Source organism: Streptomyces sp. NPDC049970 (assembly GCF_040660235.1).
Lineage (GTDB): Bacteria > Actinomycetota > Actinomycetes > Streptomycetales > Streptomycetaceae > Streptomyces.
This window is the reverse complement of record NZ_JBFALP010000013.1, coordinates 57,672-115,342: the sequence shown is the minus strand read 5'-3', so window position 1 is coordinate 115,342 and position 57,671 is coordinate 57,672. Positions and strand designations below refer to the sequence as shown.

General features: G+C 71.4%; 49 protein-coding genes and 2 pseudogenes (2 of these 51 cut by a window edge). 19 read left to right on the top strand and 32 right to left on the bottom strand.

All coding sequences use genetic code 11. The features are described from left to right. On the top strand, positions 1-888 hold the 3' portion of the coding sequence (locus AB0I83_RS22325; protein WP_356536940.1) for a COX15/CtaA family protein. It extends 96 nt beyond the left edge of the window; 888 of the gene's 984 nt are visible here — the last part of the coding sequence; its start codon lies beyond the left edge, outside the window; the stop codon is at positions 886-888. Between the two features lie 135 nt (positions 889-1,023). On the opposite strand, the gene AB0I83_RS22320 is transcribed toward AB0I83_RS22325, so the two are convergent. Together AB0I83_RS22320 and AB0I83_RS22315 are read right to left on the bottom strand one after the other, a co-directional pair. After that, positions 1,024-1,389, bottom strand: a complete 366-nt coding sequence (locus tag AB0I83_RS22320) for a hypothetical protein (protein WP_356533775.1) — start codon at positions 1,387-1,389, stop codon at positions 1,024-1,026. A 97-nt stretch (positions 1,390-1,486) separates the two neighbouring features. Continuing rightward, the gene (locus tag AB0I83_RS22315) at positions 1,487-2,434 is read right to left on the bottom strand and encodes a heme o synthase (RefSeq protein ID WP_356533774.1); all 948 of its coding nucleotides are present in this window, start codon (positions 2,432-2,434) and stop codon (positions 1,487-1,489) included. A gap of 294 nt (positions 2,435-2,728) precedes the next feature. On the opposite strand from AB0I83_RS22315, the gene tkt reads away from it, so the two are divergent. Genes tkt through pgl form a run of 5 tightly spaced genes read left to right on the top strand, consistent with a single transcriptional unit; the run spans position 2,729 to position 9,329 of the window. Further along, positions 2,729-4,831 carry a transketolase gene (gene tkt / locus AB0I83_RS22310; protein ID WP_356533772.1) on the top strand — a complete coding sequence of 701 codons (2,103 nt, stop codon included), beginning with the start codon at positions 2,729-2,731 and terminating at the stop codon, positions 4,829-4,831. A gap of 34 nt (positions 4,832-4,865) precedes the next feature. Beyond that, positions 4,866-5,984, top strand: a complete 1,119-nt coding sequence (gene tal, locus AB0I83_RS22305; protein WP_356533771.1) for a transaldolase — start codon at positions 4,866-4,868, stop codon at positions 5,982-5,984. 5 nt (positions 5,985-5,989) lie between these two features. Next, a complete protein-coding gene (gene zwf, locus AB0I83_RS22300) occupies positions 5,990-7,522 on the top strand; it encodes a glucose-6-phosphate dehydrogenase (protein WP_356533769.1) in 1,533 nt (510 codons plus the stop codon). After that, entirely contained in the window at positions 7,519-8,550 is a 1,032-nt protein-coding gene (opcA, locus tag AB0I83_RS22295) for a glucose-6-phosphate dehydrogenase assembly protein OpcA (protein ID WP_356533767.1), read from the top strand. The genes zwf and opcA overlap by 4 nt, the downstream gene beginning before the upstream one ends. Continuing rightward, complete coding sequence (gene pgl / locus AB0I83_RS22290) at positions 8,547-9,329, top strand: 6-phosphogluconolactonase (protein WP_356841296.1); 783 nt, start codon at positions 8,547-8,549, stop codon at positions 9,327-9,329. Before opcA ends, pgl begins: the two co-directional genes overlap by 4 nt. 70 nt (positions 9,330-9,399) lie before the next feature. Here pgl and AB0I83_RS22285 read toward each other — a convergent pair whose 3' ends face one another. The 14 genes from AB0I83_RS22285 to uvrA all read right to left on the bottom strand — a co-directional run bounded on the left by AB0I83_RS22285 (position 9,400) and on the right by uvrA (position 26,835). Next, positions 9,400-10,944: a PH domain-containing protein gene (locus tag AB0I83_RS22285; protein WP_363305859.1), complete on the bottom strand. Its 1,545-nt coding sequence runs from the start codon at positions 10,942-10,944 to the stop codon at positions 9,400-9,402. Then, entirely contained in the window at positions 10,941-11,444 is a 504-nt protein-coding gene (locus AB0I83_RS22280) for a PH domain-containing protein (protein WP_363305858.1), read from the bottom strand. The genes AB0I83_RS22285 and AB0I83_RS22280 overlap by 4 nt, the downstream gene beginning before the upstream one ends. Positions 11,445-11,449: 5 nt before the next feature. Further along, positions 11,450-13,102 carry a glucose-6-phosphate isomerase gene (gene pgi, locus AB0I83_RS22275; protein ID WP_363305857.1) on the bottom strand — a complete coding sequence of 551 codons (1,653 nt, stop codon included), beginning with the start codon at positions 13,100-13,102 and terminating at the stop codon, positions 11,450-11,452. Positions 13,103-13,257: 155 nt separating this feature from the next. Beyond that, positions 13,258-13,593, bottom strand: a complete 336-nt coding sequence (locus AB0I83_RS22270) for an RNA polymerase-binding protein RbpA (protein WP_099176117.1) — start codon at positions 13,591-13,593, stop codon at positions 13,258-13,260. Between the two features lie 109 nt (positions 13,594-13,702). Beyond that, complete coding sequence (secG, locus tag AB0I83_RS22265) at positions 13,703-13,939, bottom strand: preprotein translocase subunit SecG (RefSeq protein ID WP_356533758.1); 237 nt, start codon at positions 13,937-13,939, stop codon at positions 13,703-13,705. Between the two features lie 138 nt (positions 13,940-14,077). Continuing rightward, positions 14,078-14,866, bottom strand: a complete 789-nt coding sequence (gene tpiA / locus AB0I83_RS22260; RefSeq protein WP_363305856.1) for a triose-phosphate isomerase — start codon at positions 14,864-14,866, stop codon at positions 14,078-14,080. Positions 14,867-14,872: 6 nt separating this feature from the next. Next, positions 14,873-16,084: a phosphoglycerate kinase gene (locus tag AB0I83_RS22255; RefSeq protein ID WP_356533755.1), complete on the bottom strand. Its 1,212-nt coding sequence runs from the start codon at positions 16,082-16,084 to the stop codon at positions 14,873-14,875. 111 nt (positions 16,085-16,195) lie between these two features. Beyond that, positions 16,196-17,206 carry a type I glyceraldehyde-3-phosphate dehydrogenase gene (gap, locus tag AB0I83_RS22250; RefSeq protein ID WP_356533753.1) on the bottom strand — a complete coding sequence of 337 codons (1,011 nt, stop codon included), beginning with the start codon at positions 17,204-17,206 and terminating at the stop codon, positions 16,196-16,198. Positions 17,207-17,845: 639 nt separating this feature from the next. Continuing rightward, complete coding sequence (whiA, locus tag AB0I83_RS22245; RefSeq protein WP_356533751.1) at positions 17,846-18,835, bottom strand: DNA-binding protein WhiA; 990 nt, start codon at positions 18,833-18,835, stop codon at positions 17,846-17,848. Next, the gene (gene yvcK, locus AB0I83_RS22240) at positions 18,826-19,860 is read right to left on the bottom strand and encodes a uridine diphosphate-N-acetylglucosamine-binding protein YvcK (protein WP_356533749.1); all 1,035 of its coding nucleotides are present in this window, start codon (positions 19,858-19,860) and stop codon (positions 18,826-18,828) included. Before yvcK ends, whiA begins: the two co-directional genes overlap by 10 nt. Then, a complete protein-coding gene (gene rapZ / locus AB0I83_RS22235; protein ID WP_363305855.1) occupies positions 19,857-20,822 on the bottom strand; it encodes an RNase adapter RapZ in 966 nt (321 codons plus the stop codon). The genes yvcK and rapZ overlap by 4 nt, the downstream gene beginning before the upstream one ends. Then, a complete protein-coding gene (uvrC, locus tag AB0I83_RS22230) occupies positions 20,819-22,978 on the bottom strand; it encodes an excinuclease ABC subunit UvrC (RefSeq protein WP_363305854.1) in 2,160 nt (719 codons plus the stop codon). The genes rapZ and uvrC overlap by 4 nt, the downstream gene beginning before the upstream one ends. A 188-nt stretch (positions 22,979-23,166) precedes the next feature. Next, complete coding sequence (locus AB0I83_RS22225) at positions 23,167-23,595, bottom strand: Rieske (2Fe-2S) protein (RefSeq protein WP_356841288.1); 429 nt, start codon at positions 23,593-23,595, stop codon at positions 23,167-23,169. A gap of 219 nt (positions 23,596-23,814) precedes the next feature. Further along, complete coding sequence (uvrA, locus tag AB0I83_RS22220) at positions 23,815-26,835, bottom strand: excinuclease ABC subunit UvrA (RefSeq protein WP_363305853.1); 3,021 nt, start codon at positions 26,833-26,835, stop codon at positions 23,815-23,817. 174 nt (positions 26,836-27,009) lie between these two features. Between uvrA and AB0I83_RS22215 the strand changes: the two genes are divergently transcribed. Both AB0I83_RS22215 and AB0I83_RS22210 read left to right on the top strand, forming a co-directional pair. Further along, complete coding sequence (locus AB0I83_RS22215) at positions 27,010-27,699, top strand: maleylpyruvate isomerase family mycothiol-dependent enzyme (RefSeq protein WP_363305852.1); 690 nt, start codon at positions 27,010-27,012, stop codon at positions 27,697-27,699. 10 nt (positions 27,700-27,709) lie between these two features. After that, complete coding sequence (locus AB0I83_RS22210; protein WP_356533741.1) at positions 27,710-28,366, top strand: MBL fold metallo-hydrolase; 657 nt, start codon at positions 27,710-27,712, stop codon at positions 28,364-28,366. A 66-nt stretch (positions 28,367-28,432) separates the two neighbouring features. On the opposite strand, the gene AB0I83_RS22205 is transcribed toward AB0I83_RS22210, so the two are convergent. The 5 genes from AB0I83_RS22205 to AB0I83_RS22185 all read right to left on the bottom strand — a co-directional run bounded on the left by AB0I83_RS22205 (position 28,433) and on the right by AB0I83_RS22185 (position 35,588). After that, entirely contained in the window at positions 28,433-29,431 is a 999-nt protein-coding gene (locus tag AB0I83_RS22205) for a TerC family protein (RefSeq protein ID WP_356533739.1), read from the bottom strand. A 288-nt stretch (positions 29,432-29,719) separates the two neighbouring features. After that, the gene (locus tag AB0I83_RS22200) at positions 29,720-31,723 is read right to left on the bottom strand and encodes a TerD family protein (RefSeq protein WP_363305851.1); all 2,004 of its coding nucleotides are present in this window, start codon (positions 31,721-31,723) and stop codon (positions 29,720-29,722) included. A 121-nt stretch (positions 31,724-31,844) separates the two neighbouring features. Next, the gene (locus AB0I83_RS22195; protein WP_356533735.1) at positions 31,845-32,423 is read right to left on the bottom strand and encodes a TerD family protein; all 579 of its coding nucleotides are present in this window, start codon (positions 32,421-32,423) and stop codon (positions 31,845-31,847) included. Positions 32,424-32,555: 132 nt separating this feature from the next. Then, complete coding sequence (gene uvrB, locus AB0I83_RS22190; RefSeq protein WP_356533734.1) at positions 32,556-34,676, bottom strand: excinuclease ABC subunit UvrB; 2,121 nt, start codon at positions 34,674-34,676, stop codon at positions 32,556-32,558. A 39-nt stretch (positions 34,677-34,715) separates the two neighbouring features. After that, positions 34,716-35,588 carry an MHYT domain-containing protein gene (locus AB0I83_RS22185; RefSeq protein WP_363305850.1) on the bottom strand — a complete coding sequence of 291 codons (873 nt, stop codon included), beginning with the start codon at positions 35,586-35,588 and terminating at the stop codon, positions 34,716-34,718. A gap of 204 nt (positions 35,589-35,792) precedes the next feature. Here AB0I83_RS22185 and AB0I83_RS22180 point away from each other — a divergent pair, with 204 nt between their 5' ends. The 5 genes from AB0I83_RS22180 (at position 35,793) to AB0I83_RS22160 (ending at position 40,649) form a co-directional block, all read left to right on the top strand. After that, a complete protein-coding gene (locus tag AB0I83_RS22180; RefSeq protein WP_363305849.1) occupies positions 35,793-36,668 on the top strand; it encodes a glycerophosphodiester phosphodiesterase family protein in 876 nt (291 codons plus the stop codon). A 45-nt stretch (positions 36,669-36,713) separates the two neighbouring features. After that, complete coding sequence (locus AB0I83_RS22175; protein ID WP_363305848.1) at positions 36,714-37,259, top strand: methylated-DNA--[protein]-cysteine S-methyltransferase; 546 nt, start codon at positions 36,714-36,716, stop codon at positions 37,257-37,259. A gap of 220 nt (positions 37,260-37,479) precedes the next feature. Further along, a complete protein-coding gene (locus tag AB0I83_RS22170; protein WP_363305885.1) occupies positions 37,480-38,688 on the top strand; it encodes an MFS transporter in 1,209 nt (402 codons plus the stop codon). A 78-nt stretch (positions 38,689-38,766) separates the two neighbouring features. After that, on the top strand, positions 38,767-39,717 hold the full coding sequence (locus AB0I83_RS22165; protein ID WP_356533726.1) for a pseudouridine-5'-phosphate glycosidase: 951 nt from the start codon (positions 38,767-38,769) through the stop codon (positions 39,715-39,717). A gap of 26 nt (positions 39,718-39,743) precedes the next feature. After that, positions 39,744-40,649 (top strand): PfkB family carbohydrate kinase, encoded by a 906-nt coding sequence (locus tag AB0I83_RS22160; RefSeq protein ID WP_363305884.1) that lies wholly within the window; start codon positions 39,744-39,746, stop codon positions 40,647-40,649. Here the strand turns inward: AB0I83_RS22160 and AB0I83_RS22155 are convergent, their stop codons facing one another. The 3 genes from AB0I83_RS22155 to AB0I83_RS22145 form a co-directional block, all read right to left on the bottom strand. Next, positions 40,650-41,300, bottom strand: a complete 651-nt coding sequence (locus AB0I83_RS22155) for a uridine kinase (protein WP_363305847.1) — start codon at positions 41,298-41,300, stop codon at positions 40,650-40,652. Positions 41,301-41,349: 49 nt separating this feature from the next. Beyond that, on the bottom strand, positions 41,350-41,925 hold the full coding sequence (locus tag AB0I83_RS22150; protein WP_363305846.1) for a cupin domain-containing protein: 576 nt from the start codon (positions 41,923-41,925) through the stop codon (positions 41,350-41,352). Between the two features lie 66 nt (positions 41,926-41,991). Next, positions 41,992-42,690 (bottom strand): helix-turn-helix domain-containing protein, encoded by a 699-nt coding sequence (locus AB0I83_RS22145; RefSeq protein WP_363305845.1) that lies wholly within the window; start codon positions 42,688-42,690, stop codon positions 41,992-41,994. Between the two features lie 71 nt (positions 42,691-42,761). Between AB0I83_RS22145 and AB0I83_RS22140 the strand changes: the two genes are divergently transcribed. Together AB0I83_RS22140 and AB0I83_RS22135 are read left to right on the top strand one after the other, a co-directional pair. After that, the gene (locus tag AB0I83_RS22140) at positions 42,762-43,973 is read left to right on the top strand and encodes a pyridoxal phosphate-dependent aminotransferase (RefSeq protein ID WP_356533720.1); all 1,212 of its coding nucleotides are present in this window, start codon (positions 42,762-42,764) and stop codon (positions 43,971-43,973) included. A 65-nt stretch (positions 43,974-44,038) separates the two neighbouring features. Continuing rightward, a pseudogene (locus AB0I83_RS22135) lies at positions 44,039-44,307 on the top strand (DUF3574 domain-containing protein); the annotation flags it as partial. 82 nt (positions 44,308-44,389) lie between these two features. Here AB0I83_RS22135 and AB0I83_RS22130 read toward each other — a convergent pair. The 3 genes from AB0I83_RS22130 to AB0I83_RS22120 all read right to left on the bottom strand — a co-directional run bounded on the left by AB0I83_RS22130 (position 44,390) and on the right by AB0I83_RS22120 (position 49,641). Then, positions 44,390-45,667: an SWIM zinc finger family protein gene (locus AB0I83_RS22130; RefSeq protein WP_363305844.1), complete on the bottom strand. Its 1,278-nt coding sequence runs from the start codon at positions 45,665-45,667 to the stop codon at positions 44,390-44,392. Further along, the gene (locus AB0I83_RS22125; RefSeq protein ID WP_363305843.1) at positions 45,664-48,570 is read right to left on the bottom strand and encodes an SNF2-related protein; all 2,907 of its coding nucleotides are present in this window, start codon (positions 48,568-48,570) and stop codon (positions 45,664-45,666) included. Before AB0I83_RS22125 ends, AB0I83_RS22130 begins: the two co-directional genes overlap by 4 nt. A gap of 117 nt (positions 48,571-48,687) precedes the next feature. Then, positions 48,688-49,641: a slipin family protein gene (locus AB0I83_RS22120; protein WP_363305842.1), complete on the bottom strand. Its 954-nt coding sequence runs from the start codon at positions 49,639-49,641 to the stop codon at positions 48,688-48,690. Positions 49,642-49,877: 236 nt separating this feature from the next. Between AB0I83_RS22120 and AB0I83_RS22115 the strand changes: the two genes are divergently transcribed. Further along, positions 49,878-50,231 carry a hypothetical protein gene (locus tag AB0I83_RS22115; protein WP_356533714.1) on the top strand — a complete coding sequence of 118 codons (354 nt, stop codon included), beginning with the start codon at positions 49,878-49,880 and terminating at the stop codon, positions 50,229-50,231. 278 nt (positions 50,232-50,509) lie between these two features. Further along, complete coding sequence (locus AB0I83_RS22110) at positions 50,510-50,779, top strand: DUF6343 family protein (protein WP_363305841.1); 270 nt, start codon at positions 50,510-50,512, stop codon at positions 50,777-50,779. 34 nt (positions 50,780-50,813) lie between these two features. Here AB0I83_RS22110 and AB0I83_RS22105 read toward each other — a convergent pair whose 3' ends face one another. The 5 genes and pseudogenes from AB0I83_RS22105 to rpsA form a co-directional block, all read right to left on the bottom strand. Further along, complete coding sequence (locus AB0I83_RS22105; protein ID WP_356533712.1) at positions 50,814-51,182, bottom strand: tetratricopeptide repeat protein; 369 nt, start codon at positions 51,180-51,182, stop codon at positions 50,814-50,816. A gap of 71 nt (positions 51,183-51,253) precedes the next feature. Next, complete coding sequence (gene coaE / locus AB0I83_RS22100) at positions 51,254-51,856, bottom strand: dephospho-CoA kinase (RefSeq protein WP_363305840.1); 603 nt, start codon at positions 51,854-51,856, stop codon at positions 51,254-51,256. 79 nt (positions 51,857-51,935) lie between these two features. Continuing rightward, a complete protein-coding gene (locus tag AB0I83_RS22095) occupies positions 51,936-52,874 on the bottom strand; it encodes a PAC2 family protein (RefSeq protein WP_363305839.1) in 939 nt (312 codons plus the stop codon). Positions 52,875-53,055: 181 nt separating this feature from the next. Beyond that, positions 53,056-53,534 (bottom strand): annotated as a pseudogene (locus AB0I83_RS22090) (FAD-dependent oxidoreductase); the annotation flags it as partial. A 179-nt stretch (positions 53,535-53,713) separates the two neighbouring features. Further along, entirely contained in the window at positions 53,714-55,237 is a 1,524-nt protein-coding gene (gene rpsA / locus AB0I83_RS22085) for a 30S ribosomal protein S1 (RefSeq protein ID WP_356533707.1), read from the bottom strand. A gap of 398 nt (positions 55,238-55,635) precedes the next feature. Between rpsA and AB0I83_RS22080 the strand changes: the two genes are divergently transcribed. Both AB0I83_RS22080 and hrpB read left to right on the top strand, forming a co-directional pair. Then, complete coding sequence (locus AB0I83_RS22080) at positions 55,636-56,460, top strand: class I SAM-dependent methyltransferase (protein WP_356533705.1); 825 nt, start codon at positions 55,636-55,638, stop codon at positions 56,458-56,460. 46 nt (positions 56,461-56,506) lie between these two features. Next, positions 56,507-57,671, top strand: the 5' portion of a protein-coding gene (hrpB, locus tag AB0I83_RS22075; protein WP_363305838.1) for an ATP-dependent helicase HrpB. 1,337 nt of this gene lie beyond the right edge of the window; 1,165 of the gene's 2,502 nt are visible here — the first part of the coding sequence; it begins with the start codon at positions 56,507-56,509; its stop codon lies off the right edge, out of view.

Genomic DNA, 57,671 nt, shown 5'->3' with positions numbered 1-57,671 from the left:
AGCGTCTTCATCATCATCACCGGCGGCGCGGTCCGGCTGACCGGTTCCGGCCTGGGCTGCGACACCTGGCCCAAGTGCACCGACGACAGCCTCTTCGCCACCCCCGAACAGGGCCTGCACGGTGCCATCGAGTTCGGCAACCGGATGCTCACGTACGTCCTGTCGGCCGCGGTCGGCTGGGCGATCATCGCGGCGCGCTCCCTGAAGCCCCGGCGGCGCGGCCTCACCCGTCTGGCGTGGTCGCAGTTCTGGCTGGTGATGGGCAACGCCGTCATCGGCGGGATCACCGTCTGGGCGGGCCTCAACCCGTGGTCGGTGGCCGGACACTTCCTGCTCGCCAACTGCCTGCTCACGGTGACCGTCGTCACCTGGGTGCGGATCGGCGAGGGTGACGGCGCGCAGCGCCCCCGCGCCCCCCGTCCGGTACGCCGGCTGGCCTGGGCCGTGGTGGCCACCACCGTCGTCCTGATCGCCCTGGGCACCACCGTGACCGGTTCCGGCAAGCACGCCGGGGACAGCAGCGACGTACCGCGGATGCCGTGGGACTGGAGCTCCGCCGCCCATGTGCACGCCGTCGCCGCCTGGGTGGTCTGCGCCCTTGCCGTCGCGATGTGGCTGGCCCTGCGCGCCGTGGACGCCCCGGCCGACACCCGGGCGCGCGCCCGGGACCTGCTGATCGTCCTGCTGGCGCAGGGCGGGATCGGGTACGTGCAGTACTTCAACGACGTACCGGAGATCCTGGTCGGCCTCCACATGCTGGGCTCGTCCCTGATGTGGATCGCGGTGCTGCGCCTGCTGCTGTCGTTGCGCGAGCGCCCCGCCGCCGGCCCCGCTCTTCCCGCGCCGTCGGCCGCCGGAGACCTGCCGGAGCACGCGGCCGCGCGCTGAACGGGTACCGGTGGCGGTACGACGAGGGCCCCCGGCCACGGAACTGCGGTTCCCGTGGCCGGGGGCCCTCGTCGTACCGCTGCGGCCGGCCCGCCCGAGGGGACCGGCCGTGCGGCCGTCAGGCCCGTCAGCGGCTCAGCCCTTGCTGTTGGAGGGTCCGCCGACCTGGATGCCCGCCATCCGGGACCACTCGTACGGGCCGGTGCGGACCTTGGCCGCGAATTCACCGTCGAAGTCCTCGTGCACCGTGATGCCGGCCTTGCGCGTGGCGCTCTCCGCAACGGCGTAGGAGGGCGCGACAAGGTCGCCCCAGCCGCCGTCCTCGCCCACCAGCACGATGCGGGTCCCCATCTGGCCGAGGTGGGCGAGCTGCCCTTCGGCGCCGCCGTGCGCCCGGGCGAAGGCGCCGATCTGCTTCGCGAGCTTCGCGGCCCTGCGCTCCGCGCGGGCCGCCTGCCTGCTGTCGTCCGACTGGGTCCGGGTCTCTGCCGTCTCTGCCATGGACAGGATGCTACCGACGGGTAGATCAACTGGCGACGGGCGGGGGGCGTGGCATCGGCCACGTCCCCCGCCCGTCGGCGGAGTGCTGGGTGCGCGGTCAGCGCAGGAAGGGGTCCACGGCGACGGCCACGAAGAGCAGCGACACGTAGGTGATGGACCAGTGGAAGAGCCGCATCTCCTTGAGCTTGCCGCCCGTCACGCCGGACTTGGCCCGGTTCTGCAGGCCGTGCGCCTCCCACAGCCAGAAGGCCCCGGTCACCACTGCCACCAGCGTGTAGAACCAGCCCGTGTAGCCCAGCGGGGTGAGCAGCAGGGAGACCGCGACCATCACCCAGCTGTAGATGACGATCTGGCGGGCCACCACCTGGTTGGAGGCGATGACGGGAAGCATCGGGACACCGACCCGGGCGTAGTCGTCCTTGACCTTCATCGACAGCGGCCAGTAATGCGGCGGCGTCCAGAAGAAGATGACCGCGAAAAGAATGACCGCGGCCCACGACAGGGAATTGGTCACCGCCGACCAGCCGATGAGCACCGGCATGCAGCCGGCGATTCCGCCCCAGACGATGTTCTGCGCTGTGCGGCGCTTCAGCAGCATCGTGTAGACGACGACATAGAACAGGAGTGCGCCGAGTGCGAGGCCTGCGGAGAGCCAGTTGACGAGCAGTCCGAACCAGACCGTGGAAATGACTCCGAGAGCGATTCCGAAGGCCAGGCACTCCCGGGGACTCACCATGCCGGTGACCAGGGGGCGCTGGGACGTACGGTCCATCAACGCGTCGATGTCGCGGTCGATGTACATGTTGAGAGCGTTGGCACCGCCCGCGGAGAGATATCCGCCGATGGTGGTGGTGACCACGAGCCAAAGATCGGGCACGCCCTGAGCGGCGAGGAACATCACCGGAACGGTGGTGATCAGCAGCAGCTCGATGATGCGCGGCTTGGTAAGAGCCACGAATGCCTTGATGCGGGCCCCGAACGGGCGATGGCCCATCGGGCTCGGAGTCAAGGCGACCCCTGCGGGTCGGGACTCGACGGCCGTCACGCACACCCCTGACAGAGAAATCCCAGCAAGCTCCGGACCTGAGGAGTCCGGTAGAAGCTTGCGCGAACCAGACCACTGTAGACGTTGGGCATACGCCTCTCTTCGCGGGGGTGGGGTCGTGTTGGGGTGGCGCAGAAGTGAACGACGGCGCTCATACGGGAGGCGAACTCCGCAGGTCGCCCGCACCGTGGAAAGGGCAGAAGCAGGCCCTTGGGTCGGGGGTAGGCTCGACAATGCCCGGTGCGGTAACCAGCCACCGGCTTTACGAACAGTGGAGAGGAGCCCTGACTCAGGGTGAGCACCAAGCCGACCACCACAGACCTCCAGTGGACCGAATTGGACCAGCGGGCCGTGGACACCGCCCGTGTCCTCGCCGCGGACGCCGTACAGAAAGTCGGAAACGGCCACCCGGGTACGGCGATGAGCCTGGCTCCTGCCGCGTACACCCTCTTCCAGAAGGTGATGCGCCACGACCCGGCGGACGCCGACTGGACCGGTCGCGACCGGTTCGTGCTGTCCGCAGGTCACTCCAGCCTGACGCTCTACACCCAGCTCTACCTCGCCGGGTACGGCCTGGAGCTGGACGACCTGAAGGCGTTCCGCACCTGGGGCTCGAAGACCCCCGGCCACCCGGAGTACGGCCACACCACCGGTGTCGAGACGACGACCGGCCCGCTGGGCCAGGGTGTCGCCAACGCCGTGGGCATGGCGATGGCCTCCCGCTACGAGCGCGGTCTCTTCGACCCGCAGGCGGCCCCCGGCACCTCCCCGTTCGACCACACCATCTGGGTCGTCGCCGGTGACGGCTGCCTCCAGGAGGGCATCTCGGCCGAGGCGTCCTCGCTCGCCGGCCACCAGAAGCTCGGCAACCTGGTGCTGCTGTGGGACGACAACCACATCTCGATCGAGGGCGACACGGAGACCGCGGTCTCCGAGGACACCCTGAAGCGCTACGAGTCCTACGGCTGGCACGTCCAGCGGGTGGACCAGCTGCCCAGCGGCGACCTGGACCCCGAGGGTCTGTACCGCGCGCTGCAGGCCGCCAAGGCCGAGACGGAGCGCCCGTCGTTCATCGCGGCCCGCTCGATCATCGCCTGGCCCGCCCCGAACGCCCAGAACACCGAGGCCGCGCACGGCTCGGCGCTCGGCGACGACGAGATCGCGGCCACCAAGCGGGTGCTCGGCTTCGACCCGGAGAAGACCTTCGAGGTCTCCGACGAGGTCATCGCGCACACCCGCGAGGCGCTGGACCGCGGCCGCGAGGCCCACGCCGAGTGGGACAAGTCCTTCGCCGCCTGGCGCACCGCCAACCCGGAGCGCGCGGCCGACTTCGACCGGATCGACGCGGGCGAGCTGCCCGCCGGCTGGGAGGACGAACTCCCCGTCTTCGAGGCCGGACACGGGGTCGCCACCCGGGCCGCCTCCGGAAAGGTGCTGCAGGCGCTCGGCGGCGTCGTCCCCGAACTGTGGGGCGGCTCGGCCGACCTGGCCGGCTCGAACAACACCACGATCGACAAGACCTCGTCGTTCCTCCCGGCCGGCAACCCGCTGCCCGAGGCCGACCCGTACGGCCGCACGATCCACTTCGGCATCCGCGAGCACTCCATGGCCGCGGCCATGAACGGCATCGCGCTGCACGGCAACACCCGCATCTACGGCGGCACCTTCCTGGTGTTCTCCGACTACATGCGCAACGCGGTGCGGCTGTCCGCCCTGATGCACCTGCCGGTGACGTACGTGTGGACGCACGACTCGGTCGGCCTCGGCGAGGACGGTCCGACGCACCAGCCGGTCGAGCACCTGGCCTCGCTGCGGGCCATCCCGGGCCTCAACGTCGTCCGCCCGGCCGACGCCAACGAGACCACCATCGCCTGGCGCGAGATCCTGCGCCGCTGGACCAAGGTGTTCGGCAAGGGCGCCCCGCACGGTCTGGCGCTGACCCGCCAGGGCGTGCCCACCTACCCGGCGAACGACGACGCGGCCAAGGGCGGCTACGTGCTCTTCGACGCCGAGGGAGCCGACGGGCAGAACGCAGAGCCCCAGGCCGTCCTGATCGCCACGGGCTCCGAGGTCCAGCTGGCGGTCGAGGCCCGGGACGAGCTCCAGACGGCCGGTGTGCCGACCCGTGTGGTCTCGATGCCGTGTGTCGAGTGGTTCGAGGAGCAGGACCAGGCGTACAAGGACAGCGTGCTTCCGCCGTCCGTGAAGGCCCGGGTCGCCGTCGAGGCGGGCATCGGCCTCACCTGGCACCGTTACGTCGGTGACGCCGGCCGGATCGTCTCGCTGGAGCACTTCGGTGCGTCGGCGGACGCCAAGGTCCTCTTCCGCGAGTTCGGCTTCACCGCCGCGCACGTGGCGGAAGCCGCCCGGGAATCTCTCGCCGCCGCTGCGCGCTGACGCGGTTACACGACAAGTAGGAGATGCAATTCTCATGACAGACGCACTCAAGCGCCTCTCCGACGAGGGCGTGGCGATCTGGCTGGACGACCTGTCCCGTAAGCGGATCACGTCCGGCAACCTGGCCGAGCTCATCGACCAGAGTCACGTCGTGGGTGTCACGACCAACCCGTCGATCTTCCAGAAGGCGATCTCCTCCGGCGACGGTTACGAGCAGCAGCTCACCGACCTCGCCGCCCGTGAGGTGACGGTCGAGGAAGCGATCCGCATGATCACCACCGCGGACGTGCGCGACGCGGCCGACATCCTCCGTCCCGTCTTCGACGCGACGGACGGCCAGGACGGCCGGGTCTCCATCGAGGTCGACCCGCGCCTGGCGCACAACACCCTGGCCACGGTGGCCGAGGCGAAGCAGCTGGCGTGGCTGGTGGACCGGCCGAACACGCTCATCAAGATCCCGGCGACGAAGGCCGGCCTGCCGGCGATCACCGAGACAATCGGGCGGGGCATCAGCGTCAACGTGACCCTGATCTTCTCGCTGGAGCGCTACCGCGAGGTCATGGACGCCTACCTGGCGGGCCTGGAGAAGGCGAAGGCCGCCGGCCTCGACCTCTCCAGGATCCACTCGGTGGCGTCGTTCTTCGTGTCCCGCGTGGACACCGAGATCGACAAGCGGCTGGACGCCGTCGGCAGCGACGAGGCGAAGGCCGCCAAGGGCAAGTCCGCCCTGGCCAACGCCCGTCTGGCCTACGAGGCGTACGAGGAGGTCTTCGGCAGCGACCGCTGGGCCCCCCTCGACAAGGCGCACGCCAACAAGCAGCGCCCGCTGTGGGCCTCCACCGGCGTGAAGGACCCGTCCCTCAAGGACACCCTGTACGTCGACGACCTCGTCGCCCCGAACACGGTCAACACCATGCCGGAGGCCACGCTGGACGCGGTCGCCGACCACGGCGAGATCAGCGGCAACACCGTCGCCGGCCGCTACGACCAGGCACGCGCCGATCTCGACGCCATCAGGAATCTCGGAGTCAGCTACGACGAGGTCGTACAGCTGCTCGAGGACGAGGGCGTCGACAAGTTCGAGTCTGCCTGGAACGACCTGCTCAAGTCGACCGAGGCCGAGCTTCGGCGCCTCGCTCCTTCGAAGGGCTGACCACCTTGTCTGGTGTTCCCGGAGCCAACCCGCTCCGTGACGCCCAGGACCGACGGCTCCCGCGCATCGCGGGGCCGTCGGGTCTGGTGATTTTCGGCGTCACGGGCGATTTGTCCCGTAAAAAGCTGATGCCCGCCGTCTACGACCTGGCTAATCGCGGCCTGTTGCCGCCGGGCTTCTCGCTCATCGGCTTCGCGCGCCGCGACTGGGAGGACGAGGACTTCGCGCAGGTCGTGCACGACGCGGTCAAGGAGCATTCCCGCACCCCGTTCCGCGAGGAGGTCTGGCAGCAGCTCAGCCAGGGCATGCGTTTCGTCCAGGGCAACTTCGACGACGACGTGGCCTTCGAGACCCTGCGGGCCACGATCGAGGACCTCGACAAGGCCCAGGGCACGGGAGGCAACTTCGCCTTCTACCTGTCCGTACCGCCGAAGTTCTTCCCCAAGGTCGTCCAGCAGCTCAAGAAGCACGGGCTGGCCGACCAGAAGGAGGGCTCCTGGCGGCGGGCCGTCATCGAGAAGCCGTTCGGGCACGACCTGGAGAGCGCGCAGGAGCTCAACCACCTCGTGCACGACGTCTTCCCGCCGAACGAGGTCTTCCGTATCGACCACTACCTCGGCAAGGAGACGGTCCAGAACATCCTGGCGCTGCGCTTCGCCAACACCATGTGGGAGCCGATCTGGAACAGGTCCTACGTCGACCACGTCCAGATCACGATGGCCGAGGACATCGGGATCGGCGGTCGCGCGGGCTACTACGACGGCATCGGCGCGGCCCGTGACGTCATCCAGAACCACCTGCTCCAGCTGCTGGCCCTGACCGCGATGGAGGAGCCCGGCTCCTTCCACCCGAAGGCGCTGGTCGCCGAGAAGCTCAAGGTGCTGACGGCGGTGGAGCTGCCGGAGGACCTGGGCAGGCACACGGTGCGCGGGCAGTACGCGCACGCGTGGCAGGGCGGCGAGGAGGCGCTCGGCTATCTGGAGGAGGACGGCATCGACCCCAAGTCGAAGACCGACACCTTCGCCGCGATCAAGCTGACGATCAACAACCGCCGCTGGGCGGGCGTGCCGTTCTACCTCCGTACCGGAAAGCGGCTCGGCCGCCGGGTCACCGAGATCGCGGTCGTCTTCAAGCGCGCGCCCTATCTGCCCTTCGAGTCCGGCGCGACGGAGGAACTGGGCGGAAACGCCCTGGTCATCCGGGTGCAGCCGGACGAGGGTGTGACGGTGCGCTTCGGCTCGAAGGTGCCGGGGACCTCCATGGAGGTCCGGGACGTCACCATGGACTTCGCCTACGGCGAGTCGTTCACGGAGTCCAGCCCGGAGGCGTACGAGCGGCTCATCCTGGATGTGCTGCTCGGCGACGCCAACCTCTTCCCGCGCCACCAGGAGGTCGAGCTCTCCTGGAACATCCTCGACCCGATCGAGAAGTACTGGGACAGCCACGGAAAGCCGGCCCAGTACGCGGCCGGTACCTGGGGACCGGCCGAGGCCGACGAGATGCTCGCACGCGACGGACGGAGCTGGCGCCGGCCATGAAGATCGATCTCACGGAAACCACATCCAGCAAGATCAACCAGGCACTCGTGTCGGCCCGCCGTTCCATCGGCACGCCGGCCATCGGCATGGTTCTCACCCTCGTCGTCGTCACCGACGAGGAGAACGCCTACGACGCGCTCAAGTCGGCGAGCGACTCCTCGCGCGAGCACCCCTCGCGGATCATCGCGGTGATCAAGCGGGTCAGCCGTACGCCGCGCGCCCGGCGCGACGCCCGCCTCGACGCGGAGATCCGGGTCGGTTCCGACGCGGGCTCCGGCGAGACCGTCGTGCTGCGCCTGCACGGTGAGCTGGCCAACCACGCCCAGTCGGTCGTCCTGCCGCTGCTGCTTCCGGACGCCCCGGTCGTCGTGTGGTGGCCCGAGGACGCTCCCGCGGACCCGGCGAAGGACCCGCTGGGTGCCCTCGCCCAGCGGCGGATCACCGACACGTACTCGGCCGAGCACCCGCTCGACGAGCTGTCGGTGCGCGCCGCGACGTACCGGCCGGGCGACACCGACCTGGCCTGGACCCGCATCACGCCGTGGCGTTCCATGCTGGCGGCGGCGCTCGACCAGCTGCCGGCCAAGGTCGTCTCGGCCACGGTCGAAGGCGAGTCGGACAACCCGAGCTGCGAACTGCTGGCCATGTGGCTCGCGGACCGGCTCGGCGTCCCGGTGGAGCGCCTCCTGTCCAGCGGGCCCGGTCTGACGGCGGTCCGGATGGAGACCGAGGCCGGTGTCATCGTGCTGGACCGGGCGGACGGTTCACTCGCCACGCTCTGCATGGTGGGCCAGCCGGACCGTGCCGTCGCGCTGAAGCGGCGGGAGACCGCGGAGCTCCTCGCGGAGGAGCTGCGGCGTCTGGACCCGGACAACATCTACGAGTCCACGGTGAAGTTCGGCGTGGAGCGCCTCGGCGGACCCACGGAGGCGTCGTCGGTCGGGTCCGGCGGCAAGCGGGCGGAGCCGGCGGGTTCGGCGGCTCCCGCCGCGAAGAAGGCGGCGGCCAAGAAGGCGGCGTCGAAGTGAGTGCGCCGCAGCTCGTCGTGCACCGCGACAAGGAGCTGATGGCGCAGGCCGCGGCTGCCAGGCTGATCACGAAGGTGGTGGACGCCCAGACCGCCCGCGGTCACGCCTCGGTGGTCCTCACCGGCGGGCGCAACGGCAACGGCCTGCTGTCGGCGCTCGCCGGTTCGCCCGCGCGGGACGCGATCGACTGGTCGCGGCTCGACCTGTGGTGGGGCGACGAGCGCTTCCTGCCCGAGGGTGATCCGGAGCGCAATGTCACGCAGGCCCGCGAGGCCCTGCTGGACAAGGTAGGACTGGACCCCGCGCGGGTCCACGCGATGCCCGCGTCCGACGGACCGTACGGCGGCGACGTCGACGCGGCCGCCGCGGGGTACGCCGAGGAGCTGGCCGCAGCGGCGGGCCCGGAGGACCACGGGCCGGTGCCGGTGTTCGACGTGCTGATGCTGGGCGTCGGTCCTGACACGCACGTCGCTTCGCTCTTCCCGGAGTTGCCGGCGGTGCGGGAGACCGAGCGCACCGTCGTCGGTGTGCACGGCGCTCCCAAGCCGCCGCCCACCCGGGTCACGCTCACGCTGCCCGCGATCCGGGCGGCGCGCGAGGTGTGGCTGCTGGCCGCGGGTGAGGACAAGGCGGAGGCGGCGGAGATCGCGCTGTCCGGTGCCGGGGAGATCCAGGCCCCGGCGGCCGGGGCGTACGGCCGTGGCCGCACGCTGTGGCTGCTGGACGCGGCGGCGGCCTCCCTGCTGCCGCGGGCGCTGTACCCGCCCGCCTCGGCTTAGGCGCGATGCACGAAGGCCCGGTCCCGCTCCCAGGAGCGGGACCGGGCCTTCGTCGTCCGTCCGTCCCGCCTCAGGGAAGCGGAGGGCCACCGGTCCGGGGTGCTTCCTCGCGTACCAGGAACGGCTCCAGCAGACCCGGGACGGCCTCGGCGGCGAGCACGAGGCCTGCGCCCGCGTCGACGTCCCGCACGGTGTACGCGCCCGCCCCGGCGGCCGTGGTGGCGGTGACCCCGATCAGCCCCGCCCTGCGCTGGAACCAGGACTCCTTCACCGTCCAGCCGATCACCCCGCTGCGCTGCAGGGCCGCCGTGGATCGCCGGAGCGTGCCCGAGCGCGTGACGAGGTACGCCCCGCTCAGCGCGTGGCCGAGCGACCGGTAGGCGTCCAGGGCCAGCGCCACGGCGAGCGGCAGGGACACGGTCGCGCAGCCGAGCGCCACCCACAGCAGCACGGGCGTCAGCAGCGTGCCCAGGAGCACCAGGACCAGCACGGGCACCAGGGCCGCAGCCACGGCCAGGCGCATCCTCCGGCGGAGGGCCGCCCTCGGGTGCGCGGTGAGCGGGACGCCGGTCGGGGAGACGGACTCGCGCAGCACCTCGGCGGCGATCCTGTCGGCCAGTGCCCGGGGCACCGCCGGCAGCAGGGTGTCGTGGTCGGCGCCCCTCGACTCCTCGTCCTGGGCAAGGCCCGTGGTGATGGCGTCCACCCGGGCGGCGGCCAGCATCCGTACGCCGAGCGGCTCCACGAGGTCCACTCCGCGCAGTCGCCGCTCCTCGACGGAGAGGGAGCGTGAGGTCAGCAGTCCGCGCCGGACGCGCAGGGTGCCTCCCGGCTCACGCTCCAGGCGGTAGTTCCACCACATCTCGACCCACAGCCCGAGTGCCCCGACGACCCCGGCGGCCAGGGCGGTCAGAACGGTGACCACGATCGCCCAGAGCAGTGGCGTGTCCCGGAAGCGGTCAGCCGCCCAGTCGATCACCTCGCCCTGCGCACCGACCCAGTCGCTGATCTGCAGGACGCCTCCGATCGCGGCACCGCCGAGCATGGGAGCGACGAAGGAGACCGGCGCGTAACGGATCCAGCGGAGGTCGAGCGTGGCCAGTTCGCCCTCGCGGTGCGCACCGCGGGCGGCGGACGACGGGGCTCGGCCGAGCAGTTCCCGGCGCAGCCGCTCGCCCTCCGCGCGGGCGACGGGGTCGAGTTCCAGGGTCGAGTCGCCGCCGGTGTGTTCCCCCGTGCCGATCCGCACCGTGACCAGGCCGAGGACCCTGAGCAGCGGGTGGGCGGTGAGGTCGACGCTGCGGATACGCTCGCGGGCCAGCGAGCGGCGCTTCACCAGGAGCAGCCCGGTGTGGAGATCGACGCGCCCGGCGCCGACCCGGTAGCGGGTGCGCCGCCATCGCACGTGGTCGGTGGCGGTGGCGCAGCCGATCAGCAGCACCGCGCCCGCCAGCACCCACCCGATGGCTCTCGGGTAGCCGATCCGGCCGGAGAGCCCCGCGGCGACCGGAACCGCGGTGCCCGCGGCGACGCCCGCCGTGACCAGCGCGGTCACCAGGGCCGTGCGGGGGTGGAGGCGCAGCCAGCCGGGGCCACTGTCGGCGGCGGTGCTCACGTGGCGTCGCCGGGGGTGTCCCGGGTCATCCGGGTCAGGCGCTCGGCGAGATCGGCGGCCTCCTCGTGGGCGAGGCCCCCGATCCTCACCGCGCCCTTGGCGGACGCGGTGGTGACGGTGACGGTGGCCAGCCCGAAGAGCTGTTCCAGGGGGCCGCGCACGGTGTCCACGGTCTGGATCCGGGACATCGGCGCGATCCGCCACTCCCTGAGGAAGACCCCGGTACCTACGTAGACCGCCTGCTCCGTGACCTCCCAGCGGTGGGTGCGGTACCACCAGAGCGGCAGGACCACGGCGCACAGCAGGCCGAAGCCCGCGACCGCGGCCGCCGCGGTCAGGAGCCAGAACGCGGCGGGAGGGAGGAACACCCCCAGCAGTCCCAGCACGGCGACCGGTGCCGCGGTCAGCAGCAGCCACCGGGCGCGCCACCAGCCGACGGCCCGGCGCGCCGGTGCGTTGCGCGGCGGCCGGAGCCGGACCGTCCCCTCCCGCGTCGTCATACGGCTCAGCGGCCCCGCAGCGAGCGGTACGTCGCCACGAGCGCGGCGGTGGAGCTGTCGAGCTGCTCCCCGCCGGTGCCCTCGGTCAGCACCGGTTCGATCTTCTTGGCGAGGACCTTGCCGAGCTCGACGCCCCACTGGTCGAAGGAGTCGATGTTCCAGACCGCGCCCTGGACGAAGACCTTGTGCTCGTACAGCGCGATCAGCTGGCCGAGCACCGAGGGGGTGAGCCGGTCGGCGAGGACGGTGGTCGTCGGGTGGTTGCCGCGGAAGGTCTTGTGCGGCACGAGCTCCTCGGGCACGCCCTCGGCACGGACCTCGTCGGGCGTCTTGCCGAAGGCGAGCGCCTGGGTCTGGGCGAAGAAGTTGGCCATGAGCAGGTCGTGCTGGGCGATAAGCCCGGGCAGCAGGTCCTGGACCGGCGTGGCGAAACCGATGAAGTCGGCCGGGATGATCTTCGTACCCTGGTGGATCAACTGGTAGTAGGCGTGCTGCCCGTTGGTGCCCGGGGTGCCCCAGACGACGGGCCCGGTCTGCCATTCGACCGGATCGCCGTCCCGGTCCACGGACTTGCCGTTGGACTCCATGTCCAACTGCTGCAGGTACGCGGTGAACTTGGACAGGTAGTGGCTGTAGGGCAGGACCGCGTGCGACTGGGCGTCGAAGAACTGGCCGTACCAGACGCCGAGGAGACCCAGCAGCAGCGGGGCGTTCTCCTCGGCCGGGGCGGTGCGGAAGTGCTCGTCGACGAGGTGGAAGCCGTCGAGCATCTCGCGGAACCGCCCGGGCCCGATGGCGATCATCAGCGAGAGGCCGATCGCCGAGTCGTAGGAGTAGCGGCCGCCGACCCAGTCCCAGAACTCGAACATGTTGGCCGTGTCGATGCCGAAGTCCGTGACCTTGTCCGCGTTCGTCGACAGCGCCACGAAGTGCTTGGCGACGGCTTCCTGACCTGCTTTCAGCCCGGTGAGGAGCCAGTCGCGCGCCGAGGTGGCGTTGGTGATGGTCTCGATCGTGGTGAAGGTCTTGGACGCCACGATGAAGAGCGTCTCGGCCGGGTCGAGGTCGTGGAGCGCCTCGTGGAGGTCGGCGCCGTCGACGTTCGACACGAAGCGGACGGTGAGCGAACGGTCCGTGAAGGAGCGCAGCACCTCGTAGGCCATGGCCGGCCCGAGGTCGGAACCGCCGATGCCGATGTTCACGATGTTCTTGACCGGCCTGCCGGTGTGACCGGTCCACTCACCGGCCCGGACGCGGTCGGCGAACTCCGCCATCCGGTCGAGGACCGCGTGCACGGCCGGCACGACGTTCTCGCCGTCGACCTCGATCACGGCGCCGCGCGGAGCCCGGAGCGCGGTGTGCAGGACCGCACGGTCCTCGGTCGTGTTGATCTTCTCGCCGCGGAACATCGCGTCCCGCAGTCCGGCGACTCCCGTGGCGGCGGCGAGGTCGCGCAGGAGGCGCAGCGTCTCGTCCGTGACCAGGTGCTTGGAGTAGTCGATGTGGAGGTCGCCGACCCTGAGGGTGTACGCCGTCCCGCGGTCCGGCGCCTGTTCGAACAGCCGGCGCAGTTGCGTGTCGCCGAACTCCTCACGGTGCTTGCCGAGGGCCGTCCACTCGGGCAGCTGACTGAGCTTGGTTCGGCCTTGTGCGTTCATCCCGGAAATCGCCCATCTCTTCTCGTGCCTGCAACCTTCCCCGCCGCCCCTCCAACCTAATTGATCTGGAGGGCGCGGCGGAGCAACGGCGGGCTCCGGAGCGACATACCGATTCCGGCCGGCCACCCAGAGGGTGACCGGCCGGTGAACAACTTCTAGATCTCGCCGCGGAGTTTGGCGAGGGCTTCGGCGAGGATCGCTTCGCCGTCCGCGTCGCTGCGGCGTTCCCGCACGTACGCGAGGTGTGTCTTGTACGGCTCGGTGCGCGGCGGGGCGGGCGGGCTGTCCCGGTCCTGTCCGGCCGGGAAGCCACAGCGCGGGCAGTCCCAGGTCTCCGGTACCTGCGCGTCATGGGCGAAGCTCGGCTGCGTCTCGTGCCCGTTCGAGCACCAGAAGGAGATGCGGGCCCGTGGCGCGGACTCGCCGCGCTCGGCCTCCCCCATCGGCCCCGCTCCGACCCGGCTTCCCCGGATCGCGTTGCCACTTGCCACGGTCGTAACTCCCTGCGTGATGGTGCTCGAAGATGCCCCAGTCTACGTAAGGCCCAACGCGCGTCCAGTGAAAGGAGTTACACCCTCACCGGGAATCCCGTACGCCGGGTCAGCCGTCCAGCTTGATGAGCAGGGCGAGGACGACAATGCACGCGAACCATCCCAGACCGACCACAACCGTGATGCGGTCGAGGTTCCGCTCGGCGACCGACGAGCCACCGACGGAGGACTGCATTCCGCCACCGAACATGTCGGAGAGGCCGCCGCCCTTCCCCTTGTGCATCAGCACCAGCAGCATCAGCAGCAGGCTGAAGACGATCAGGGCGATCTCGAACGCCAAAACCACGGCTGGTCCCTACTTTCCGGAATTCCTAGGACTGCATGTACGAACAGCGGGGGCCCGGGGGTGCACCCCCCTCGGCCCCCGCAAGGGTACGACGGATCCGCTCCACCGCATACTCACAGATCGGGGAAGCGGGCGATCCTACTGGTCGCGGAAGCGGACGATCTTGACGAACTCTTCGGCGTCGAGCGCGGCACCGCCGATCAGGGCACCGTCCACATCGGGCTGCGCCATGATGGCCGCGACGTTCCCGGACTTCACCGAGCCGCCGTACTGGATGCGGACCGCGTCGGCCAACTCCTGCGAGTAGAGCTCGGCGAGCCGGCCGCGGATCGCACCGCAGACCTCCTGGGCGTCGTCGGGGGTGGCGACCTCGCCGGTCCCGATGGCCCAGACCGGCTCGTAGGCGATCACGATGGACTCGGCCTGCTCGGCCGGAATGTCCTTCAGGCCGCCGTCGAGCTGGGCCAGCGTGTAGGAGACCTGGTCACCGGCCTTGCGGATGTCCAGGCCCTCCCCGACACAGAGGATCGGGGTCAGGCCGTGCGTGTAGGCGGCCTTCACCTTGGCGTTGCAGACCTCGTCGTTCTCGCCGTGGTACTGGCGGCGCTCGCTGTGGCCGACCGCCACGAAGGTGCACTTCAGCTTGGCGAGCATGGAACCGGAGATCTCACCGGTGTACGCGCCCGAGTCGTGCGCCGAGAGGTCCTGGGCGCCGTACTTGATCTTCAGCTTGTCGCCGTCGACCAGGGTCTGCACCGAGCGCAGGTCGGTGAAGGGCGGCAGGACGGCGACCTCGACGGCGTCGTAGTCCTTGTCGGCCAGGGCGAAAGCGAGCTTCTGGACGTGTGCGATGGCCTCGAGGTGGTTGAGGTTCATCTTCCAGTTGCCCGCCATGAGCGGGGTACGGCCTTGTGCGGTAGCAGTCATTGAGGGTCAGTCCTCCAGTGCGGCGAGGCCGGGAAGCGTCTTGCCCTCGAGGTATTCGAGGCTGGCGCCGCCACCGGTCGAGATGTGTCCGAACGCGTTGTCGTCGAAGCCCAGGATGCGGACGGCGGCCGCGGAGTCCCCGCCGCCGACCACGCTGAAGGCCGGCGAGTCGACGAGTGCCTGGGCGACGGCCCTGGTGCCCTCGGCGTAGTCGGGGTGTTCGAAGACACCCATCGGACCGTTCCAGAAGACCGTGGCCGCGTCGGCGAGCTTCGAGGCGTAGAGCTTGTTGGTCTCCGGGCCGTTGTCCAGGCCCATCACACCGGCCGGGATGGCGTCGGCGGCGACGGTGGCGGGGTTGCCCGGGGTCTTGGCCTTGAGGTCCGGGAACTGGGCCGAGACGACGACGTCGACAGGGAGCACGAACTCCACGCCCTTCTCGTCGGCTCGCCTGAGGTAGTCCAGCACCGCCGGGATCTGGTCCTCCTGGAGGAGGGAGCTGCCGACCTCGTGGCCCTGGGCCTTGAGGAAGGTGTACGCCATTCCGCCGCCGATCAGGATGCGGTCGGCCTTCTCCAGCAGGTGGTCGATCACGCCGAGCTTGTCGGAGACCTTGGAGCCGCCGAGGACCACGACGTAGGGGCGGGTGACGTCCTCGGTGAGCTTCTTGAGGACGCCGACCTCGGTGGCGATCAGATCGCCGGCCGCGTGCGGCAGCCGGGCCGGCAGGTCGAAGACCGAGGCGTGCTTGCGGTGGACGGCGCCGAAGCCGTCGCCCACGTACACGTCGGCGAGCTCGGCGAGCTGATCCGCGAAGGCGCCGCGCTCGGCGTCGTCCTTGGAGGTCTCACCGGCGTTGAAGCGGAGGTTCTCGATGACGGCGACCTGGCCGTCGGTGAGCCCGGCGACCGTGGCGCGGGCGGACTCGCCCACGGTGTCGGTCGCGAAGGCGACCTCCGTACCGAGCAGTTCACCCAGGCGCGCGGCGGCGGGCGCCAGCGAGAAGGCCGGGTCCGGGGCGCCCTTGGGGCGGCCGAGGTGCGAGGCGACGACGACCCGCGCACCGGCTTCGGCGAGCCGGGCGACCGTCGGCCGGACTGCGCGGATGCGGCCGTCGTCGGTGATCGTGGTGCCGTCGAGCGGCACGTTGAGGTCGGCGCGTACGAATACCCGCTTGCCCGCGACCCCTTCGGCGAGAAGTTCGTCGATCGTCTTCATCTGTGTGCGGTGCTCCTTGGAAGGACGGATGAGTACACAAGGGGCTCGGACGGCGCCACGTCGCGCCGTCCGAGCCCCTTGCTCACATCGAAATGCCTGCCGATCCGAGGATCAGAGCTGGCCGCCGACGAAGACGGTCAGGTCGACGAGGCGGTTGGAGTAGCCCCACTCGTTGTCGTACCAGCCGAGGATCTTAACGGAGGTGCCGTCCTGGACCATCGTCAGGGAGGAGTCGAAGGTGCAGGACGACGGGTCACCGACGATGTCCGAGGACACGATCGGGTCCTCGGTGTACGTCAGGAAGCCCTTGAGGTCGCCGTCGTCGGACGCCTTCTTGAACGCGGCGTTGACCTCGTCCTTGGTGACCTCGCGCTGCAGCGTCACGACGAGGTCGGTGGCGGAGCCGGTCGGAACCGGGACGCGCATCGCGATGCCGTCGAGCTTGCCCTTGAGCTGCGGGAGGACCAGCGCGGTCGCCTTGGCGGCGCCCGTCGTGGTCGGGATGATGTTCTCGGCGGCGGCGCGGGCGCGACGCAGGTCCGAGTGCGGGAAGTCCAGGATCCGCTGGTCGTTCGTGTACGCGTGGACCGTCGTCATCAGGCCCTTGACGATGCCGAAGTTCTCGTCGAGAACCTTGGCCATCGGCGCCACACAGTTGGTGGTGCAGGAGGCGTTGGAGATGACGTGGTGGTTGGCCGCGTCGTACTTGTCCTGGTTGACGCCCATCACGATCGTGATGTCCTCGTCCTTGGCCGGAGCCGAGATGAGGACCTTCTTGGCGCCACCCGCGATGTGCTTCGCGGCGTCGGCCTTCTTGGTGAAGATGCCGGTCGACTCGATGACGATGTCGACGCCCAGCTCACCCCAGGGGATGTCGGCCGGGTTGCGCTCGGAGAGCACCTTGATGGTGTGGCCGTCGACGGTGATGGTGTCGGCGGTGTGGCTGACCTCTGCCTTGAGACGACCCAGAATGGTGTCGTACTTCAGCAGGTGGGCAGTGGTCGCAGTGTCACCCAGGTCGTTGACAGCCACGATCTCGATGTCCGCACCCTGCTCCAGCAGCGCGCGGAAGTAGTTACGACCGATGCGGCCAAAGCCGTTGATGCCTACGCGGATCGTCACGAACCGATCTCCTCGTTAGGAACGCCGGTTTCGATGCCGGCGAGTTTTATTAGGGATGTCCCCGACCGCCTACGACCCTACCTCTCCGAAGGCTCGGGGGTGACATCGGCCAGGGCGGCACGAACCCGGAGTTCCCTACTCGTCGGTAGGTGCAAGGAACTCCGGTTACGAAAGCGAGCGCGGGGTGATCGCTCGCATCCGGCGATCACCAAGCGTCAGCACCGCCCGGGGGCGACTCCCTTACCGCGGAGGGGCCCCGGGCGACACGCATCGACACACGGTCACGGGGAGCGACCGAAGCGACTCCGGCTCGCGGAATTGCCGTTCGGCGCCACCCTGCCCTGACAAAGGCATCAGGCCGGCGCTTTCACCGGACGCGGAGGCACCGCGCGGCCACCCGCGCTCAATTGTGCGGAGTGGCACTCAACAGATGAATATGCCCGTCGCTGCGAATTTTCGGCGCGCGGCGACGGCTGAACCACGGGATGCTTATCCGCTCATTCTCGCGGAGTCGCGCTCAACCGATCGGAATCGGCCTTCCGGCCAATTCCGTTCACGGTTTTCCGGCCCCGCCCGGACCGAATCCGGCCACGGCCGCCGCTCGGGGAACGGCGTCGGGCCGGCACGTGTCCGTCGCTGTCAGCCGACGAGCCCGTCGGCCATCTCCTCGCTGAGAGTGGCCTCCGTACCGGGGATTCCGAGGTCCTGGGCCCGCTTGTCGGCCATGGCCAGCAGGCGCCGGATGCGTCCGGCGACCGCGTCCTTGGTCAGCGGCGGGTCGGCCAGCGCGCCCAGCTCCTCCAGGGAGGCCTGCTTGTGCTCCATACGCAGCCGACCGGCCGCCGCGAGGTGCTCCGGGACCTCCTCGGCCAGGATCTCCAGCGCGCGCCCCACACGGGCTCCCGCCGCCACGGCCGCGCGGGCCGAGCGACGGAGGTTGGCGTCGTCGAAGTTGGCGAGGCGGTTGGCCGTGGCGCGGACCTCGCGCCGCATCCGGCGCTCCTCCCAGGCCAGCACCGACTCGTGCGCCCCGAGACGCGTCAGCAGCGCGCCGATCGCGTCACCGTCACGGACTACGACACGGTCCACACCGCGCACCTCGCGCGCCTTGGCCGCGATGGAGAGCCTGCGCGCGGCCCCCACCAGGGCGAGCGCGGCCTCCGGGCCGGGGCAGGTCACCTCGAGCGACGAGGAGCGGCCGGGCTCCGTGAGCGAGCCGTGGGCCAGGAACGCGCCGCGCCAGGCCGCCTCCGCATCGCAGGTGGCCCCCGAGACCACCTGCGGGGGGAGGCCGCGGATGGGACGGCCGCGGCCGTCCACCAGGCCGGTCTGGCGGGCCAGCTGGTCACCGCCCGCCACCACCCGCACCACGTAGCGGGAGCCCCGGCGCAGTCCGCCGGGAGCCATCACGATCAGCTCCGAGCTGTGCCCGAAGATCTCCAGGATGTCCCGCTTGAGCCGCCGGGCCGCCATCGCGGTGTCCAGCTCGGCCTCGATCACGATCCGGCCGCTCACCAGGTGCAGCCCGCCCGCGAACCGGAGAATCGCCGAGACCTCTGCCTTTCTGCAGCAGGTCCGGGTCACGGGAAGCCGAGAGATTTCGTCCTTCACCGCTGGCGTCATCGCCATGGGCCGATCCTTCCATGCATCCGAAAAATACGGTCGTACGCGGCGGCCAACAGCTCCGGATCATGAATCGGAACGCCGTCGGGTGAGGCCACGGGGGCCAGCTCGACCGCGGCTCCGAGCCGCTGGGCGGCGTCGGCGAGGGACTCGCGGTCGGGCACGGCGGCCTCGTCGGCCAGCACCACGTCCATGGCGAGTTTAGGGGCGTGTCGTCCCAAAACCTCCAAATGACGCTGCGGTGAGAAGCCATCTGTTTCACCGGGTTGCGGAGCGAGGTTCAGCGAGAGGACCTTCCGGGCCTTCGTCGTCACCAGCGCGTCGAGCAGTTCGGGCACCAGCAGGTGCGGAATCACGGAGGAGAACCATGACCCGGGACCCAGCACCACCCAGTCGGCGTCGAGCACAGCGGCCACCGCCTCGGGCACCGCGGGCGGGTCGGCCGGGACGACGTGGACGGACTGCACCTCGCCCGGGGTCAGCGCCACCGTGGCCTGGCCTCGCACGGTGACGATGTCGTCCGGGCGCTCCGGATCGTGCCCCCGTACGAGCGCCTGGAGTTCGAGCGGCACCGCGGACATCGGCAGCACCCGGCCGTGCGCTCCGAGCAGCTTGCCGACGAGGTCCAGGGCCTGGACGTGGTCGCCCAGCTGTTCCCACAGGGCGACGATGAGCAGGTTGCCGACCGCGTGTTCGTGCAGATCGCCCTTGGACTCGAAGCGGTGCTGGATGACCCGGGACCACGTCCGGCCCCATTCGTCGTCCCCGCAGAGCGCGGCGAGCGCCTTGCGCAGGTCGCCGGGCGGCAGGACGCCGAGCTCCTCGCGGAGCCGGCCGCTGGAGCCGCCGTCGTCGGCGACGGTGACCACGGCGGTGAGATCACCGGTGATCCGGCGCAGCGCCGTGAGCGACGCCGACAGCCCCATGCCGCCGCCGAGGGCGACGACCTTGGGCTGGGCGCCGCGGTTGCGGCCGGAGAGCGCGGCCGTGGTCCTGCTCAGACGCCGCAGACGCAGGTTGCGACCGGTCACTCTCGCCCCATGTCCCGGTGGACGAGGACGGTCTCGACCCCTTCGGTGGACAGCCGGGCGGCCAGCTTCTCCGACATCGCCACGGAGCGGTGCTTGCCGCCCGTGCAGCCCACGGCGATGGTCACGTACCGCTTGCCCTCGCGGCGGTAGCCGGCGGCGATGAGCTGGAGGAGTTCGGTGTACTGGTTGAGGAACTCCTTGGCGCCCGGCTGGTCGAAGACGTAGTCGGACACCTCCTCGTTGAGCCCGGTGAAGGGGCGCAGCTCGGGGACCCAGTGCGGATTCGGGAGGAAGCGGCAGTCGACGACCAGGTCGGCGTCGACGGGCAGGCCGTACTTGAAGCCGAACGACATCACCGTCGCCCGCAGTTCCGGCTCCTCGTCGCCGGCGAACTGGGCGTCCATCTTGGCGCGCAGTTCGTGCACGTTGAGGCTGGAGGTGTCGATGACCAGGTCGGCGTCGCCCCGCAGCTCGCGCAGCAGGTCCCGCTCGGCCTCGATGCCGTCGACGATGCGGCCGTCACCCTGCAGCGGGTGCGGACGGCGGACGGATTCGAACCGGCGCACGAGGGCGTCCTCGGAGGACTCAAGGAAGACGATCCGCCGGGTGACGTTCTTCGCTGCGAGGTCCGCGAGCGATTCCCTGAGGTTGTCGAAGAAGCGCCGGCCCCGTACGTCGACGACGACGGCGATGCGGGCGACGTTGCCCTGGGACCGGGCGCCGAGCTCCACCATGGTGGGGATCAGCGCGGGCGGCAGGTTGTCGACGACGAACCAGCCGAGGTCCTCCAGACACTTGGCGGCGGTGCTGCGCCCGGCGCCCGACATTCCGGAGATGATCACCAGCTCGGGGATGGCGGGCGCGGCGGCGTCGGCCTTCTCCGTGGTGCTTCCCGTGTTCACGTCTGCTGCTCCGTCTGCTCGGCCGCGTTCGTCCTGGTGTCCATGCGCGTGTTCGGTCATGTCGTGCTGCCCCCGTCGTCCTCTTCGATGATCTCTCCTGTGGCGGTGTTCACGGCGGGCGCTGCCGGGGCGGCGGTGGCGAAGGCGGCGGCCACCGACTCCGCCGTCCTGCGCCCTATCCCCGGGACCTCGCAGATCTCGTCGATTGTGGCCTGCCGCAGCTTCTTCACGGAGCCGAAATGCTTGATCAGCGCCTGCTTGCGGGTCTCGCCGAGCCCGGAGACGTCGTCGAGCGGGCTGGCACGGATGCGTTTGGCCCGCTTGGCCCGCTGGTAGGTGATGGCGAACCGGTGCGCCTCGTCGCGGATGCGCTGCAGGAGGTAGAGACCCTCGCTCGACCGGGGCAGCACCACCGGGTCGTCGTCGTCCGGCAGCCAGACCTCTTCGAGCCGTTTGGCGAGACCGCAGACGGCGATGTCGTCGATTCCCAGCTCGTCCAGCGCGCGCTTGGCGGCGGCGACCTGCGGCTGGCCTCCGTCGACGACCACGAGCTGGGGCGGGTAGGCGAAGCGCTTGGGCCGGCCGTCGTCCTCACGGGGCTCCTCCCGCGCGGACGGTCCGGCCGGGCTCGTCCCGCCCCCGGCCGCGGGCTCACCGCGCATGGGCACGGCTTCCGCCGGTGCGGGCGCCGCTTCGCCAGGTGCGTGGGACTCGTCCCCCGGTGCGGGCGCCGCTCCTCCGGGTGCGGGCGCCGCCTCCCCCGGCGCCGGGACCGGTCCGGTGGGCGCGGGGGTCTCCTCCCACTCCCCCGTCCGCTCCGTCTCCTGGAGGTACCGCTTGAACCGGCGGCCGATGACCTCGTGCATCGACCGCACGTCGTCCTGGCCCTCGAAGCCCTTGATCTGGAAGCGCCGGTACTCGCTCTTGCGTGCGAGGCCGTCCTCGAAGACGACCATGGACGCGACCACGTCGTCGCCCTGGAGGTGCGAGATGTCGAAGCATTCGACGCGCAGCGGCGCGGTGTCCAGACCGAGCGCCTCGGCGATCTCCTCCAGGGCGCGGGAGCGCGTGGTGAGATCGGAGGCCCGCTTGGTCTTGTGCAGCCCGAGCGCCTGCTGGGCATTGCGCTGGACCGTGCCCATCAGGTCCTTCTTGTCGCCCCGCTGCGGGATGCGCAGGCTGACCAGGGAGCCGCGCCGGTCCGCGAGCCACTGGGACACGGCGTCGGGGTCATCGGGGAGCGCCGGGACGAGTACCTCCTTGGGGACGGAGTCGCCCGACTCCTCGCCGTACAGCTGCTGGAGCGCGTGCTCGACCAGGCCGGCCGTGTCGACGGCCTCGACCTTGTCGGTGACCCAGCCGCGCTGGCCGCGCACACGGCCGCCCCGGACGTGGAAGATCTGGACCGCCGCTTCGAGTTCGTCCTCGGCGACGGCGATCAGGTCCGCGTCGGTGGCGTCGGCGAGGACCACGGCGCTCTTCTCCATGGCCCGCTTCAGCGCTCCCGCGTCGTCCCGCAGCCGCGCCGCCCGTTCGTACTCCATGTCCTCGGCCGCCTGCGTCATGTCCTTCTCCAGGCGGCGGATGTACGTCCCTGTGCGGCCTGCCATGAAGTCGCAGAAGTCCTCGGCCAGGTCGCGGTGTTCATCGGGGGTCACACGGCCGACGCACGGGGCCGAGCACTTGCCGATGTAGCCGAGGAGACAGGGGCGGCCGGTGCGTTCGGCGTTCTTGAAGACACCGGCGGAGCAGGTGCGTACGGGAAAGACCCGGAGCATCAGGTCGACGGTCTCGCGGATCGCCCAGGCATGGCCGTACGGCCCGAAGTAGCGCACGCCCTTCTTCTTGGCGCCGCGCATGACCTGGACGCGCGGGAACTCCTCGTTGAGCGTGACCGCGAGGTAGGGATAGCTCTTGTCGTCGCGGTACTTGACGTTGAACCGGGGGTCGAACTCCTTGATCCAGGTGTATTCCAGCTGCAGCGCCTCGACCTCGGTGGAGACCACGGTCCACTCGACGGAGGCGGCCGTGGTGACCATCGTGCGGGTACGCGGGTGCAGACCGGCCAGGTCCTGGAAGTAGTTGGCGAGGCGCTGGCGCAGGTTCTTGGCCTTGCCGACGTAGATCACCCGGCGGTGGTCGTCACGGAACTTGTAGACCCCCGGGGAGTCGGGGATCTGTCCCGGCTTGGGGCGGTAGCTGGAGGGGTCTGCCATGTCTCACACCCTACTTGTGGGCAGTGACACAGCGGCATTTCCGGGGCTCCGGAGACCGGTGAAGCGAGTGCCGTCCGGGCTTGCGGGACCTCCCGGCCGGGCTGTGCGAGCTCCCCGCCCTGCCCGGCGGAGCTCCGGCGGGACGACCGGTCGGGCCGGACGACGGGACCGGCGGCCCGGGGCTTCCGTCAGGCTTCGGGTCCGGCGACGAGCCGTCCGCCCTCGACCCTCACAGGGACGGAGGGCAGTGGAACCGTGGCCGGGCCCTGTACGGCCTTGCCCGTGGTCACGTCGAAGCGACTGCCGTGGCAGGGGCAGTTGCCCTCGTTGTCCTCGACCTTGTCCAGCAGGCAGCCGGCGTGGGTGCACTGCGCGCTGAACGCCGTGTACCGGCCCGCGGCGGGGCAGCTCACGACGACCCGCTGCTCCCGGTAGAGCTTCGACCCGCCGACCGGGACCTCGTCCGCGGCGCCGAGCTCGACGGGGGCGGTGGGTGTCGGCGTCTGCGCGTGGCCGAGCTTCGACTCGGTGGAACAGGCGGCCGCTCCCAGCCCCGCGGCACCGGCGAGAGCGGCGCCCTTCAGCACGGTACGACGGGCGGCGGGCAGGCCGGACATACGGTCTCCACTGGTCAGGGGGGCAGAGAGTCGCCGCGTCCCGGGCACCGGGTGTCTCGGACATCGGGCACGGCCGCACCCGGAGGCATTGGCGACAGACCCGACGATACCGACGGAGAAAGGTGCTCCTGCGACCGGCCCCGCGGAGCGCGGAGCGGAGCGGAGGATGACCGGACGGGGGCGGCACCGGACATCGGTGCCGCCCCCGTCCTGACGGTGTCAGGCCTTCCGCGCGCGGGTGGCCTTCTTCGCGGCGGGCTTCTCGTCCGCCGCCTTCCCGGCCGTCCTGGCCGTGGCCGTCCTGCGGGCCGTGGTCGCCTTCGCGGCCACCGCCTTCTTGGCGCTCGCCTTCCGGGCGGGCTTACGGGCGGCGGGCACCGTGGCCTCGGCGACCCGGTCCGCGCCCAGTACCCCCTGGAGGAACTTCCCGGTGTGGCTGGCCGGCACCGAGGCGACGTGCTCGGGTGTGCCCTCGGCGACCACCAGGCCGCCGCCGCTGCCGCCCTCGGGCCCCATGTCGACGACCCAGTCCGCGGTCTTGACGACATCGAGGTTGTGCTCGATGACGATCACCGTGTTGCCCTTGTCGACCAGGCCCGACAGCACCGAGATGAGCTTGCTGATGTCCTCGAAGTGCAGACCGGTCGTCGGCTCGTCCAGGACGTAGACCGTGCGGCCGGTGGAGCGCTTCTGCAGCTCGCTCGCCAGCTTCACGCGCTGCGCCTCGCCCCCCGAGAGCGTCGGCGCGGACTGGCCGAGCCTGACGTACCCGAGGCCCACCTCGTTGAGTGTGCGCAGGTGGCGGGCGATCGTCGGAACGGCCTCGAAGAACTCCAGGCCCTCCTCGATCGGCATGTCCAGCACCTCGGCGATGGACTTGCCCTTGTAGTGGACCTCCAGCGTCTCCCGGTTGTAACGCGCTCCGTGGCAGACCTCGCACGGGACGTACACGTCGGGCAGGAAGTTCATCTCGATCTTGATCGTGCCGTCACCGGAGCAGTTCTCGCAGCGGCCGCCCTTGACGTTGAAGGAGAAGCGGCCCGGCAGATAGCCGCGCACCTTCGCCTCCATCGTCTCGGCGAACAGCCTGCGGACGTGGTCGAAGACTCCGGTGTACGTGGCCGGGTTGGAGCGGGGTGTCCGGCCGATCGGCGACTGGTCGACGTGGACGACCTTGTCGACGAGGTCGTCGCCGTCCACCCGGGTGTGCCGCCCGGGGACCGACTTGGCGCCGTTGAGCTCGCGCGCCAGGTGGGTGTAGAGGATGTCGTTGACCAGGGTCGACTTCCCGGAACCGGAGACGCCGGTGACGGCCGTGAGCACGCCGAGCGGGAACGAGACGTCGATGTCCTGGAGGTTGTTCTCCCGGGCACCGTGCACCGTGAGCCTGCGCTTCGGGTCGGCGGGGCGCCGGACGTCCGGCATCTCGATCACCCTGCGGCCCGAGAGGTACTGACCGGTGATCGACTCCTGGTTGGCGAGGAGCTCCTTGAGGGAGCCGGAGTGGACGACCTTGCCGCCGTGCTCGCCCGCACCCGGGCCGATGTCGACGACCCAGTCGGCCACCTTGATGGTGTCCTCGTCGTGCTCGACGACGATGAGCGTGTTGCCCATGTCCCGGAGCCGGACCAGGGTCTCGATGAGCCGGTGGTTGTCCCGCTGGTGCAGCCCGATGGACGGCTCGTCCAGCACGTAGAGCACGCCCACGAGCCCGGAGCCGATCTGGGTGGCGAGCCGGATGCGCTGGGCCTCGCCGCCGGACAGGGTGCCCGCGGCGCGGTTCAGCGAGAGGTAGTCGAGACCTACGTCGACGAGGAACTTCAGCCGCTCGTTGACCTCCTTGAGGACCCGCTCGGCGATCTTCTTGTCACGGGCGTTCAGCTTGAGCCGGCCGAGGAATTCGGCACACTCGCTGATCGACATCGCGGCGACCGAGGCGATGGACTTCTCCATCACCGTGACCGCGAGGACCAGGGGCTTGAGCCGGGTGCCCTCGCACGTCGGGCAGGCCACCTCGCGCATGTAGCCCTCGAGGCGCTCCCTGCTGGAGTCGCTCTCGGCCTCGGAGTGCCGCCGCTTGACGTACTGGACGGCGCCTTCGAAGCGCGGGGTGGTGTAGGCCCGCTCGCGGCCGTACCTGTTGCGGTAGCGCACCTCGGTCTGGATCTTGTGGCCGTGGAGCAGGGCCTTCTTGGCGCGCTGCGGCAGCCCCGCCCAGGGGATGTCCGTACGGAATCCGAGGGCCTCCGCGAGCGCGGTGATCTGGCGCCCGAAGTACTCCTTGGTGTGGCCGTGCGACCAGGGGTGGATCGCGCCCTCGTCGAGGGACTTGTCCTCGTCCGGGACGATCAGGTCCGGGTCGACCTCCATCCGCGTGCCGATGCCCGTGCAGTCGGGGCAGGCGCCGAAGGGTGAGTTGAAGGAGAAGGAGCGGGGCTCCAGCTCCTCGAAGGAGAGGTCGTCGTACGGGCAGTAGAGGTGCTCGGAGTACATCCGCTCACGCTCGGGGTCGTCCTCCGCCAGGTCGACGAAGTCGAGCACGACCATGCCGCCGGAGAGGCCGAGCGCGGTCTCCACGGAGTCGGTCAGCCGGCGCTTGGCGCTGTCCTTCACCGTGAGGCGGTCGATGACCACCTCGATGGTGTGCTTCTCCTGCTTCTTCAGCGCGGGCGGCTCGGACAGCTGGATCGTCTCGCCGTCCACCCGGGCCCTGCTGTAGCCCTTGGTCTGAAGATCGGCGAAGAGGTCGACGAACTCGCCCTTGCGCTCGCGCACCAGCGGGGAGAGCACCTGGAAGCGGCTGCCCTCGGGGAGCCCGAGCACCTTGTCCACGATGGCCTGCGGCGACTGGCGCGAGATCGGCCGGTGGCACTCGGGGCAGTGCGGCTTGCCGATCCTGGCGAAGAGCAGCCGGAGGTAGTCGTAGACCTCGGTGATGGTGCCGACCGTCGAGCGCGGGTTGCGCGAGGTCGACTTCTGGTCGATGGAGACGGCGGGCGAGAGGCCTTCGATGAAGTCCACGTCCGGCTTGTCCATCTGGCCGAGGAACTGGCGGGCGTACGAGGAGAGCGACTCCACGTAGCGCCGCTGGCCCTCGGCGAAGATCGTGTCGAACGCGAGAGAGGACTTGCCCGACCCGGAGAGCCCGGTGAAGACGATGAGGGAGTCACGGGGGAGGTCGAGCGAGACGTTCTTCAGGTTGTGCTCGCGCGCGCCACGGACGATGAGACGGTCGGCCACGCCGGTCCGCACCTTTCTGGAGAGAAGCGGGGAACTGGGCCCCCGTCCAAGGGTATGGGGGGCGCCACAGCGATGTACAAAGCTTTCGACTCCGAGCGTATAGCACGCACATTCGATTTACGGACGACCGGAGACTCGTTCACCCGAATGAGTGGCGGAAGCTACGCTCGGCGCATGATCGACCATGCGCACGACCTGGAAGCCGTCCGTGAAGCGACCGATCGGCTGCTCGGTGCCGCGGGCAAGTTGGACGACGGATCCCTTGCCGGACCGTCGCGCCTGCCGGGCTGGAGCCGCGGCCATGTTCTCGCCCACCTGTCACGTAACGCCGACGCCCTCGTAAATGTTCTCCAGGGGCGCCCGATGTACGCGAACAGCGAAACCCGGGACGCCGACATCGAGCGGGACGCGCCCCGTCCGCTCGCGGAGCACCTCACCGACCTGCGCGAAAGCGGGGCGGCCTTCATGACCGCCGCCGCGGAGCCGGCCGACTGGTCCCGCACGGTCACCATGCGCAACGGTGTGACGGACTCGGCCTCCCGGCTCCCCTTCCGCCGGTGGGTGGAGGTCGAGCTGCACCACGTGGACCTCGGGGCCGGCTACGAGCTGGAGGATCTTCCGGAGGAGTTCGTGATCCGGGAGAACGACTTCCTGGCGGAACGGTTCGCCGGACATCCCGGCGTGGTCCCCACGACGGCGGTCACCGAGGACGGCCGGATCTGGACGACCGGGGGCGGATCGGACGGCCCGCCGGCCCGCGTCCGAGGCAGCGCCACCGACATCCTCGGCTGGCTCTGCGGGCGCCGTGACGGCTCCGCGCTCACCGTCGAAGGCGGCAGCCTCCCCGCGCTGCCCCCGCTATAGGCTGCGTCACATGACGTACAGCGGAACGGTCAAGGTCGGCGGGCGCGCGGATGTGCACGAGCTGACGGATCTGATGATCTCCAAGGTCGCGGTCGGGCCGATGAACAACAACGCGTACCTCCTGCGCTGCCGGGCCACCGGCGAGCAGCTCCTGATCGACGCGGCGAACGAGGCCGGGACCCTGCTGCGGCTGATCGGCGGCGACGGCATCGCGTCCGTCGTGACCACGCACCGGCACGGTGACCACTGGCAGGCCCTGGCCGAGGTGGTGGCGGCCACAGGAGCGCGCACGTACGCCGGGAGGTACGACGTCGAGGGCATCCCCGTCCCGACGGACGAGCCGGTCGAGGACGGCGGCACGATCCGGGTGGGCCGTGTCTCGCTGACAGCAAGCCACCTGACCGGCCACACCCCCGGTTCGATCGCACTGGTCTACGACGACCCGCACGGCGCCCCGCACCTCTTCACCGGGGACTGCCTCTTCCCCGGCGGGGTCGGCAACACCCACGAGGACCCGGAGGCCTTCGCGAGCCTGCTCCACGACGTGGAGACCAAGCTCTTCGACCGGCTGCCGGACGAGACCTGGGTCTACCCGGGCCACGGTCACGACACCACGCTCGGCGCCGAGCGCCCGCACCTGCCGGAGTGGCGCGAGCGCGGCTGGTGAACCCATGGAACGCCGGACGGCCGGGTGCCCCCGTGGGGCCCCGGCCGTCCGTGTGTCCGCCCGGCGCTACTTCCGCGCGCCGACGTTCTCGTTGCCGTCCTCCTTGGCGGCCTCCTCGGCCGCGACCTGCTTCTTGTTGGCGATCAGGCTGGTGATCGTGGTGATCACCAGGACGCCGCAGATGACGGAGAGGGAGAACGGGATGGAGATCTCCGGGACGTGCACCCCGGACTCGTGCAGCGCGTGCAGCACCAGCTTGACGCCGATGAAGCCGAGGATCACCGACAGGCCGTAGCTGAGGTGGACCAGCTTCTTCAGCAGACCCCCGATGAGGAAGTACAGCTGACGCAGGCCCATCAGGGCGAAGGCGTTGGCGGTGAAGACGATGTACGGGTCCTGGGTCAGGCCGAAGATCGCGGGGATGGAGTCCAGCGCGAAGAGCACATCGGTCGTGCCGATGGCGAGCATGACCACCATGAGGGGGGTCAGGACGCGCTTGCCGTTGTTCCGGATGAAGAGCTTGGTCCCGTGGTACCTGTCGGCGACACCGAAGCGGTGCTCGATCGACTTCAGGAGTCGGTTCTCCTCGAACTCCTCGTCCTCGTCGTCGGCCCGCGCCTCCTGGATCAGCTTCCAGGCGGTGTAGATCAGGAACGCGCCGAAGATGTAGAAGATCCACGAGAAGTTGGCGATGACCGCGGCACCGGCGGCGATGAAGATCGCACGCAGCACCAGGGCGATCAGCACGCCGATGAGCAGCACCCGTTGCTGCAGATGCGAGGGCACCGAGAACTTCGCCATGATCAGGACGAAGACGAAGAGGTTGTCGACGCTCAGCGACTTCTCGGTGATGAAGCCGGCGAAGAACTCGCCCGAGGCCTGGCTCTCGCCGAACACGAGCAGGCCCAGCCCGAAGAGGACGGCCAGCGCGATCCAGACGACGGTCCAGATTCCGGCTTCCTTGGTCGACACGTCATGGGGCTTGCGCCCGATGAAGAAGTCGACGGCGATGAGGGCACTCAGACCGAGGATGGTCAGTACCCAGAGATTCCATGAAACGTCCACTGCGCCTCCGGCAGTTCGCTACGGCTATAGATCAGCGTCGTCGCTGCCGGAGGTCTCTTCCACCCGGACGCGCGGGCTGCGCGCCGGGCCGGCGCCCCGGGACCGGTCACAGTCCGTACTGACGGGAACGCCGCGATCGGGAGTACTCCCCTCCGCACAAAGAACAGTACATGAAGCACCAAGAAAAGGTAAAGTCCTTACCAAGTCATGATCAAAGTAGCTGGTCAGGGACTATCGGCCTCTCCTGTAGGCCGTGGGCGCAGGATGCTCCGGGTGGGGGGACCGCTCTCAGCGGAGGCGGTCCCGACGGGCAGCCGCCACCAGGGCAAGGACCTGTTGCAGGACTCGGCTGCCCTGCGGCGCCCTCAGCGGCTCGTACGTCCAGGCGTGTCCCACCCACGGGTCGGCGAGGTGGTCGTCGGCCACGGGAGTGATGCGCAGCAGGGAGCGCCACAGGGGGTCGAGCACCGGACCGTAGGCGCGGGCGTCCTCCCGGTCGGCCACCATCAGCAGGTGCACGCCCACCGCGGGGCCCTCGTCCGCGAGGTAGCGCAGCTGGGTGACGGCCCTGTCGTCGAAGCCGTGCGGGAAGTCGTTGACGATCAGAAGTTGCTCGCCCGTGTCCAGGTCCGGCGGCAGTGAGTCCGCCGCGCCGGCCCGGACCGCCATCTGCACCAGGTCCACGCGCCGGGTGAGCCGGTCCAGGACCGAGGACACTCCCCCGGCTCCGGAGGCGGGAGGACCGGCGAGGGCCCCGGAGGCGACCAGGGGTGCGAGGGCGCCGGCGGCGGCGCCGGCCGGGTCGATGACGTGCACCGAGAACTCGTCCGCGGGGTACACGGCGAGCAGCCGCGCGGCCAGTGCCACCGCGGTCTCCATCGCCAGGACGCGCAGCCGGTCCCCGCCCGCCCCGGCGGCTTCGGACGCGGTGCGGCCGCTGTCGACCCAGATCCCGCGCTCCAGGGGCAGCCGCACCAGGAGCGGGATGCGCAGGTCGGTGCGCTCGGGCAGGTGGAGATCGCCGAGGCGCAGTGCCATCGGGATCTCCATGGGGACGCGGTAGCCGTGCCAGACGGGGTTGTCCCAGCCCGCGAAGGCGGCGGGCAGGGCGGGTTCGACGACGGCGGACTCGGCGGCCAGCTGGGCGAGGTCGCGGTCCAGAGCCTCGCGCGCCCGGGTGGTGAGCTCGTCGCGCTTGGCCGTGGCCTCGGCCCTGGCCCGGTCGCCCGCCCCTCCGATACGGCTGCGCGGGTCGGAGAGGGCCTGGTCGAGCTCCCGGTCCATACGGGACTCGGCGAAGTCGACGGCGCTGCGGTGGGCCGCGACGGCGCGGGCCAGATCCTCGAACATGCCCCAGATCTGGTTGTAGAGGCGCTCGTCCATGGACCAGCCGGCGGCGTCGCCCGCGACGGGCTGCGCGGGCTGTCCTGGCGCGGCCGGCGGCGCCGTGGGAGGCGGTGGGGGCGGCGCGGAGCTCCGGCGGCGCGGGTGCGCGTAGTCGATGGGCCCGCCTGGGGCCGTCCCCGGGTCCTGCGGAATGGTGCGCTCACCGGACGCGAGGGCCGGACCGGGAGCCGGGACAGCCGGGACGGGCGTGGGACCGGGAGCCGGGACGGGCGTGGGACCGCCGCCAGGACCGGGAGGGGGCGGCTCGGTCCCGCCGGCGCGCGGGGCGGGGCCCGCGGGGTGGCGGACCCGCTCGGGGTCGGGTGCGCGGGGCGGGGGTGCCACGGAGCGGGCGAGTCCGGAGGAGACGGCCTCCTGTATCGAGGCGGCGAGCTCCGCGGCCCCGGCCAGGCCCTGGTCCGCGAGCATCTCGGCGAGTCCGGCGGCGTACCCCTGGCCGACGGCGCGGACCTTCCAGACGCCCTGGCGACGGTAGAGCTCCAGGGCGGACACGGCGGACTCGGTGTCCAGGCCCGTGAGGGTGAACGTGGCGATCTCCGTGCCGTCGAGTCCGGTGACGGCGACGAACGGCGCGGCGACCGCACCGAAGCTGACGGGCCGTCCCGCACCCGTGGGCAGCGCCAGGAGCACGGTGACGCGGTGCACCGCGCCGGGCAGGGCGTCGAGGTCGACGGCAAGCCGGTGGTCCGCCGCAGCCTGCTGCGACACCTCCAGCCCGGGCAGCCGGTGCGAGCCGGGGTGGGCGATCCACTCGACGCCGCGGACCGTGCCCCGCTCGTCCCCGAGCGTGGCCCCGGCGACGACGGGCGAGCCCGCCGACACCCTGATCTCCAGACGGGTCTGGGGCAAGGTGTGGTTCTGCCCCCGGACCAGCTCGGCCGTCATCGCCCTGTCCCCTCGACGTTCGGTGTGGCGCCCTGCCACGGGCGCAGCTCCCGGCGGCGGGTGCCTCCGGGAGCTGCTCGTACGGATGTGCGGGCCGGGCGTCACCCGTGCCCTGTCGTGCCTACAGGTGGGGCAGGATCGACGGCATCAGGTCCTGGAAGGTCCGGCCGTTGGCGGGGTTGCCGAGGGCGGTCATCTGCCACCCGGCGCCCGAGCGGTGCACCTTCGCCATGATCTGCGCCGTGTACTGGCCGCCGCCGTCGAGCGTGTAGCGGGCGAGCTCCTGGCCGTTGGTCTCGTCGACGATCCGGCAGAAGGCGTGTCGTACCTCCTGGAACGTCTGGCCGGTGAACGAGTTCACCGTGAAGACGATCTGGTCGATGTGGACCGGAACCCGCTGCAGGTCGACCAGGATCGCCTCGTCGTCCCCGCCCGATCCGGCCCCGCCGACCAGGTTGTCGCCGGTGTGCTTGACCGAGCCGTCGTCGCTGACGAGGTGGCGGAAGAACACGACGTCGACGGGCTGCTTGTCGGCGAAGAGCACCGCCGAGGCGTCCAGGTCGATCTCACGGGTACGCGAACCGAACAGCCCGCGGCGCGGGGCCGCCTGCCAGCCGAGCCCCATCCGTACCGCGGTCAGGGTCCCCCCGTCGCTCTTCTGCAGGCTGATGGCCTGGCCCTTGGTCATGTTGACCGTCACGCGCTGTCCCCTCTCCGCTTGCACCGCAACCATCGGTGTGCGGCTTTCCCCGAACCCTACGCAGTGCACGGAAGCGAGCAGCAGGGGTCGGACGTTTTCGTGTCGGTCCTGCAACACTGCGGACCCCACCCGTCAGGCGAGCCCCGCCTCCCTCATCTGGCGCAGTTCCTTCTTCAGCTCCCCCACCTCGTCCCGCAGGCGCGCGGCCACCTCGAACTGCAGGTCGGCGGCGGCCGCCCGCATCCGGTCGGTCATCTCCTCGATGATCCCGGCGAGCTCGGCGGCGGGCCGGTCGGTGACCACGGCGGCGCCCTTCTTCGCCTTGCCCCCGGCGGCGGCCTTGCCACCCAGCGAGGGGACGGGGGCCTTGGTCTCCTTGGCCTGCCGGTAGCCGGTGCCGAGCAGCTGCTCCGTGTCGACCTCCTCGCGCGCGATGGACGCGACGATGTCGTTGATCTTCTTGCGGAGCGGCTGCGGGTCGACACCGCGCTCGGTGTTGTACGCGATCTGCTTCTCGCGGCGCCGGTTGGTCTCGTCGATCGCCTGCGCCATGGCCGGGGTGATCTTGTCGGCGTACATGTGGACCTGCCCGGAGACGTTGCGGGCGGCTCGGCCGATGGTCTGGATCAGCGAGGTGCCGGAGCGCAGGAAGCCCTGCTTGTCCGCGTCGAGGATGGCCACGAGTGACACCTCGGGCAGGTCGAGGCCCTCACGCAGGAGGTTGATGCCGACCAGCACGTCGTACTCACCGGACCGCAGTTCGCGGAGCAGCTCGATGCGGCGCAGGGTGTCCACGTCGCTGTGGAGGTAGCGGACCTGGATGCCGAGCTCGAGGAAGTAGTCCGTGAGGTCCTCGGACATCTTCTTGGTGAGGGTGGTGACCAGGACACGCTCGTCCTTCTCGGTCCGCTTGCGGATCTCGTGCACCAGGTCGTCGATCTGGCCCTCGGTGGGCTTGACGACGACCTCCGGGTCGACGAGCCCGGTGGGCCGGATGATCTGCTCGACGAAACCGTCGCCCCGGGAGAGTTCGTACTTGCCCGGAGTGGCGGAGAGGTAGACGGTCTGGTCGATGCGGCCCAGGAACTCCTCCCACTTCAGCGGACGGTTGTCCAGTGCCGAGGGCAGCCGGAAGCCGTGGTCGACCAGGGTCCGCTTGCGGGAGGCGTCGCCCTCGTACATCGCGCCGATCTGCGGCACGGTGACGTGCGACTCGTCCAGGACGAGGAGGAAGTCCTCGGGGAAGTAGTCGAGGAGGGTGTGGGGGGCGGTGCCGGGATCGCGGTCGTCGAAGTGCATGGAGTAGTTCTCGACGCCGGAGCAGGTGCCGATCTGGCGGAGCATCTCGATGTCGTACGTGGTGCGCATGCGCAGGCGCTGGGCCTCCAGCATCTTGCCCTGCTTCTCCAGCTCGGCGAGGCGCTGCTCCAGCTCCCTCTCGATGCGGCCGACCGCCTTCTCCATGCGCTCGGGGCCCGCGACGTAGTGGCTGGCCGGGAAGACGTGGAGCGAGGCGTCCTCGCTGATGATCTCGCCGGTGAGCGGGTGGAGGGTCGAGAGGGCCTCGATCTCGTCGCCGAACATCTCGATACGGACCGCGAGCTCCTCGTAGACCGGGAAGATCTCGATGGTGTCGCCGCGCACCCGGAAGGTGCCGCGGGTGAACGCCAGGTCGTTGCGGGTGTACTGCATCTCGACGAAGCGGCGCAGCAGCTGGTCGCGGTCCATCTCGTCGCCGACCTTGAGCTGGACCATCCGGTCCACGTACTCCTGCGGGGTGCCCAGGCCGTAGATGCAGGAGACGGAGGCGACCACGACGACGTCGCGGCGGGTGAGCAGCGAGTTCGTGGCGGAGTGGCGCAGCCGCTCTACCTCCTCGTTGATCGAGGAGTCCTTCTCGATGTAGGTGTCCGACTGCGGGACGTACGCCTCGGGCTGGTAGTAGTCGTAGTACGAGACGAAGTACTCCACGGCGTTGTTCGGGAGGAGCTCGCGGAACTCGTTGGCCAGCTGGGCGGCGAGGGTCTTGTTCGGCGCCATGACCAGGGTGGGGCGCTGCAGCTTCTCGATCATCCAGGCCGTCGTGGCCGACTTGCCGGTGCCGGTCGCGCCGAGCAGGACGACGTCCTTCTCCCCGGCGCGGACGCGCCGCTCCAGTTCGGCGATGGCCGCGGGCTGGTCGCCGCTGGGCTGGTAGGGACTGACGACCTCGAAAGGCGCCGTCGAACGTTCGATCTTCGAAACTGGCCGCATGCAACCACGGTACGACCCCCCACTGACAACGGCCGGGGATCAGCGGTTCCGCGACTGCCGGTGCTCCCTGCGCGACGCCGTCTCGTAGGGCCGGATACGGCCGCGCTGGGTGGGGATGGAGGTCATCCGGCCGCCGCACCGGGGAGCCCGTCCGAGCGGCCGGACGCCCTGCTGGGGATCTCCGGTCACCACGAGGGGGTCGATCATCACGACCACCGCCGCGAGCAGCAGGAAGCAGCCCGGGCCGACCATCATCGGCAGGAGCAGCGAGGTCGGGGCCTCGCCGGGCGGTGCCGGTGCGGCGTCGGGGTGCAGGTGGACCCTGAGGGCCGCCATGCCGGTGTAGTGCATGCCGCTCACGGCCACACCCATGACGGCGCTGGCGCCGAGGCTCGGCAGGAAGCCGTGGATGGAGACGGCCGCCCACAGCGAGGCGGTCGCGGCGACCACGGCGATGACGACGGAGAGCGAGACGGTGACCGTGTCGTAGGCGAACTCCCCCTCGAAGTTCATTCCGGCCATGCCGAGGTAGTGCATGGTGGCCACGCCGAGGCCGGTGATCGTCCCGCCCGTGACCAGCGCCATGGGGGTCGCGCCCCGGTATCCGACGAGGAAGATGCCGATGCCGACCATCACGATCGCCACGGCGAGACTCGCGTAGGTGAGGGGCCGGTCGTAGCTCACCGGCGCCTCCCGGACGGTGAAGCCCAGCATCGCGATGAAGTGCATCGTCCAGATGCCCGAACCGATGGAGGTCGCGCCGAGGGCCAGCCAGCCGGCTCTGGACACGCCGCGGGTGCGCAGCGACCGCGTGGTGCAGCGCAGCCCGAGGGCGGCGCCGAGGCATGCCATGAGGAATGCCGTCAGCGGCGTCACTAGGCCGTAGGTGAATCCGTCGACTGTGCCCTGCATCCTGTTTACGCCCTTCGCGGTGGCCCGGGTTCGGGGGTGACCCTAGAGGGCGAGGCCCGGCAGGCAGAAATTCTGCCCGCCGCCGGGCCCTCCCCGGTTCCGGTACCCGGCGATCCGTTCACATCATGGACATCATGGTCCTGCCGCCCGTTGGGGATGGGGTGGCAGGCTCCGCATGTCCGCATCCCGACGCGAGGAGTACACGTGTCCGTACGCACAGCAACCGCCTCCACCGCCGTCGCCGCCCTGCTCGGCGTCTGCGTGACACTGCCCGCCACCGCCCAGGCCCAGGCCTGGGAGGCCGGGAACCCCCCGGTGGTCTACGCCCACCGCGGCGCGTCCGCCTACGCCCCGGAGAACACCCTGGCCGCCGTGGACGCGGCCGACGGTCTGGACATCGCCTGGGTGGAGAACGACGTGCAGCTCACCAAGGACGGTGTGCTGGTCGTCATGCACGACACGAACCTGAGCAGGACCACGGACGTCGAGGAGGTCTTCCCCGGCCGTGCGCCCTGGGCGGTCAAGGACTTCACCGCGGCAGAGGTCGCGAGGCTCGACGCGGGCAGCTGGTTCGGCGCCCGGTTCGCGGGTGCCAGGGTGCCCACGCTCACGCAGTACCTGCACCGTGTGGAGCGCAACCGTCAGAGGCTGCTGCTGGAGATCAAGAGCCCCGAGATCTACCCGGGGATCGAGAAGGAGACGCTGCGCGTCCTGCGCGCGGAGGGGTGGCTGGACCGCCGGCATGTCAGGAACCGGCTCGTCATCCAGAGCTTCGGTGCGGAGAGTGTGAAAACCGTCCACGCGCGGCGTCCTGACGTCGTCACCGGCTTCCTGGGGACCCCCGCGGTGGCGGACCTCCCGGCGTACGCGGCCTTCACCGACCAGATCAACCCGTCCTACACGACGATCGGGGCCGACTACGTCGCCGCGGTGCGGAAGCTGAAGGGCGCCCACGGCAAGCCCCTCCGGGTGAACACCTGGACGGTGAACGACGCGGCGAAGGCCGCGGAGGTGGCCGGCCTCGGCGTGGACGGCATCATCACCAACAACCCCGACGTCGTCCGCGACGCCACCCGCTGAACGACGGCCCGGGGCGTTGTCGGTGGGCGGCCGTACCGTGGACGCATGGAGAGCAGCGAGCAGGTCGTGGAGTGGTCCGTCGTGCCGAGCGCCGTCGGCCCGCTCCTGCTCGCCGCGACCCCCGCGGGTCTGGTGACGGTGGCCTTCCACGCGCTGCCCCCGGTCCGGGACAAGGCGCTCGGACAACTGCGGACGCGCCTGGGCGTGGAGCCCGTGGAGGCGCCGGACTCCACGCTGCTGGCCGAGCCGGTGCGCCGGCTTCTCGCGTACTTCGCCGGCGACCTGCGCGAGTTCGGGCTCGCCCTGGACTGGTCGCTGACCTCGGGCTTCCACCGGGAGGTGCTCCGCGAGCTGGCCTCCGGCGTGCCCTACGGCACGGTCGTGGGGTACGGCGATCTGGCGGCCCGGGTCGGCCGGCCCGACGGGGCCCAGGCCGTGGGCGCCGCCATGGGCTCGAACCCGTTGCCGGTCGTGGTGCCGTGCCACCGGGTGGTGGAGAGCGACGGGGGGCTCGGCGGATTCGGCGGCGGGCTGGAGACCAAGCGGCGACTGCTGGCTCTGGAGGGGATACTCCCGCAGCCGCTGTTCTGAGCCGGTACGGGTGTTCACGCCGTGGGACCGTGCCGCGCGGTCCGGCGGCCCACTCCGCCCGGCTTCGCACCACGCTCCGAGCCCGCCGGTACGGCTCCGCCCACTCGAACCGATGCCGTACGCGCGTACGAGCTGGCACACTGCGGCGGTGACGACAGCCTCTCCCGCATCCCGGATCACAGCCGCCGACCTGCCGGCCCTGCAGCGCCGGACCTCCGCAGTGCTCATCGGCAGCCAGATACTCGGCGGCCTCGGCGTGGCCGTCGGTATCGCGCTCGCCCCGGTGCTGGCGGCCGAGGTCAGCGGTTCCGAGGCCCTGTCGGGGCTCGCGCCCACCGCGTCGGTGACGGGCACGGCGCTGCTGTCGCTTCCGCTGGCAGCCCTGATGGCCGCGCGGGGCAGGCGTCCCGGGCTCGTCCTGGCCTACCTGATCGGGTCGCTCGGGGCCTTCCTGGTGGTGACCGCCACCGTGGTGGGCAGCTTCCCGCTGCTGCTCGCCGGTATGGCCTGCTTCGGCGCCGGATCGTCGGCGAACCTCCAGGCCAGGTTCGCGGCTGCCGACCTCGCGGAGCCGGACCGGCGCGGCCGGGCGATCGCCACCGTCATCTGGGCCACCACGATCGGCTCGGTGCTCGGCCCCAACATCGCGGCCCCCGCGAGCCGCGTGTTCCGGGACACCTTCGTGCCCGAGAACGCGGGTCCCTTCGCGTGGGCCTCGGGCATCTTCCTGGTCACCGGTGTGCTGGTCGCCGTACTGCTGCGACCCGACCCGCTGCTCACCGCCCGGGCGCTGGCGCCCAAGGACACGGCGAGCGCCGCGAACCGCTCGCTGCGAGCGGGCGTCAGGGCGGTCCGTGCCTCCCCGATGGCCCGACTGGCGCTGGTGACCGTCGCCGTGTGCCACACCGCGATGGTCTCCATCATGGTCATGACCCCCGTCCATCTGGGGCACCACGGGGCGGACATCCAGCTGATCGGCCTGGTGATCAGCGGTCATATCGCGGGCATGTACGCGTTCTCCCCCGTCATGGGACGGCTGGCCGACCGGGTCGGACGGCTCGCCGTGATCGGGTTGGCGGCCGGTCTGCTGTGCTGCGCGGCGCTGCTGGCGGGCACGTCGGGCGGCGGGCACGTCCGGACGGCCGCCGGGCTGTTCGTCCTGGGCCTGGGCTGGTCGGCGGGCCTGGTCGCAGGTTCGGCACTGCTCACGGACTCCGTGCCGCAGGCCGCGCGGGCGGCCGTGCAGGGGCTCTCCGACCTCACGATGAACACCTCGGCCGGAGTCGGGGGCGCGGTGGCCGGAGTTGTCGTCTCCCGGCTGGGTTACGGCTGGCTCAACGCGGCCGCCGCCTGCCTTCTCCTGCCGATGGCCGCGCTCGCGCTGCGCAGGTCCACGGCCAGGCCGCCTCAGGACCCCGCGAAGGCCTGACCGGCGCCGGAACGGGCGGGCGGCGAAGGAGTGGGCCGTCCGGGTTTGCGGCCGGGGCGCCTGCGACAGAGATGGGGCATGGCTCTGAACCCGTCGGCATCGAAGCCGCAGGAAACCGTCGGTCGTACCCTGCTTCTCTCCGCCGAGGTGCGCGAGGCCCTCGGCGGCAGCACGCCGGTCGTCGCACTGGAGTCGACGATCATCGCGCACGGCCTGCCCCGTCCCCGCAATCTGGAGGTCGCACAGGAGCTGGAGGAACTCGTGCGCACGGCCGGTGCCGTGCCCGCCACGGTGGCGGTGCTGGACGGCCGGGCCCATGTGGGCCTGTCCACGGCCCAGTTGGAGCGGGTGGCCGGGGACCCGGACGTACGCAAACTCGGCCACCGCGATCTCGCGCCCGCACTGGCGCTGGGCGCGAGCGGGGCGACCACCGTGTCGGCGACGGCGTTCCTCGCGGCCCGGGCGGGGCTGGGAGTCTTCGCGACAGGCGGACTCGGCGGTGTGCACCGGGAGTGGGCGCAGACCCAGGACGAGTCCGCCGACCTCCGGCTCCTCGCGCGCACCGGAATGACGGTGGTGTGCGCGGGGGTGAAGTCGATCCTGGACGTGCCGGCCACACTCCAGCGTCTGGAGACGCTCGGTGTCGGCGTGCTCGGCTACGGCACGGACCGCTTCCCCGGCTTCTACCTGAGCAGTTCGGGCGAACCGGTCGACTGGACGGTGCGTACGCCGGAGGAGGTCGCGGACGTGATGCGGGCCCGGGAGCGGCTCGGTGGCCCGCCGGCATCGCTGATCGTCGCCAACCCCGTGCCGGAGGAGGAGCAGTTGGACCCGGCGGTGCACGACCGGGTGCTCTCCCGCGCCCTGGACACCTGCCGGGAGCGGGGGATCACGGGCCAGGCGGTCACCCCGTTCCTGCTGGAGTACCTGATGCGGGAGACCGGCGGCGCGTCCCTGGAGGCCAACCTCGCGGCCGTACGCGGGAACGTGCGGCTGGCCGCGCGGATCGCCGTGGCGGCGGCACGGTGAGCGACGGCCCGGTGCGCGACCGTGCGGTGAGCGGGGGCGCCCTGCTCGTCGTCGGGGAGGTGGTCACGGATGTGGTCGTACGGCACTCCTCGGTGCCGGTCCGCGGCACGGACACCCCTGCGCGGATCACCACCCTGCCGGGCGGCGCGGGGGCCAACGCCGCGTGCTGGGCGGTGCGCGCGGGGTGCGCGGACGTGCGCCTGCTCGCCCGGGCCGGGACCGATTCCGCGTCCTGGCACGGTGAGGTGCTGCGAAAGGCGGGGGTACGTCCTCTGCTGGCCGTGGACCGGGAAGTGCCGACCGGCACGGTGGTGGCGCTGGTCGACCCCTCGGCCGAGCGCACCTTCCTCACCGACAGCGGTGCGGTCCTGCGGCTGTGCCCCGGCGACTGGTCCCCGGCGCTGCTCGACGGCGTGGCCCGCCTGCACGTCTCCGGCTATCTCCTCTTCGCGGAACCCAGCCGGGCGACGGCGTTGCTGGCCCTGCGCGAGGCACGTGGCCGGGGCGTACCGGTGAGCGTGGACCCTGCTTCGGCGGGCTTCCTCGCGGAGTCGGGTGCGAAGGCGTTCCTGGATCTGGTCGACGGTGTCGACCTGCTGCTCCCCAACGCGGACGAGGCCCGCGAGCTGACCGGGCTGCCGGAACCTGCGGACGCGGCGGCCGAGTTGAGCCGTCATGTCGGGCGGGTCGCCGTCACGCTCGGGGACCGGGGTGTCGTGCTGGCGTCCGGCGGCACGGTGACCGCACGGGTGCCCGCCGCCGCATGCGCGGTACCGGTCGACTCCACGGGTGCGGGGGACGCCTTCACCGGCGGCTTCCTCGCGGCTCTCGTCGCCGGGGCGGACGAGGTGTCGGCAGCCGCCGCGGGCTGCCGGGCCGGTGCCGAGGCGGTCGGCACGGTGGGAGGGCGCCCGGGGCCGCACCGGTCGTAGTCACCCGCCGGGCCCGGCGGGCCCGGTCCAGGCCGGATGACGGGGGTCGTCGGCGCGCACCACCACGTCCGCGTGCCCGGCGGGACCGACCTCGTCCTCGTACCGCGCGAAGGCGGGCAGTGTCCACCGCTCGTCCTCGCGGGTACGCCGCCTCAGCGCACCCGGCGAGAGGCTCAGGTGGATGGCCAGGTCGAAGGGGAACCACTGGCCGAGGAGCAGCGGGCCGTGCAGGACCAGCACCCCGCCCTCGGGCAGTCGCAGGTACGGGCTCCGGGTGGCCCGGTCCGTGACGGGGTCCCAGAGGTCGGGGAGCACACGTCCGCTGCCGCCCGCCTCCAGCGGCCGGAACACCTCGCGCCGGAGCGCGCCGGTGTCGAACCAGCCGTCGGCGTACGAGTCGGGGTCCTCCTTGCCGTACTCGTACCGCAGGCTGGCGGGGCGCAGGAAGCCGCCGGTCGAGACGGTGAGGACGGGGCGCCCGCGGGCCCGCAGCGCGTCGGCGAGGCGCTCGGCGGGCTCCTCGGGACGGGCCGCCGGAGCTCCGTCGACGCCGATCCTCAACCAGGGCCCGCCGTCCGCCGGTTCGAGTCCGTCGGCATGCGCCGCCAGGGTGTCGGCCAGCCGTTCCCAGGTGATGGGTTCAAATCGCACGTATCCATCATCGCCCCGCCGCGTGCGGACGGGCGCACGCGGCCCTCCCTCAGGCGAGGGGGCCGGACGGTTCGCGGCCCGCCGCGGGGCGTGCGCCCTGGCGCACCGCCGGGCAGTGGGCTGCGTCGGCGTCGTCGGAGAGCGCGCTGCCCTCGGGAAGCAGGTAGGTCACCCACAGCACGACGGGTTCCGTCCCCAGGTTGCGCCCGATGTGCCGGTGGCGTGCGCCGGAGGGCTCGATGAAGGACGTTCCCGCGGGCGTCACCTCGACGGAGCAGTCGTCGAGGGTCCGGGTCAGCGTCCCCGACTTGACGACGGCGATCAGCTGCCCGCGGTGGGTGTGCCAGCCGGTGGACCCGCCGGGCGCCACGGTGATCTCCCGGAAGGTCACGTCCGTACGGCCCTTCGGGGTCCTCACCTCGAGCCTGCCCTCGGACGTGCCCTCGGCGTGGACCGTGCCGCTCACTCCGCTGCCCGGCGTGGCGACCGCTGCCGCCGGCACCATGCCGAGCGCCGCCACACCGGCGCTCACGAGCAGGGCCTTGCGCAGCACCCGCCACCTTTCGCGCCTGGTCCCGCCCGTGTTGTTCCCGTTCTTCACACCGGTCGTGCCGCCGAACCCCATGAACGACTCCTCAGCATCCGTTCCCGATGAACGGCCCCACGCTACTGACACGTTGGGGTGCGGGCGTCAGCGGCGCGACGGTGCGTCGCCACGGAGTTCGGCGGCGAGGGGGCCGTCACCGAGCACCTGTGCGCCGTCGTCGCGGAGCGTCTCGGCGAGAGTGCGCCCGCCGCGCGCGAGCGCCACCGCGACGTCGGTGGCGAGCACCAGGCAGGCGTCAGGCCGCTCGGCCGGGCCGTAGCCGTACGCCTCGCCACCGGCCGGGTCCGCGTCCGTACGCAGATGGAACTCCCCCTCGTCCAGGCGGACCTCGACGACGCCGCTGTGGGCGAGCCCGTCAAAGGCGCGCAGGAGCGGCAGTGCGAACCAGTGCGGTCTGACGGCGTCCGTGGGGCGGCGCTCGGCGAGCTCGGGTGCTCCCCAGCCGGCGAGCGCGGCGAGTACGGGGAGGAGTCCCCGGCCGCGCCCGGTCAGTTCGTAGACCGCGGCGGCGGCCGGGGGCGGCAGCCTGCGGCGGACGGCGAGGCCGCCGTGCTCCATGTCCTTCAGCCGGGAGGCCAGCACGTCCGTGCTGACCCCGGGCAGATCGGCGTGCAGGTCGGTGTAACGGCGTGGGCCTGCCAGCAGTTCACGGACGATCAGCAGCGTCCACCGGTCCCCGACCGAGTCGAGCGCGCGGGCGGTCGCGCAGAACTGGTCGTAGCTCCGGCGGCGGACGGGGCGTGCGGGCTGTCGCTGACGTGGCATGCGACGCAGTCTAGACATGTTGTTGGACTTTCCAAGCTCGAACTTGGTAAAACCAAGTATCGCGCAATCCAGGGTTGGGGAGGCACCGCATGGAGTTCCGGCAGTCCAGCAAGCTCGACGAGGTCTGCTACGAGATCCGGGGCCCGGTCATCGAGCAGGCCAACGCGCTCGAGGAGGCCGGGCACAGCGTCCTCCGCCTCAACACGGGCAATCCGGCGCTCTTCGGGTTCGAGGCACCGGAGGAGATCGTCCAGGACATGATCCGGATGCTCCCCCAGGCACACGGCTACACCGATTCGCGCGGCATCCTGTCCGCGCGCCGTGCCGTCGCCCAGCGCTACCAGGCGATGGGGCTGGCCGACGCCGACGTGGACGACGTCTTCCTCGGCAACGGGGTCTCCGAGCTGATCTCCATGGCGGTACAGGCACTCCTGGAGGACGGCGACGAGATCCTGATCCCGAGCCCCGACTATCCGCTCTGGACCGCCGTCACCACGCTCGCGGGCGGCCGGGCAGTCCACTACACCTGCGACGAGGGTGCGGACTGGAACCCCGACCTCGCCGACATGGCATCGAAGATCACCGCGCGCACCCGGGCCATGGTGATCATCAACCCGAACAACCCGACGGGCGCCGTCTACTCCCGCGAGGTCCTCGAAGGGATGCTCGACCTGGCCCGCAGGCACGGCCTGATGGTCTTCGCCGACGAGATCTACGACCAGATCCTCTACGACGACGCCGAGCACCACAGCGTGGCGGTCCTGGCGCCGGACCTGCTCTGTCTCACCTTCAGCGGGCTGTCCAAGACGTACCGGGTCGCGGGGTTCCGTTCGGGATGGATGGTGGTGTCCGGACCGCAGGAGCACGCCCGGAGCTATCTGGAGGGGCTGACCACGCTCGCCTCCATGCGGCTGTGCCCCAACGCGCCCGCGCAGTACGCGATCCAGGCCGCGCTCGGCGGCAGGCAGTCGATCCGGGAGCTCGTCGTCCCGGGCGGCAGGCTCCACGAACAGCGCAACCGGGCCTGGGAGCGGCTGAACGAGATCCCCGGGGTGTCGTGCGTGAAGCCGAAGGGCGCGCTCTACGCGTTCCCGCGCATCGACCCGAAGGTCCACCGCATCGTCGACGACGAACGCTTCGTCCTCGATCTGCTGCTGCGCGAGAAGATCCAGGTGGTGCAGGGCACCGGCTTCAACTGGCCCCGCCCGGACCACTTCCGCATCCTCACCCTGCCGCACGCCGACGACCTGGACGCGGCGATCAGCCGCATCGGCCGCTTCCTGAACGGATACCGCCAGTGACCTGCCGGACCCGCCGCTCCCCCGCCCTCACGCGGGTCGCCTCACCCGGTCCGGTGAGGGCGACCGTGACCGGCGCGCGGTTCCGGAGGTTCGTCGACCGGGAGGTCACGCCGGACTTCCCGGAGGGGCTCACGGTCCAGGAGGCCGGGGGCGGTGGCGCGACTCGGGCGGGGTGATCGAGCGGGAGCGTTCGTACGAGCTGGTCCTGCTGTATCCGGCGTCCGAGGCCCGTCTGCGGGACCCTCGGATCGAACGGATCCGCACCGCGTACGAGAAGGCCTGTGCCCAGGAGTCGGTGGCCAGGCTGGACGACCGCACCCGCGCCGACTTCTGAGGCCGGGAGCCCCGGCCCGCTGTACGGGGCACCACCGCACCCGGCCGCGCGCGGTGGTGCTCCGCCGGCGGTGCGCGCCGCGTCAGCCTCGCAGTGCGGTGAGCGCGGAGACCGGGTCGGCGTCGGGGGCCGCCCTGGGCCACCAGTCGTCCTCTCCGGGGTCGGATTCGTAGCCGTACCACCGGCTGTCGTGGCCGAAGCGCAGCTGGAGGGTGCCCGCGGCGTTGGTCAGGTGGTTGCGCCAGGGCTGGAAGCGCGGGAAGTCCGCCGCGGCGAGGGCGGGCCTGGCCCGGTCGAACGGGCCGGCCGGCGGGTCCCAGGGCGTCTCCAGCACGGCGAGCCCCTCAGCTCCGCCCTGTCGCCACGCGGCGACGGCACGGGCCAGGTCGGTGGTGCCGCGGCCGGTGGCGAAGGCCAGTTCGCGGTAGAGCGCCCTGGTCGTGGCGGTGAGCCCGGCCGTGGGCCTGGACGCGGCGATCCGCACGGCGTCCTGCCAGGTGCTGAAACCGGCGAGCGGGTCCTCCCCGGTGGTCAGGAGTGCGAGGGCGCGGGCGGCAGCGTCCGAGGCGAGATGGTCGAGACCGAGCGGGTCGCGGGCGCCGGGCAGCTCCGGGTAGGCAGGCGGCTCACCGGCGTAGGGCGGGACGGGCCGTGGTGCGGGCAACGGCGGCAGGAAGCGGTCGGCCAAGGCCTCGTCGGCGGGGACCGAGGGCATGGCGGGGGCCTCGGGTCGTTCGAGGGCGGAGTGCTCGGCGTTGCGGCGGCCGAGCTCGTCGAGGAGCTCGCGCTCGCCCCTGCCGCGCATCAGCAGGAGGACGAAGGGGTCGCTGTCCAGCAGCCGTGCCGTCTGGTAGCAGAGCGCCGCCACGTGCTTGCAGGGCCGGCCGCGGTCCGGGCAGGAGCAGTCCGGGTCCAGATCACCGGCGGTGGGCAGCAGGCGGATACCGATCTCGCCGGCCGTCTCCACCAGGGAGTGCGGCATCTCCTTGTCGAGCAGCGCGGACAGGTGTCCGGGCTTTGCCGCGACGGCGTCGAGGAGCGTGTCCCAGTCGGACGCCGAGAACGACCGCAGGTGGAGTTCGGCACGGTAGGGGCGGGGCCGGCTGCCGTGGACGTAGGCGATGACCCTGCCCGGGGTGACGGTGACGGCGGCGACATGGCCTCCGTCGGCGTACGCGCGTCCACGGGCGAGCCGCGCGCCGTCCATCGACAGGGACTCCAGGGCGTCCACCCAGGCCCGGCCCCACCAGGTGTCGGCGAAGGCGCCGCCGGCGTCCGAGACCCGGGCGGGCACCGCCTCGAAGGTGCGCCGCAGGTCGTCGGGGCCCGGCCGAGCGGCGGGGCCCGCACCCGGGCTCATGACGTCCTCCGGAGCGAGACGAGGTCGGCCAGGTCGCGGTCGTCGAGCTCCGTCAGGGCCACCTCGCCGGAGCCGAGCACCGCGTCGGCCAACACCCGCTTGGATTGCAGGAGTTCACTGATCCGGTCCTCGACCGTGCCTTCCGCGATCAGCCGGTGCACCTGCACGGGCTGGGTCTGGCCGATGCGGTACGCACGGTCGGTGGCCTGCTCCTCGACCGCCGGGTTCCACCACCGGTCGTAGTGGATGACGTGGGCGGCCCTGGTGAGATTCAGTCCCGTACCGGCCGCCTTGAGGGAGAGCAGGAAGACGGGCACCTCGGCGGACTGGAAGCGGTCCACCATCACCTCCCGCTCGGGCACCGGTGTGCCGCCGTGCAGCAGCTGGGAGGGGATGGCGCGGGAGGCGAGGTGGGCCGAGAGGAGCCGGGCCATCGAGACGTACTGGGTGAAGATCAGGACGGAGGCGTCCTCGGACAGGATGGTGTCGAGCAGCTCGTCGAGCAGGGCGAGCTTCCCCGAGCGCCCGGCGAGGCGGGTGGGCTCCTCCTTCAGGTACTGCGCGGGGTGGTTGCAGATCTGCTTGAGGGAGCCCAGCAGCTTCATGATCAGCCCGCGCCGGGCGATGCCTTCGGACTGCTCGATGAAGGCCATCGTCTCGCGGACGGCGGCCTCGTAGAGCGTGGCCTGTTCCCGGGTGAGGAAGACGGGGTGGTCGGTCTCCGTCTTGGGCGGCAGCTCGGGCGCGATGCCGGGGTCGGACTTCTTGCGGCGCAGCAGGAAGGGGCGCACCAGCCGGGAGAGCCGCTCGACCGCCTCCTCGTTGCCCAGGCCGGCGGCGGTTCCGGTGTTCTCCACGATCCGGGCGTGGCGGGAGCGGAACGCCTTGAGCGGGCCGAGCAGCCCGGGCGTGGTCCAGTCGAGCAGGGCCCACAGCTCGGAGAGGTTGTTCTCGACGGGGGTGCCCGTCAGGGCGACGCGGGCCGGGGCGGGGATCGTGCGCAGCGCCTTGGCCGTGGAGGAGTGCGGATTCTTCACGTGCTGTGCCTCGTCGGCGACGACCAGTCCCCAGGTGTGGCCGGCGAGCTGCTCGGCGCTGGAGCGCATCGTGCCGTAGGTGGTGAGGACGAAGCCGCCGTCGGGGCCGGTGAGGGAGCGGTCCGCGCCGTGGAACCGGCGTACGGGGACGCCGGGCGCGAAGCGGTTGATCTCGCGGTGCCAGTTGCCTAGCAGGGAGGCCGGGCAGACGACCAGGGTGGGGGCGGTGTGCGCGCGGTGCAGGTGGAGCGCGATGACCGTGATGGTCTTGCCCAGGCCCATGTCGTCGGCGAGGCAGCCGCCGAGGCCGAGCGACGTCATCCGGTCCAGCCAGGCCAGGCCGCGCAGTTGGTAGTCGCGGAGGGTGGCGTCGAGGCCGGGCGGCGCCGGGAGGGTGGCGTCCTCGTCGAGGATGCGGGTGCGAAGTGCGGCGAGCGCCCCGGCCGGTACGGCCTCGACCTGCTCGCCGTCCACCTCGGCGCTGCCGGTCAGGGCGACGGCGAGCGCGTCCACGGGGTCCAGCAGACCGAGCTCCCGCTTGCGCGCCTTCCGGACGAGCGCGGGGTCGACGACCACCCACTGGTCACGCAGCCGCACCACGGGCCTGTGCGCCTCGGCCAGCGTGTCCATCTCCGCCTCGGTGAGCCGGTCGTCCCCCAGGGAGAGCTGCCAGTTGAAGGCGAAGAGCTGCTCGGCGTCGAAGAAGGAGGTGCCGTCGGTGGCGGAACCCGGCGCGGGCCGGACGACGGCCGCAGCGGTGAGTGAGCGCGCGAGCTCCCTCGGCCAGTGCAGCGCGACCCCCGCCGCCGCGAGGCGTGCTCCGGCGGCGCCGATCAACTCGTAGAGCTCGTCCTCGGTGACGGCGAGCACGTCGGGGACGGGCTGGTCGAGGAGGCGCTCCAACGGGGGCCAGACGCGGGCGGCGCGGCGCAGGGCGAGCACGGCGTCGATTTTGGCCCTCGGCCCGAACGGCTCGCCCGCCGCACCGCTCCACAGCGCCGCCGCGTCGGTGACGTATGTCGGATCGGCCAGGCTGTGCACCTGGGTGACGGCGGCGGCGGCATGGCGCGCGGCGGCCGGAGCTCCGTGCGCGTCCTCGTCCTCCGCCTGCCCGCTGCCACCGGCCGTGTCGAAGAGGTCGTACGCCGACAGGTCGAGCCGGAGCGAGATCCGCACTCCGGCGTCGAGACCGGCGGCCACCTCGACGGCCCAGGCGCGGGCGTGGGGCAGGTGCTGTGCGCCACGGGCGGCGAAGGGCGCGCCCATGGCGTGTGCGGCCGCGGGCGTGCGGGGCAGGGTGTCGGCGACGGCGTCGAGGAAGGCGCTGAGCAGCGCACGGGGTTCGGGGAGCCGCAGGGGTGTGCCGTCCGACGGTACGGCGTGTCCCTCGGCCGGCATGGAGGCGGCGACGGCTCTCAGGTGGGCGATGTCCTCCGCGTCGCGGGGCCCGGCCCGCCACGCGTCGTGGTCCTCGGCCGTCAGCCCGGGCAGGAGCCTGCCGCGCGCCACGAGGGTGAGGGCGTGCAGCGCCGCCGCCCCCCAGGCCCGGGTGGCGGGGTGGGCCACGGCCCGGTGCCGGGCACCGGCCAGCAGGGGCACCGCCTCCGCCACGGGGAGCTGGACGGCGGGCACCGCACGGGTGCGGGCACCGCCGGTCCCGTCCGGCACGGCGACGGTGAGTTCGGTGAGGGGGTACGCGGACCCGTCTCCGGCCAGGGGGAACCCCTCGCCGGAGACCCCGATTCCGATGGTCCCCTCGGGATCCCAGAAGGCGATCCGGCCGTCCCTGGGCAGCGCTCCGGGAAGGAAGACGGCGGCGCAGCGCAGCAGCCGGTCGACGGCCTCGTCATGGGTGTGCCGTGCCATGTCCGCCGCCCCCTCCTGGCTCGGTCCGGTCGCGATCGCCCTGTTCAGGCGAGTCTAAGCCGGGGGTGTGACAACCTCCGCCCCCGGCCGGGTCCCCACCGGGGCGGGGGCGACGGATCAATGACGGGTCAGACGCTCCGCGGCGGACGACAGCTCCGGATCGAGCTCGGGGAGCTCCCCGGAGGCGCCGTCCGGCGCGGCCGGATCCGGCGCGGCCGGGTCCTGGGCCGTGGGGCCGGCAGCGGTGTCGTCGGGTGCGCCTCGCGACGGCGCACCCGCATCGGCGGACTGCGGAACCTGCGGAGCCCGGTCCTGCTGGGCCCGCTCCAGGAAGCGGAGCAGCTCCACCGGGAAGGGCAGCACCAGCGTGGAGTTCTTCTCGGCCGCGACCGCGACGACCGTCTGCAGCAGACGCAGTTGCAGCGCCGCGGGCTGGGTCGACATCTGCTGGGCGGCCTGGGCGAGCTTCTTGGACGCCTGCAGCTCGGCGTCGGCGTTGATGACCCGCGCACGCCGCTCACGGTCGGCCTCCGCCTGCCTGGCCATGGAACGCTTCATGGTCTCCGGCAGGGAGACGTCCTTGATCTCCACCCGGTCGATCTGCACGCCCCAGCCGACCGCGGGGCTGTCGATCATCAGCTCCAGGCCCTGGTTCAGCTTCTCGCGGTCGGACAGCAGGTCGTCGAGGTCGCTCTTGCCGATGATCGACCGCAGCGACGTCTGGGCCATCTGGGAGACCGCGAAGCGGTAGTCCTCCACCTGGATCACCGCGCTCGCGGCGTCCACGACCTTGAAGTAGATGACGGCGTCCACGCGCACCGTCACGTTGTCCCGTGTGATCCCGTCCTGGGCCGGCACGGGCATCGTCACGATCTGCATGTTGACCTTGCGGAGCCGGTCGACGCCCGGGACGATCATGGTCAGTCCCGGGGGGCGCACTGCGTCGTGGAGTCGGCCGAGCCGGAGCACCACACCCCGTTCGTACTGCTTGACGACCCGGGCCGCGGCCATGGAGTACAGCGCGCAGACCGAGATCACCACCACCGCTGCGATCACGAGTACCTGGACCATCACGGCCCCCTGCGTCCGGAGTGTGCTGCCACACTCATCCATCGAGCACCTATTAACACGATATGCCCATTTCGCGCATTTTCGAACCCCTGTCCGGGTGCCGGTCGCCCCGGCCGGGCGCGCACGGGATGCCGGTACGCGGCGGACCCGGCAGGGTGGCCAGCACCGGCACGTCTCGGTGACGTAGCGACGCGCCGGTGTGCCGATGAGCCGGACGACCAGATGAGGACCCGCCCATGTCCGTCACCGCGACCCGCACCGTTCTCCGCCGACGTGGCGGCATCGCCGCAGGCGCGGTCCTTCTCGCCCTGGCCGTCACCGGTTGTTCCGGTCTCGGACGCACGGCTGTCGGACCGGTCACCTACGTCACCGGGGGCGACAAGGTCGTCAGCGTGCACAGCCCGTCGGTGAAGGGCTGCCACCGGATGGCGGCGGCCGGTGCGAGCAAGGTGGAGAACCGCACCCTGATCGACATGGTCCTCTACCCGAGCACGGACTGCTCGGGACCCGGGACCGCTTACGTGGCCACCACGTTCACCGACGTCAACGCCCCGCGCGCGCTGTGGCGCAGCTACCGCTTCATCCACTGAGGAACGGCCCGCCGCCCGCGCCCGGAACCAGGGCGAGCAGCTCGCACACCTCCGCGACCGCTTGACGTGGCTACGGCGGCGGGCTCCGGGCCGCGGTCCTTCGCGCAGCCGTCCGGGGTGATCGAATCGGGCCCGGTCGCGGTGTGTCCCTCACGTGCCGGTGATCCGCTCATGCCTGAGGAACACGGCGCCGCCGTGCGGCGTTCCCCCGCCCCGGGCCCCGGCAGCGGTTCCCGTGCGCCGCGCCGGCGGGGCATGCTGGAGGGGAGGCGATGGTGATGCGTACCGGAAGTGAACCGTCCACCGCCCGCAGTCCGCTGCGGATGCGGCTCTGGCTGAGCCTGTGGGGCATGGCCTGGGCCGCGTTCGGCCTGGCGGCCTTCCTGGTCACCGGACGTGCGGGCTGGGCGACCGCCTGCGGTGTGCTGCTGGTGGTCGCGGTCACGGACCTCTGCCTCGTCGTACGTCGTCTGCGACAGGGATCGCGCTATCAACCGGGCCGGGACGTCCCGCCGTACGACCCGGGCCGGCGCGGGCCCGGCAGGTAGCGCCGCCGGTCGCTCCGCCACAGGACCCGTGCGGTCAGGGCCGGTCGTCGAAGCGGGCCGCCCGTAGGTACTCCGGCTTGGGGTCGAGCGCGGCTGCCAGCCGGAAGTGGCGTGTGGCCTGTTCAGGACGGCCCGCGCGCTGGAACGTGCGGGCCAGGGCGAAGTGCGCGAAGGCGTTGTCCGGCTCGCGCTCCAGGACCAGCTCGAACTCGAGTTCCGCCGGGCGCAGTTGCGCGGCGGCGAAGAAGGCGCGGGCGCGCAGCAGCCGGGCGGCCGTGTTCTCCGGATGGGCGGCTATCACCGAGTCGAGCAGCTTGACCGCGCCCCGGGGGTCCCGTGCGGCGAGCAGTTGCTCCGCCGCGCGGAAGTCGATGACATGGGTTTCCGGGTTGCTCTCGGGCACAGGACTATCCTTCCCCTCGCCTTCCGCTGTTCAACATCCGGCGGGAGGCCGGTATTCCGGCCGGTCACGGGTCAGGTGGCGGCGGCCCTCGCGGTCAGCTCCGACCAGACCCTGCCGACCTGCGGTCCGAGGTCGGAGATCGGCCCGTCGTTGTCGACGACGACGTCGGCGACGGCCAGCCGCTCCGCACGGGTTGCCTGGGCGGCCATCCGGGCCTTGGCGTCGGACTCCGTCATGCCGCGCAGCGTGACCAGTCGGTGGAGCTGGGTCTCGGGGCTCGCGTCCACGACGACGACCAGGTCGTAGAGCGGGGCGAGGCCGTTCTCCGTCAGCAGCGGTACGTCGTGCACGACGACCGCCCCGTCCCCGGCGGCCCGCTCCAGCTCGGCGGACCGCGCCCCGACGAGCGGGTGCACGATGCCGTTGAGTGTGGCCAGACGGCCGGAGTCGGCGAAGACGATCGAGCCGAGGGCGGGCCGGTCGAGGGAGCCGTCGGGCCTGAGGATTCCGGGCCCGAAGGCCTCGACGACGGCCGTGAGCCCCGGGGTGCCGGGCTCGACGACCTCGCGTGCGATCCGGTCGGCGTCGATCACCACGGCTCCGTGACGCGCGAGAAGCAGTGACACTTCGCTCTTGCCGGCGCCGATCCCGCCGGTCAGGCCCACTTTCAGCATGCGCCGAGCATAAGCGCTGCCCTCGGGCCCCGGGCGTGACTGCCCCGGCCCCCCGGCCGGTGGACCGGGTGGGGCGGCGTCAGGAATCACCCTCACGTTCGGCGAGGAAGCGCTCGAACTCCAGGCCGATCTCGTCCGCGGACGGGAGGTCGACCGGCTCCGCGACCAGGTTGCCCCGGGTCTCGGAGCCCGCCACGGCGTCGTACTGGTGCTCCAGCCCTTCGACGAGCGACACGAGCTCCTCGTCGCCCTGGCCGATCTGCCGTTCGATCTCGGTCTGGGTCCGGTGCGCCTCGGTGCGCAGCGGGTGCGCGACGCTCGGCAGGACCAGGCCCGTCGCGGCCGTGATCGCCTCCAGGGCGGTGAGCGCGGCGTCCGGGTAGGAGGACCTGGCGACGTAGTGCGGGACGTGCGCCGCCACACCGAGGACGTCGTGCCCGGCCTCCATCAGCCGGTACTCGACGAGCGCCTCGGCGGAGCCGGGCACCTGCGCCTCGTCGAACGGGCTGCGGTGCCCGGGCATCAGGTCGGTGCGGTTGCCGTGCGGGGTGATGCCGACCGGGCGGGTGTGCGGGACGCCCATCGGAATTCCGTGGAAGTTGACCGCGAGGCGCACACCGAGCCGCTCGACGATCTGCTCCACGGCGGCGGCGAACCTCTCCCACTCCACGTCGGGCTCCGGCCCGGACAGCAGCAGGAAGGGTGCGCCGGTGGCGTCCTGGACGACCCGTACCTCCAGGGTGGGCGCCTCGAACGACGCCCACCGGTCGCGCTTGAAGGTGAGCAGCGGGCGGCGCGCCCGGTAGTCGACGAGCCGGTCGTGGTCGAAGCGGGCCACGACCTGGTGCGGCAACGTCTCGAGCAGGCCGTCGACGATCTGCTCGCCGGTCTCGCCCGCGTCGATGTATCCGTCGAAGTGGTAGAGCATCACCAGGCCGGCCGACTCCTGGGCGAGCGCCATGTCGACGACGGCCAGGCCCTTGGGCTCCCATTCGTACAAACTCTGCGGATCAGGCACGGTTACCGCTCCTCCTCGTGTTCCCCGACAAGAACACCCCGCCAGGCCACGGCATTCCCGCCCTGTCCGCTTTCACACGCGGTCACGTGAGGACACGGCTGTGCAGCGCCGTCACCGCCTTCCGCGCGGAGGTGAACGCTCCGTGCTGCCAGGCGTCGGTGTGGCTGAGGTAGTCACCGGCGAAGCCGTACATGTCGGCCTTCGCGGTGCGGTAGCGCACCGGGGCCTTCATTCCCGCCTTCTCGTCGCAGAGGTAGGCGTTGGCGTTCTCGTCGGTGAACACCTGGACGGGTACGCCGAGTTCGCGGCAGCGGTCGAGGGTGACCATCCACTGCGGTATCCGGCCGGGCCCGGCGTTCATGTGCTGGCCGTCGCCGCAGGGGCGGTCTGCCTGTTGCCGTAGGTGTCGGTGGCCGAATCGCCGCCCCGCACCGTGAAGTTGCGCCCTCCGGTACGCCCCCTGGCCTCCAGGACCGTACAGTCGTACCCCGCCTTGCCCAGTTCGTAGGCGGCGGTGAGTCCGGCGATGCCCCCGCCGACCTCGGCCGCGGCCTTCCCCTTCAGCGAGAAGTCGCCCGGGCTGGGCGCCCGGAAGGCGGGTTCGCGGCTCGCGGCGGCCGCGGTGGGAGCGAGGCCGAGGGCTCCCACCGCGGCGAACACGGCGCTCCCGGCCTGCGCGACGCGAGGACGGCCCGGCCCGCCGACGGCACGTCGCCACGGGGCACGGGCCGGAGCCGGCAGGGCGTCCGGACACGAGTGAGGCCCGCCCCCCGAAGGGAACGGGCCTCACCTACAGCTCTACAGCTACCGCAGCCGATGAGCGGTCGGGGTCAGAGCGATCAGCTCTGGCCACCGGCCAGCTTCTCGCGCAGGGCGGCCAGGGCCTCGTCCGACGCCAGGGCGCCGGAGTTGTCCGCGGACTCCGAGGAGTACGAACCGCCACCGCCGCCGCCACCACTGCCGCCGGAGGCGGCCGGTGCAGCGCCGGCCGGGGCAGCAGCGCCCTCGGCCGCAGCGGCCTCGTCGGCCTCGCGGGACTTGATGACCTGGGCCTGGTGCTGCTCGAAGCGCGTCTGCGCCTCGGCGTACTGGGTCTCCCAGACCTCACGCTGCGACTCGAAGCCCTCGAGCCAGTCGTTGGTCTCGGGGTCGAAGCCCTCGGGGTAGATGTAGTTGCCCTGGTCGTCGTAGGACGCCGCCATGCCGTACAGGGTCGGGTCGAACTCGACGGAGGCCGGGTCGCCGCCGAAGGCCTCGTTGGCCTGCTTCAGCGAGAGGCTGATGCGACGGCGCTCGAGGTCGATGTCGATGACCTTGACGAAGATCTCGTCGTTGACCTGGACGACCTGCTCCGGGATCTCCACGTGGCGCTCGGCCAGCTCGGAGATGTGGACCAGGCCCTCGATGCCCTCGTCGACGCGCACGAACGCACCGAACGGAACGAGCTTGGTGACCTTACCGGGGACGACCTGCCCGATCTGGTGCGTGCGGGCGAACTGCTGCCACGGGTCTTCCTGCGTCGCCTTGAGCGACAGCGAGACGCGCTCGCGGTCCATGTCGACGTCGAGGACCTCGACGGTGACCTCCTGGCCGACCTCGACAACCTCGGAGGGGTGGTCGATGTGCTTCCAGGACAGCTCGGAGACGTGCACGAGACCGTCGACGCCACCCAGGTCCACGAAGGCACCGAAGTTGACGATCGAGGAGACGACGCCGGAGCGGACCTGACCCTTCTGCAGGGTCGTGAGGAACGTCTGGCGAACCTCGGACTGGGTCTGCTCGAGCCAGGCACGGCGGGACAGGACCACGTTGTTGCGGTTCTTGTCCAGCTCGATGATCTTGGCCTCGAGCTCCTTGCCCACGTAGGGCTGGAGGTCGCGGACGCGACGCATCTCGACGAGCGACGCCGGGAGGAAGCCGCGGAGGCCGATGTCGAGGATGAGACCACCCTTGACGACCTCGATGACGGTACCGGTGACGATGCCGTCTTCTTCCTTGATCTTCTCGATGGTGCCCCAGGCACGCTCGTACTGAGCGCGCTTCTTCGAGAGGATCAGGCGGCCTTCCTTGTCCTCCTTCTGGAGAACCAGGGCCTCGATCTCGTCGCCGACCTTGACGACCTCGTTCGGGTCGACGTCGTGCTTGATCGAGAGCTCGCGGCTCGGGATGACGCCTTCGGTCTTGTAACCGATGTCGAGGAGGACCTCGTCGCGGTCAACCTTGACGATGACGCCGTCGACGATGTCGCCATCGTTGAAGTACTTGATCGTCTCGTCGATCGCCGCGAGGAACGCGTCCGCGTCGCCGATGTCGTTGACCGCAACCTGCGGCGTGGTGGCGGTGGTCTCGGTGCTGCTCGTCATGTGGGAAAGGGCTCCGGTACGGACAGAGAGTCGTAGGTACTGCTACGCCGAAAGCCCTTATCGCCTCTGCAGAAGCCGGACAGCCAGGAAAGCACCGGTCCGGCGAACCGGACGGCGCCTCGACAACCGAGGGGACATACAACAGACGCGAGCGCGGCCTGCTAGGTCTGAGGCGCGCAGGCTCGCAGCGCAACTTGTAGCATACGGGGGCAGCCGGACAGGGTCAATGCGCGAAGGCGCACACCCGGGGCACAACACCCCAATCCCGGCACAACTCACGTTCACCGAGGCCACGTCGGCCACAGCGGTGCGTCGGGCGCACACGGGCGTACTCACCCGTACGGCCCGGGGAGGCACCCGCGCGAAGCGGGTGAAGGCAAACTACAACGACGGGCACGATGAGCCAAGAGATCCACGAGTCCGAACCCGAGGCGACCCGGCGCGAAGCCGGCGAGGCGGAGAGCAGCCACGCGAACCGCGGCTGGTGGGACCGGAACGCCGACGATTACCAGAGCGACCACGGGGCCTTCCTCGGCGACGACCGCTTCGTCTGGGGGCCGGAAGGACTCGACGAGGCCGAGGCCGCGCTGCTGGGCCCCGCGGCAGGCCTCGAAGGGCTGGACGTCCTGGAGATCGGCGCCGGTGCCGCCCAGTGCTCCCGCTGGCTCGCCGCCCGGGGCGCGAGGCCGGTGGCGCTGGACCTCTCCCACCGCCAGCTCCAGCACGCCCTGCGCATCGGCGGCGGCGTACCCCTGGTGGAGGCGGACGCGGGGCGGCTCCCCTTCCGCGACGGCTCCTTCGACCTCGCCTGCTCCGCCTACGGCGCGGTCCCCTTCGTCGCCGACCCCGTGCGGGTGTTCCGCGAGGTGCACCGGGTGCTGCGGCCCGGCGGGCGCTGGGTCTTCTCGGTGACGCACCCGATCCGCTGGGCGTTCCCCGACGAGCCGGGGCCCGAGGGGCTCTCCGTCTCCGCCTCCTACTTCGACCGCGTGCCGTACGTCGAGCAGGACGAGGGCGGTGACGCCGTGTACGTCGAGCACCACAGGACGCTGGGCGACCGGGTACGGGACGTGGTGGCGGGCGGTTTCCGGCTGGTCGACCTCGTGGAGCCGGAGTGGCCCGCCTGGAACGGCCAGGAGTGGGGCGGCTGGTCCCCGCTGCGCGGCAACCTGATCCCCGGGACGGCGATCTTCGTCTGCGAGCGGGACGGACGGGCCGGCTGAGGCACCGGCCGCCGCCTTCCCCGCGGCGGCGTACGAGACTGGGGGCGTGATCCGTACCGACGCCCTGGACAAGTTGCCCGTACGCACCGCCGTGCCCGCCCTGGAGCGGGCGCTCGAGGAGCGGGGGGCCGCGGTGCTCTGCGCGCCGCCCGGGACCGGCAAGACGACCCTCGTGCCCCTGGTGCTCGCAGGGCTGACCGGCGGCGCCCCGCCGCGCCGGGTGCTCGTGGCCGAGCCGCGCCGGATCGCGGCCCGGGCGGCGGCACGGCGGATGGCGTGGCTGCTCGGCGAACAGGTCGGCGACCGGGTCGGGTTCACGGTGCGCGGGGAGCGGACGGTGGGGCCGGACACGGTGGTCGAGGTCGTGACCACGGGTGTGCTCCTCCAGCGGTTGCAGCGCGACCAGGAACTGGCCCGCACCGACGTGGTGATCATCGACGAGTGCCACGAGCGCCACCTGGACGCGGACACGGCCGCCGCGTTCCTCCTCGACGTACGGGAGACGATCAGGCCGGAGCTGCGTCTGGTCGCGGCGTCGGCGACGACGGACGCGGAAGGCTGGGCACGGCTGCTGGGCGACGCCCCGGTCGTCGAGGCGCGGGGTGTGGCCCACCCGGTGGAGGTGGTGTGGGCGCCGCCGTCGGCGACCGTGCGGCCGCCGCACGGAATGCGGGTGGACCCGGCCCTGCTGGCGCACGTGGCCGCCGTGGTGCGCCGCGCCCTCACCGAGCGGGACGGCGACGTGCTGTGCTTCCTGCCCGGCGTCGGGGAGATCGGCCGGGTCGCGGGCCTGCTCGCGGGCGTGGACGCGGAGGTGCTCCAGGTCCACGGGCGCGCCCCGGCCGCCGTGCAGGACGCGGTGCTCGCCGGGTCGTCGGGCGGGCGCCGGGTGGTGCTGGCGACGTCGGTCGCCGAGTCGTCGCTCACGGTGCCGGGGGTGCGTGTCGTCGTCGACTCCGGGCTGGCCAGGGAACCGCGCACCGACCACGCCCGCGGGCTGAGCGCCCTGACGACCGTACGGGCGTCGCGGGCGGCCGGACGCCAGCGGGCGGGCCGTGCCGGGCGTGAGGCACCCGGCGCGGTGTACCGCTGCTGGGACCGGGCCGAGGACGGCCGGCTGGCCGCCTACCCCTCCCCCGAGATCAAGGTGGCCGATCTCGCGGCGTTCGCGCTGCAGGCCGCGTGCTGGGGTGACCCGGGCGCCTCCGGCC

Excerpts from the sequence above, each read along its gene's own strand:
- AB0I83_RS22320 (WP_356533775.1), bottom strand. The coding sequence starts at position 1,389 with ATGGCAGAGACGGCAGAGACCCGGACCCAGTCGGACGACAGCAGGCAG.
- tal (WP_356533771.1), top strand. The coding sequence starts at position 4,866 with ATGACAGACGCACTCAAGCGCCTCTCCGACGAGGGCGTGGCGATCTGG.
- opcA (WP_356533767.1), top strand. The coding sequence starts at position 7,519 with ATGAAGATCGATCTCACGGAAACCACATCCAGCAAGATCAACCAGGCA.
- AB0I83_RS22280 (WP_363305858.1), bottom strand. The coding sequence starts at position 11,444 with ATGACGACGCGGGAGGGGACGGTCCGGCTCCGGCCGCCGCGCAACGCA.
- pgi (WP_363305857.1), bottom strand. The coding sequence starts at position 13,102 with ATGAACGCACAAGGCCGAACCAAGCTCAGTCAGCTGCCCGAGTGGACG.
- tpiA (WP_363305856.1), bottom strand. The coding sequence starts at position 14,866 with ATGACTGCTACCGCACAAGGCCGTACCCCGCTCATGGCGGGCAACTGG.
- AB0I83_RS22255 (WP_356533755.1), bottom strand. The coding sequence starts at position 16,084 with ATGAAGACGATCGACGAACTTCTCGCCGAAGGGGTCGCGGGCAAGCGG.
- whiA (WP_356533751.1), bottom strand. The coding sequence starts at position 18,835 with ATGGCGATGACGCCAGCGGTGAAGGACGAAATCTCTCGGCTTCCCGTG.
- rapZ (WP_363305855.1), bottom strand. The coding sequence starts at position 20,822 with ATGACCGAACACGCGCATGGACACCAGGACGAACGCGGCCGAGCAGAC.
- uvrC (WP_363305854.1), bottom strand. The coding sequence starts at position 22,978 with ATGGCAGACCCCTCCAGCTACCGCCCCAAGCCGGGACAGATCCCCGAC.
- AB0I83_RS22225 (WP_356841288.1), bottom strand. The coding sequence starts at position 23,595 with ATGTCCGGCCTGCCCGCCGCCCGTCGTACCGTGCTGAAGGGCGCCGCT.
- AB0I83_RS22215 (WP_363305852.1), top strand. The coding sequence starts at position 27,010 with ATGATCGACCATGCGCACGACCTGGAAGCCGTCCGTGAAGCGACCGAT.
- AB0I83_RS22210 (WP_356533741.1), top strand. The coding sequence starts at position 27,710 with ATGACGTACAGCGGAACGGTCAAGGTCGGCGGGCGCGCGGATGTGCAC.
- AB0I83_RS22200 (WP_363305851.1), bottom strand. The coding sequence starts at position 31,723 with ATGACGGCCGAGCTGGTCCGGGGGCAGAACCACACCTTGCCCCAGACC.
- uvrB (WP_356533734.1), bottom strand. The coding sequence starts at position 34,676 with ATGCGGCCAGTTTCGAAGATCGAACGTTCGACGGCGCCTTTCGAGGTC.
- AB0I83_RS22185 (WP_363305850.1), bottom strand. The coding sequence starts at position 35,588 with ATGCAGGGCACAGTCGACGGATTCACCTACGGCCTAGTGACGCCGCTG.
- AB0I83_RS22175 (WP_363305848.1), top strand. The coding sequence starts at position 36,714 with ATGGAGAGCAGCGAGCAGGTCGTGGAGTGGTCCGTCGTGCCGAGCGCC.
- AB0I83_RS22165 (WP_356533726.1), top strand. The coding sequence starts at position 38,767 with ATGGCTCTGAACCCGTCGGCATCGAAGCCGCAGGAAACCGTCGGTCGT.
- AB0I83_RS22150 (WP_363305846.1), bottom strand. The coding sequence starts at position 41,925 with ATGGGGTTCGGCGGCACGACCGGTGTGAAGAACGGGAACAACACGGGC.
- AB0I83_RS22145 (WP_363305845.1), bottom strand. The coding sequence starts at position 42,690 with ATGTCTAGACTGCGTCGCATGCCACGTCAGCGACAGCCCGCACGCCCC.
- AB0I83_RS22140 (WP_356533720.1), top strand. The coding sequence starts at position 42,762 with ATGGAGTTCCGGCAGTCCAGCAAGCTCGACGAGGTCTGCTACGAGATC.
- AB0I83_RS22130 (WP_363305844.1), bottom strand. The coding sequence starts at position 45,667 with ATGAGCCCGGGTGCGGGCCCCGCCGCTCGGCCGGGCCCCGACGACCTG.
- AB0I83_RS22125 (WP_363305843.1), bottom strand. The coding sequence starts at position 48,570 with ATGGCACGGCACACCCATGACGAGGCCGTCGACCGGCTGCTGCGCTGC.
- AB0I83_RS22120 (WP_363305842.1), bottom strand. The coding sequence starts at position 49,641 with ATGGTCCAGGTACTCGTGATCGCAGCGGTGGTGGTGATCTCGGTCTGC.
- AB0I83_RS22115 (WP_356533714.1), top strand. The coding sequence starts at position 49,878 with ATGTCCGTCACCGCGACCCGCACCGTTCTCCGCCGACGTGGCGGCATC.
- AB0I83_RS22110 (WP_363305841.1), top strand. The coding sequence starts at position 50,510 with ATGCGTACCGGAAGTGAACCGTCCACCGCCCGCAGTCCGCTGCGGATG.
- coaE (WP_363305840.1), bottom strand. The coding sequence starts at position 51,856 with ATGCTGAAAGTGGGCCTGACCGGCGGGATCGGCGCCGGCAAGAGCGAA.
- rpsA (WP_356533707.1), bottom strand. The coding sequence starts at position 55,237 with ATGACGAGCAGCACCGAGACCACCGCCACCACGCCGCAGGTTGCGGTC.
- AB0I83_RS22080 (WP_356533705.1), top strand. The coding sequence starts at position 55,636 with ATGAGCCAAGAGATCCACGAGTCCGAACCCGAGGCGACCCGGCGCGAA.